Source organism: Actinomadura sp. BRA 177 (assembly GCF_013372625.1).
Taxonomy (GTDB): domain Bacteria; phylum Actinomycetota; class Actinomycetes; order Streptosporangiales; family Streptosporangiaceae; genus Spirillospora.
Genome location: NZ_JABXFD010000264.1, coordinates 1 through 55,465 on the forward strand (window position 1 = coordinate 1; position 55,465 = coordinate 55,465).

Annotated in this window: 62 protein-coding genes; 28 read left to right on the top strand and 34 right to left on the bottom strand. The window is 69.5% G+C overall.

Translation table 11 applies throughout. The annotated features are described in order from the left end of the window. From HUX53_RS11060 to HUX53_RS11085, 6 genes are all read left to right on the top strand, one after another. Window positions 1-995 (top strand): molybdopterin-dependent oxidoreductase (locus HUX53_RS11060; protein ID WP_176403073.1); only part of this gene is annotated, 995 nt, incomplete at its 5' end. Window positions 996-1,043: 48 nt separating this feature from the next. Then, the gene (locus tag HUX53_RS11065) at window positions 1,044-1,676 is read left to right on the top strand and encodes a fasciclin domain-containing protein (protein ID WP_176403074.1); all 633 of its coding nucleotides are present in this window, start codon (window positions 1,044-1,046) and stop codon (window positions 1,674-1,676) included. A 145-nt stretch (window positions 1,677-1,821) separates the two neighbouring features. Continuing rightward, window positions 1,822-2,256, top strand: a complete 435-nt coding sequence (locus HUX53_RS11070; protein WP_176403075.1) for a helix-turn-helix transcriptional regulator — start codon at window positions 1,822-1,824, stop codon at window positions 2,254-2,256. Beyond that, the gene (locus tag HUX53_RS11075; RefSeq protein ID WP_176403076.1) at window positions 2,169-2,735 is read left to right on the top strand and encodes an SIS domain-containing protein; all 567 of its coding nucleotides are present in this window, start codon (window positions 2,169-2,171) and stop codon (window positions 2,733-2,735) included. Before HUX53_RS11070 ends, HUX53_RS11075 begins: the two co-directional genes overlap by 88 nt. Next, window positions 2,732-2,944, top strand: coding sequence for a HypC/HybG/HupF family hydrogenase formation chaperone (locus HUX53_RS11080; RefSeq protein WP_176403077.1), 213 nt, complete (start codon window positions 2,732-2,734; stop codon window positions 2,942-2,944). Before HUX53_RS11075 ends, HUX53_RS11080 begins: the two co-directional genes overlap by 4 nt. After that, window positions 2,941-3,594, top strand: a complete 654-nt coding sequence (locus HUX53_RS11085; protein ID WP_176403078.1) for an SIS domain-containing protein — start codon at window positions 2,941-2,943, stop codon at window positions 3,592-3,594. Before HUX53_RS11080 ends, HUX53_RS11085 begins: the two co-directional genes overlap by 4 nt. 4 nt (window positions 3,595-3,598) lie before the next feature. On the opposite strand, the gene hypE is transcribed toward HUX53_RS11085, so the two are convergent. The 12 genes from hypE to HUX53_RS11145 are packed head-to-tail and all read right to left on the bottom strand — an operon-like array spanning window position 3,599 to window position 12,796. Further along, window positions 3,599-4,684, bottom strand: a complete 1,086-nt coding sequence (hypE, locus tag HUX53_RS11090) for a hydrogenase expression/formation protein HypE (RefSeq protein WP_176403079.1) — start codon at window positions 4,682-4,684, stop codon at window positions 3,599-3,601. Beyond that, window positions 4,681-5,808 carry a hydrogenase formation protein HypD gene (gene hypD / locus HUX53_RS11095; protein ID WP_176403080.1) on the bottom strand — a complete coding sequence of 376 codons (1,128 nt, stop codon included), beginning with the start codon at window positions 5,806-5,808 and terminating at the stop codon, window positions 4,681-4,683. The genes hypE and hypD overlap by 4 nt, the downstream gene beginning before the upstream one ends. 36 nt (window positions 5,809-5,844) lie before the next feature. Then, window positions 5,845-6,117, bottom strand: a complete 273-nt coding sequence (locus HUX53_RS11100) for a HypC/HybG/HupF family hydrogenase formation chaperone (protein ID WP_176403081.1) — start codon at window positions 6,115-6,117, stop codon at window positions 5,845-5,847. 21 nt (window positions 6,118-6,138) lie between these two features. Then, window positions 6,139-6,279: a hypothetical protein gene (locus HUX53_RS11105; protein ID WP_176403082.1), complete on the bottom strand. Its 141-nt coding sequence runs from the start codon at window positions 6,277-6,279 to the stop codon at window positions 6,139-6,141. 34 nt (window positions 6,280-6,313) lie between these two features. Next, entirely contained in the window at window positions 6,314-6,523 is a 210-nt protein-coding gene (locus HUX53_RS11110; RefSeq protein ID WP_176403083.1) for a hypothetical protein, read from the bottom strand. A gap of 2 nt (window positions 6,524-6,525) precedes the next feature. After that, a complete protein-coding gene (locus HUX53_RS11115; protein WP_176403084.1) occupies window positions 6,526-7,125 on the bottom strand; it encodes a DUF5947 family protein in 600 nt (199 codons plus the stop codon). Beyond that, window positions 7,122-7,670 (bottom strand): NifU family protein, encoded by a 549-nt coding sequence (locus HUX53_RS11120; protein WP_176403085.1) that lies wholly within the window; start codon window positions 7,668-7,670, stop codon window positions 7,122-7,124. Before HUX53_RS11120 ends, HUX53_RS11115 begins: the two co-directional genes overlap by 4 nt. Further along, window positions 7,663-9,456, bottom strand: coding sequence for a nickel-dependent hydrogenase large subunit (locus HUX53_RS11125; protein WP_176403086.1), 1,794 nt, complete (start codon window positions 9,454-9,456; stop codon window positions 7,663-7,665). Before HUX53_RS11125 ends, HUX53_RS11120 begins: the two co-directional genes overlap by 8 nt. A gap of 47 nt (window positions 9,457-9,503) precedes the next feature. Beyond that, the gene (locus HUX53_RS11130) at window positions 9,504-10,541 is read right to left on the bottom strand and encodes a hydrogenase expression protein HypE (protein WP_176403087.1); all 1,038 of its coding nucleotides are present in this window, start codon (window positions 10,539-10,541) and stop codon (window positions 9,504-9,506) included. After that, window positions 10,538-10,906 carry a hydrogenase maturation nickel metallochaperone HypA gene (locus HUX53_RS11135; RefSeq protein ID WP_255205145.1) on the bottom strand — a complete coding sequence of 123 codons (369 nt, stop codon included), beginning with the start codon at window positions 10,904-10,906 and terminating at the stop codon, window positions 10,538-10,540. The genes HUX53_RS11130 and HUX53_RS11135 overlap by 4 nt, the downstream gene beginning before the upstream one ends. Continuing rightward, window positions 10,899-11,489: a hydrogenase maturation protease gene (locus tag HUX53_RS11140; protein WP_176403088.1), complete on the bottom strand. Its 591-nt coding sequence runs from the start codon at window positions 11,487-11,489 to the stop codon at window positions 10,899-10,901. Before HUX53_RS11140 ends, HUX53_RS11135 begins: the two co-directional genes overlap by 8 nt. Beyond that, window positions 11,486-12,796: a hypothetical protein gene (locus HUX53_RS11145; RefSeq protein WP_309237167.1), complete on the bottom strand. Its 1,311-nt coding sequence runs from the start codon at window positions 12,794-12,796 to the stop codon at window positions 11,486-11,488. The genes HUX53_RS11140 and HUX53_RS11145 overlap by 4 nt, the downstream gene beginning before the upstream one ends. A 255-nt stretch (window positions 12,797-13,051) precedes the next feature. Between HUX53_RS11145 and HUX53_RS11150 the strand changes: the two genes are divergently transcribed. Continuing rightward, the gene (locus HUX53_RS11150; RefSeq protein ID WP_176403090.1) at window positions 13,052-14,140 is read left to right on the top strand and encodes a permease; all 1,089 of its coding nucleotides are present in this window, start codon (window positions 13,052-13,054) and stop codon (window positions 14,138-14,140) included. Here HUX53_RS11150 and HUX53_RS11155 read toward each other — a convergent pair whose 3' ends face one another. The 8 genes from HUX53_RS11155 to HUX53_RS11190 form a co-directional block, all read right to left on the bottom strand. Beyond that, complete coding sequence (locus tag HUX53_RS11155) at window positions 14,141-14,812, bottom strand: YoaK family protein (RefSeq protein WP_176403091.1); 672 nt, start codon at window positions 14,810-14,812, stop codon at window positions 14,141-14,143. Beyond that, window positions 14,809-17,976, bottom strand: coding sequence for an FAD-binding and (Fe-S)-binding domain-containing protein (locus HUX53_RS11160; protein WP_176403092.1), 3,168 nt, complete (start codon window positions 17,974-17,976; stop codon window positions 14,809-14,811). Before HUX53_RS11160 ends, HUX53_RS11155 begins: the two co-directional genes overlap by 4 nt. A 36-nt stretch (window positions 17,977-18,012) precedes the next feature. Further along, complete coding sequence (locus HUX53_RS11165) at window positions 18,013-19,143, bottom strand: enolase C-terminal domain-like protein (protein ID WP_176403093.1); 1,131 nt, start codon at window positions 19,141-19,143, stop codon at window positions 18,013-18,015. Window positions 19,144-19,257: 114 nt separating this feature from the next. Continuing rightward, window positions 19,258-19,626: a peptidoglycan-binding protein gene (locus HUX53_RS11170; protein ID WP_176403094.1), complete on the bottom strand. Its 369-nt coding sequence runs from the start codon at window positions 19,624-19,626 to the stop codon at window positions 19,258-19,260. Between the two features lie 34 nt (window positions 19,627-19,660). After that, a complete protein-coding gene (locus HUX53_RS11175; protein WP_176403095.1) occupies window positions 19,661-19,831 on the bottom strand; it encodes a hypothetical protein in 171 nt (56 codons plus the stop codon). 162 nt (window positions 19,832-19,993) lie between these two features. Beyond that, entirely contained in the window at window positions 19,994-20,347 is a 354-nt protein-coding gene (locus HUX53_RS11180; protein WP_176403096.1) for a hypothetical protein, read from the bottom strand. A 9-nt stretch (window positions 20,348-20,356) separates the two neighbouring features. Next, window positions 20,357-21,160 (bottom strand): hypothetical protein, encoded by an 804-nt coding sequence (locus HUX53_RS11185; RefSeq protein WP_176403097.1) that lies wholly within the window; start codon window positions 21,158-21,160, stop codon window positions 20,357-20,359. A gap of 126 nt (window positions 21,161-21,286) precedes the next feature. Beyond that, window positions 21,287-21,526: a helix-turn-helix domain-containing protein gene (locus HUX53_RS11190; protein ID WP_176403098.1), complete on the bottom strand. Its 240-nt coding sequence runs from the start codon at window positions 21,524-21,526 to the stop codon at window positions 21,287-21,289. Window positions 21,527-21,733: 207 nt separating this feature from the next. Between HUX53_RS11190 and HUX53_RS11195 the strand changes: the two genes are divergently transcribed. Both HUX53_RS11195 and HUX53_RS11200 read left to right on the top strand, forming a co-directional pair. Further along, entirely contained in the window at window positions 21,734-22,246 is a 513-nt protein-coding gene (locus tag HUX53_RS11195) for a helix-turn-helix transcriptional regulator (protein ID WP_176403099.1), read from the top strand. Between the two features lie 103 nt (window positions 22,247-22,349). Then, a complete protein-coding gene (locus HUX53_RS11200) occupies window positions 22,350-23,093 on the top strand; it encodes a hypothetical protein (protein ID WP_176403100.1) in 744 nt (247 codons plus the stop codon). 31 nt (window positions 23,094-23,124) lie between these two features. On the opposite strand, the gene HUX53_RS11205 is transcribed toward HUX53_RS11200, so the two are convergent. Beyond that, window positions 23,125-23,427 (bottom strand): Fe-S cluster assembly protein HesB, encoded by a 303-nt coding sequence (locus HUX53_RS11205; protein ID WP_176403101.1) that lies wholly within the window; start codon window positions 23,425-23,427, stop codon window positions 23,125-23,127. A 73-nt stretch (window positions 23,428-23,500) separates the two neighbouring features. Continuing rightward, window positions 23,501-23,683 (bottom strand): hypothetical protein, encoded by a 183-nt coding sequence (locus tag HUX53_RS11210; RefSeq protein ID WP_176403102.1) that lies wholly within the window; start codon window positions 23,681-23,683, stop codon window positions 23,501-23,503. Between the two features lie 182 nt (window positions 23,684-23,865). On the opposite strand from HUX53_RS11210, the gene HUX53_RS11215 reads away from it, so the two are divergent. The 7 genes from HUX53_RS11215 to HUX53_RS11245 all read left to right on the top strand — a co-directional run bounded on the left by HUX53_RS11215 (window position 23,866) and on the right by HUX53_RS11245 (window position 33,977). Then, window positions 23,866-25,317 carry an aminobutyraldehyde dehydrogenase gene (locus HUX53_RS11215; RefSeq protein ID WP_309237168.1) on the top strand — a complete coding sequence of 484 codons (1,452 nt, stop codon included), beginning with the start codon at window positions 23,866-23,868 and terminating at the stop codon, window positions 25,315-25,317. Between the two features lie 43 nt (window positions 25,318-25,360). Further along, on the top strand, window positions 25,361-26,332 hold the full coding sequence (gene speB, locus HUX53_RS11220; RefSeq protein ID WP_176403104.1) for an agmatinase: 972 nt from the start codon (window positions 25,361-25,363) through the stop codon (window positions 26,330-26,332). After that, a complete protein-coding gene (locus tag HUX53_RS11225) occupies window positions 26,332-27,951 on the top strand; it encodes a N,N-dimethylformamidase beta subunit family domain-containing protein (RefSeq protein ID WP_176403105.1) in 1,620 nt (539 codons plus the stop codon). The genes speB and HUX53_RS11225 overlap by 1 nt, the downstream gene beginning before the upstream one ends. 13 nt (window positions 27,952-27,964) lie before the next feature. Beyond that, window positions 27,965-28,324 (top strand): cupin domain-containing protein, encoded by a 360-nt coding sequence (locus HUX53_RS11230; protein WP_176403106.1) that lies wholly within the window; start codon window positions 27,965-27,967, stop codon window positions 28,322-28,324. A gap of 46 nt (window positions 28,325-28,370) precedes the next feature. Beyond that, window positions 28,371-29,843, top strand: coding sequence for a PucR family transcriptional regulator (locus HUX53_RS11235; RefSeq protein WP_176403107.1), 1,473 nt, complete (start codon window positions 28,371-28,373; stop codon window positions 29,841-29,843). A 143-nt stretch (window positions 29,844-29,986) separates the two neighbouring features. Beyond that, window positions 29,987-31,468 (top strand): APC family permease, encoded by a 1,482-nt coding sequence (locus HUX53_RS11240; protein ID WP_176403108.1) that lies wholly within the window; start codon window positions 29,987-29,989, stop codon window positions 31,466-31,468. A 19-nt stretch (window positions 31,469-31,487) separates the two neighbouring features. Further along, complete coding sequence (locus tag HUX53_RS11245) at window positions 31,488-33,977, top strand: CehA/McbA family metallohydrolase (RefSeq protein ID WP_176403109.1); 2,490 nt, start codon at window positions 31,488-31,490, stop codon at window positions 33,975-33,977. A 3-nt stretch (window positions 33,978-33,980) separates the two neighbouring features. On the opposite strand, the gene HUX53_RS11250 is transcribed toward HUX53_RS11245, so the two are convergent. Next, complete coding sequence (locus HUX53_RS11250) at window positions 33,981-34,781, bottom strand: TIGR00730 family Rossman fold protein (protein WP_176403110.1); 801 nt, start codon at window positions 34,779-34,781, stop codon at window positions 33,981-33,983. After that, window positions 34,778-35,854: a succinyl-diaminopimelate desuccinylase gene (gene dapE / locus HUX53_RS11255; RefSeq protein WP_176403111.1), complete on the bottom strand. Its 1,077-nt coding sequence runs from the start codon at window positions 35,852-35,854 to the stop codon at window positions 34,778-34,780. The genes HUX53_RS11250 and dapE overlap by 4 nt, the downstream gene beginning before the upstream one ends. A 28-nt stretch (window positions 35,855-35,882) precedes the next feature. Between dapE and HUX53_RS11260 the strand changes: the two genes are divergently transcribed. After that, window positions 35,883-36,572, top strand: a complete 690-nt coding sequence (locus tag HUX53_RS11260; RefSeq protein WP_176403159.1) for a 4'-phosphopantetheinyl transferase superfamily protein — start codon at window positions 35,883-35,885, stop codon at window positions 36,570-36,572. 99 nt (window positions 36,573-36,671) lie between these two features. Here the strand turns inward: HUX53_RS11260 and HUX53_RS11265 are convergent, their stop codons facing one another. After that, window positions 36,672-37,832, bottom strand: coding sequence for a transposase (locus HUX53_RS11265; protein WP_309237169.1), 1,161 nt, complete (start codon window positions 37,830-37,832; stop codon window positions 36,672-36,674). 169 nt (window positions 37,833-38,001) lie between these two features. Beyond that, window positions 38,002-38,838 (bottom strand): 2,3,4,5-tetrahydropyridine-2,6-dicarboxylate N-succinyltransferase, encoded by an 837-nt coding sequence (locus tag HUX53_RS11270; RefSeq protein ID WP_176403112.1) that lies wholly within the window; start codon window positions 38,836-38,838, stop codon window positions 38,002-38,004. Between the two features lie 44 nt (window positions 38,839-38,882). Here HUX53_RS11270 and HUX53_RS11275 point away from each other — a divergent pair, with 44 nt between their 5' ends. From HUX53_RS11275 to HUX53_RS11295, 5 genes are all read left to right on the top strand, one after another. Then, window positions 38,883-39,800, top strand: coding sequence for a hypothetical protein (locus tag HUX53_RS11275; protein WP_309237170.1), 918 nt, complete (start codon window positions 38,883-38,885; stop codon window positions 39,798-39,800). A 69-nt stretch (window positions 39,801-39,869) separates the two neighbouring features. Next, window positions 39,870-42,314, top strand: coding sequence for an EcoAI/FtnUII family type I restriction enzme subunit R (gene hsdR, locus HUX53_RS11280; protein ID WP_217919330.1), 2,445 nt, complete (start codon window positions 39,870-39,872; stop codon window positions 42,312-42,314). 86 nt (window positions 42,315-42,400) lie between these two features. After that, the gene (locus tag HUX53_RS11285) at window positions 42,401-42,766 is read left to right on the top strand and encodes a type IV toxin-antitoxin system AbiEi family antitoxin domain-containing protein (protein ID WP_176403113.1); all 366 of its coding nucleotides are present in this window, start codon (window positions 42,401-42,403) and stop codon (window positions 42,764-42,766) included. After that, the gene (locus tag HUX53_RS11290; protein WP_176403114.1) at window positions 42,687-44,066 is read left to right on the top strand and encodes an N-6 DNA methylase; all 1,380 of its coding nucleotides are present in this window, start codon (window positions 42,687-42,689) and stop codon (window positions 44,064-44,066) included. The genes HUX53_RS11285 and HUX53_RS11290 overlap by 80 nt, the downstream gene beginning before the upstream one ends. Window positions 44,067-44,068: 2 nt before the next feature. Beyond that, the gene (locus tag HUX53_RS11295) at window positions 44,069-45,208 is read left to right on the top strand and encodes a restriction endonuclease subunit S (RefSeq protein ID WP_255205158.1); all 1,140 of its coding nucleotides are present in this window, start codon (window positions 44,069-44,071) and stop codon (window positions 45,206-45,208) included. A gap of 48 nt (window positions 45,209-45,256) precedes the next feature. On the opposite strand, the gene HUX53_RS11300 is transcribed toward HUX53_RS11295, so the two are convergent. The 5 genes from HUX53_RS11300 to HUX53_RS11320 all read right to left on the bottom strand — a co-directional run bounded on the left by HUX53_RS11300 (window position 45,257) and on the right by HUX53_RS11320 (window position 48,836). After that, window positions 45,257-45,460, bottom strand: coding sequence for a DUF397 domain-containing protein (locus HUX53_RS11300; RefSeq protein ID WP_176403116.1), 204 nt, complete (start codon window positions 45,458-45,460; stop codon window positions 45,257-45,259). Between the two features lie 2 nt (window positions 45,461-45,462). After that, a complete protein-coding gene (locus HUX53_RS11305) occupies window positions 45,463-45,639 on the bottom strand; it encodes a DUF397 domain-containing protein (protein ID WP_176403163.1) in 177 nt (58 codons plus the stop codon). Window positions 45,640-45,653: 14 nt separating this feature from the next. Continuing rightward, window positions 45,654-46,493, bottom strand: coding sequence for a helix-turn-helix transcriptional regulator (locus HUX53_RS11310; RefSeq protein ID WP_176403117.1), 840 nt, complete (start codon window positions 46,491-46,493; stop codon window positions 45,654-45,656). Window positions 46,494-46,659: 166 nt separating this feature from the next. Beyond that, a complete protein-coding gene (locus HUX53_RS11315; RefSeq protein ID WP_176403118.1) occupies window positions 46,660-47,139 on the bottom strand; it encodes an NUDIX domain-containing protein in 480 nt (159 codons plus the stop codon). Between the two features lie 8 nt (window positions 47,140-47,147). Beyond that, entirely contained in the window at window positions 47,148-48,836 is a 1,689-nt protein-coding gene (locus tag HUX53_RS11320; protein WP_176403119.1) for a hypothetical protein, read from the bottom strand. Window positions 48,837-49,054: 218 nt separating this feature from the next. On the opposite strand from HUX53_RS11320, the gene HUX53_RS11325 reads away from it, so the two are divergent. From HUX53_RS11325 to HUX53_RS11340, 4 genes are all read left to right on the top strand, one after another. Then, window positions 49,055-49,885 (top strand): hypothetical protein, encoded by an 831-nt coding sequence (locus HUX53_RS11325; protein WP_176403120.1) that lies wholly within the window; start codon window positions 49,055-49,057, stop codon window positions 49,883-49,885. A 216-nt stretch (window positions 49,886-50,101) separates the two neighbouring features. Further along, a complete protein-coding gene (locus HUX53_RS11330) occupies window positions 50,102-50,407 on the top strand; it encodes a hypothetical protein (RefSeq protein WP_176403121.1) in 306 nt (101 codons plus the stop codon). A 65-nt stretch (window positions 50,408-50,472) separates the two neighbouring features. Beyond that, window positions 50,473-50,952, top strand: coding sequence for an NUDIX hydrolase (locus HUX53_RS11335; RefSeq protein WP_176403122.1), 480 nt, complete (start codon window positions 50,473-50,475; stop codon window positions 50,950-50,952). A gap of 46 nt (window positions 50,953-50,998) precedes the next feature. Further along, entirely contained in the window at window positions 50,999-51,454 is a 456-nt protein-coding gene (locus tag HUX53_RS11340) for a hypothetical protein (protein WP_176403123.1), read from the top strand. A 238-nt stretch (window positions 51,455-51,692) separates the two neighbouring features. Here HUX53_RS11340 and HUX53_RS11345 read toward each other — a convergent pair whose 3' ends face one another. The 3 genes from HUX53_RS11345 to HUX53_RS11355 form a co-directional block, all read right to left on the bottom strand. After that, window positions 51,693-52,517 (bottom strand): hypothetical protein, encoded by an 825-nt coding sequence (locus tag HUX53_RS11345; protein ID WP_176403124.1) that lies wholly within the window; start codon window positions 52,515-52,517, stop codon window positions 51,693-51,695. Between the two features lie 87 nt (window positions 52,518-52,604). Beyond that, the gene (locus tag HUX53_RS11350) at window positions 52,605-53,942 is read right to left on the bottom strand and encodes a hypothetical protein (protein ID WP_176403125.1); all 1,338 of its coding nucleotides are present in this window, start codon (window positions 53,940-53,942) and stop codon (window positions 52,605-52,607) included. Beyond that, complete coding sequence (locus HUX53_RS11355; RefSeq protein WP_176403126.1) at window positions 53,939-54,469, bottom strand: peptidase inhibitor family I36 protein; 531 nt, start codon at window positions 54,467-54,469, stop codon at window positions 53,939-53,941. The genes HUX53_RS11350 and HUX53_RS11355 overlap by 4 nt, the downstream gene beginning before the upstream one ends. 109 nt (window positions 54,470-54,578) lie before the next feature. Here HUX53_RS11355 and HUX53_RS42995 point away from each other — a divergent pair, with 109 nt between their 5' ends. Beyond that, a complete protein-coding gene (locus HUX53_RS42995) occupies window positions 54,579-55,037 on the top strand; it encodes a DUF6879 family protein (RefSeq protein WP_369009190.1) in 459 nt (152 codons plus the stop codon). Between the two features lie 84 nt (window positions 55,038-55,121). After that, window positions 55,122-55,319, top strand: a complete 198-nt coding sequence (locus HUX53_RS11360; protein WP_176403127.1) for a hypothetical protein — start codon at window positions 55,122-55,124, stop codon at window positions 55,317-55,319. The last annotated feature ends 146 nt before the right edge of the window (window positions 55,320-55,465 follow it).

Here is a 55,465-nt window from a genome sequence, read left to right on the forward strand (position 1 = left end):
GGCGGGTACTGCTGCGGCGCGACGACGTGTCCGCCGTCCGCGCCCGGCTGCGGCTGCCGGCCCCGGCCGGCCCGGCCTCGCCCGTTCCTGCGGGGGCACAGGTGAAGGTCCCGGGCATGCCGCCGTTCCGGACGCCCAACCGCGACTTCTACCGGGTGGACACGGCGCTCGTCCTGCCCCAGGTCGATCCCCGGGACTGGACGCTGCGCATCCATGGCATGGTCGCCCGGCCCGTCGAGCTGACCTTCGAGGACCTGCTGAACCTGGACCTGGTCGAGCGTCACATCACGCTGTCGTGCGTGTCCAACCAGGTCGGCGGGGACCTGGCCGGGAACGCCCGCTGGCTCGGCGCACCGCTCGGGCCGCTGCTGCGGCGGGCGGGGGTGCTGCCGGGCGCCGACCAGCTCCTGTCCCGCTCGTCCGACGGCATGACGCTCGGCACACCGCTGGAGACCGTGCTGGACGGACGCGACGCGCTGCTCGCCGTCGGCATGAACGGCGAGCCACTGCCGGTGGCGCACGGCTTCCCCGCCCGCCTGGTGGTGCCCGGCCTGTTCGGCTACGTCTCCGCGACCAAGTGGGTCACCGACCTCAAGGTGACCCGGTTCGCCACCGACCGGGCGTACTGGACGAAGCGCGGCTACGCGGAGCGGGCGCCGGTGAAGACGTTCTCCCGCATCGACGTGCCCAAGCCGTTCGCCCGCGTCAAGGCCGGGCCGGTCGCCGTCGCCGGGACGGCGTGGGCCCAGCACCGCGGCATCGACGCCGTCGAATGGCAGGTCGACGACGGGCCCTGGCGCCCCGCCGGAATGGCCCCGGTCCCCGGCATCGACACCTGGCGGCAGTGGGTCGCCGAGTGGGACGCCTTCCCCGGCTCGCACACGCTGCGCGTCCGCGCCACCGACGGGACCGGGACCACGCAGCCCGCAGCCCGGACTCCCCCGTTCCCGGACGGCGCCACCGGCTGGCATTCGGTGGTGGTCACCGTGACCTGACCCCGCACCCGCACCTCGACAGTTCACCCGATCACGAAGGAGTTCACCATGAAGCGCACCCGCATCGCCGCCGGCGTCCTGACCGCCGCCGCGCTCACCGCCGGGCTCACCGCCTGCTCCGGCAGCGACGACAATGCCGCCGGCGGGGCGTCGCCCAGTTCGGCCGCCGCACCGTCCAGCACGGCCGCCGCCGCACCGGCGGCGGACAAGCCGTTCGGGCCCGCCTGCTCGGCCGTCCCCGCCAGCGGCAAGGGCAGCTTCAGCGGCATGGCGGCCGACCCGGTCGCGACGGCCGCGTCCAACAACCCGGTGCTGTCCACGCTGGTCACCGCCGTCAAGAAGGCCGGCCTGGTCGACACGCTCAACTCGGCCAAGGACATCACGGTGTTCGCGCCGACCAACGACGCCTTCGCCAAGATCCCGAAGGACCAGCTCGACAAGGTGCTGGCCGACAAGGAGACGCTGACGAGCATCCTCACCTACCACGTCGTCGGCAAGCGGCTCGCGCCCGGCGACCTGTCGGACGGCGACTTCAAGACCCTGCAGGGCGCCATGCTGACGACGAGCGGCTCGGGCGAGTCGTTCAAGGTCGGCGAGGACGCCGGCGTGGTCTGCGGCAACGTGCAGACCGCCAACGCCACCGTCTACATCATCGACAGCGTCCTGATGCCGCCCAAGTGACCCGCGTGCCCATCGGCGGCGGAACCGGCGACGGCTCCGCCGCCGATGCCCGCGCCCCTTAAAGATCGCGTATAGCCGCGTTACTTCGGTCACGTTCCGGCTAGGCATATATCGCCGTGGAACCGAATGCGCGAGGGGGAGACCCGTGTGCGGGAGCGAGATCCGCAGCATGCTCCAGCCGTTCCTCCTGCTGCTCATCCACCAGCGGCCCGACCACGGCTACGACCTCATCGAGCGGCTCGCCGCGATGGGCGTGACGGGCGTCGAACCGGGCCACGCCTACCGGGTGCTGCGGGCCCTGGAACGCGAGCGGCTGCTCACGTCCAGCTGGGTGCCCTCGGACGCGGGGCCCGCGCGGCGCCGGTACGAGCTGACCGCCGAGGGCCTCGCCGACCTGCGGACCCGCATGGCGAGCCTCGCGCGGTTCGGCGGCGTCCTCGATTCCTTCCTGGCCCTGTGGAGCGAGGGGCCGGCCGATCGTGAGGAGCGGACATGGCAGCAGGAGCGGCCGGGATCGTCCAGGCCGCGTTCGACCGCCGGACGCGCCCGGGGCGCGCGCTGGGCGGGGACGCCGAGCTGATCGCGCTGGCGTGCCGCGACATGGCGGTGCGCTTCCATCGCGGCGGGAAGCTCCTCGTGTTCGGCAACGGCGGTGCGGCGACGGACGCCCAGCATGTCGCGGTCGAGTTCATGCATCCGGTCATCGTCGGGAAACGCGCGCTGCCCGCGATGTCACTGGCGGGAGACTTCGCCGAGCGGATGCGGCTTCTCTCGAAGCCGGACGACATCGCGCTCGGCATCTCGGCGGATGGGAACTGCGCGAACGTGCTTGAGGCGCTGCGCGAGGCGCGCGAGCGAGGGTTGGAGACCGTCGCGCTGCTGGGCGGGGACGGCGGTGAGATCGCCCGGAGCGGCGCGGCCCATCATGTGCTGGTCGCGCGGTCCGACGATCCCTGCGTGGTGAAGGAAGTGCACGTCACCGCCTATCACATCCTCTGGGAGCTGGTTCACGTGTTCTTCGACCAGCCCGGAACGCTCGAAGGGGAGGCCGTCGGATGACGGAGCCGTGCCACGACGAGGTCTGCATCACCTGCTCGGACGCCGGCGTCCAGGTGCGGGTGCTGGAGGTCAGGGACGGAGGTCTCGCCATCGTCGAGACCGAGAACGGACCGGAGGAGGTCAGCGTGGCGCTCGTCGACGCCGGGCCCGGAGAGGTCGTGCTGGTCCATGCCAAGGAGGCGATCGCGGTGGTGGAGGCACGGTCATGACGAGTGGCGTCGAGTCCCTGTATCCGTTCCTGTATGCGGACAAGAGCGACATCGAGTCCGTGCTCGCGGACGTCCGGGCGTCGACCGAGGAGAAGGCCGCCGAGATCGTCGCGCTGCGCGAGTCGCTCGCCGGGCCGCTGGCCGAACGGCTGGTGCGGTGCGCGCGGGAGATGGCCGCCCGGTTCGCGGACGGCGGCCGGCTGTTCTGCTTCGGCAACGGCGGCAGCAGCACCGACGCGCAGGAGGTCGCCGAGCTGCACGCGAGCCCTCCCCCGCCGGCCCGGCCGCTGCCGGCGCTGTCGCTGCCGCACGACGTCGCGTCCGTCACCGCGCTGTCCAACGACGTGGGGTTCGAGGTCGTGTTCGCCCGGCAGATCGCCGCGCTCGGGACGCGCAACGACATGGTGGTGGCGCTGTCCACCAGCGGCGGTTCGGAGAACCTGCTGCGCGCCCTCGACGAGGCGAACCGGCACGGCCTGCTGACCGTGGGGTTCGCGGGCTACGACGGCGGCCGGATGGCCGAGGCCGGCCGCGTCGACCACCTGTTCGTCGTGCCGTCCGCGTCCGTCCACCGGATCCAGGAGGCGCAGACGACCGTGTACCACGTGCTGTGGGAGCTGACGCAGACCGCGCTGCGCGGCGAACTGTAGGCGCTCAGCAGATCCGGGGCAGCGGGTCGCCGACGAGCATGTCGACGATCCGCGTCCCGCCGAACGTCGTCTTCAGCAGGACGAGACCGGGCGGTTCCTCGCGGACGTGCCCGACCAGTGCGGCGCCCTCACCGAGCGGGTGACCGCGCAGCGCCTCCAGGGCGGCGTCCGCTTGATCTCCGTCGACCACGGCGACGAACCGGCCCTCGCACGCCACGTACAGCGGGTCGATGCCGAGCAGCTCGCAGGCGCCGTTCACCATGGGACGCACCGGCACGGCCGCCTCGTCCAGCGCGATGCCGACCCGCGCCGCCTGCGCGATCTCGTTGAGGACGGTCGCCACCCCGCCGCGCGTCGCGTCCCGCATCACCCGCACCCCGCCGGGGACGGCGTCGAGCAGCGCCGCGATCGGCTCGTGCAGCGGCGCCGTGTCGGAGACCAGGTCGGCCTCGATGTCGAGTTCCCCGCGCGCCAGCATGATCGTGACCCCGTGCTCGCCGATCGGCCCGGAGACGAGCACGGCGTCGCCCGGCCGGACGGCCGCGGCGCCGAGCGTCACGTCCCGGTCGAGGACGCCGATGCCGGCGGTGTTCACGTAGCAGCCGTCGGCCTTGCCGCGTTCGACGACCTTCGTGTCCCCGGTGACGATGGTGACCCCGGCGCGGGACGCGGCGGCGGCCATCGACGCGACGACCCGCTGGAGGTCGGCGACCGGGAATCCCTCCTCCAGGACGAACCCGGCCGACAGGTACATCGGGCGGGCGCCGCAGACGGACAGGTCGTTGACCGTCCCGTTCACCGCCAGGTCGCCGATATCGCCGCCCGGGAAGAAGATCGGCGACACCACGTAGGAGTCGGTGGTGAAGACGGTCCGGCCGCCGTTCAGGGTGAGCGTGGCGCCGTCCTCCATCGCTTCCAGCTCCGGGTTGCGGAAAGCGTCCACGAAGACGGCGTCGATGAGGGTCTGGGACGCCTTGCCGCCCGCGCCGTGCGCGAGCGTCACGCGTTCCTCCTTCACCCTGGCCTTGCGCCGCCGCGCCCGCTCGATGCGCTCCAGCACCTGCTGCTCGGCGCTCACCGTCTCCGTCATGCCCGTGTCGCCTCCTGCACGCGCTCCCGCGTGAACCGGCCGTAGTTGTAGTAGGCCGCGCACGCGCCCTCGGACGAGACCATGCACGTGCCGATCGGCGTCTCCGGGGTGCAGGCCGTGCCGAACACCTTGCACTCCCACGGCTTGATGACGCCCTTGAGCACCTCGCCGCACTGGCACGCCTTCGGGTCGGCGACCCGGACGCCCGGCATGTCGAAGACGCGCTCGGCGTCGTGGACGGCGTACTCCGCGCGGACCCGCAGCGCCGAATGGGAGATGAATCCGAGGCCGCGCCACTCGAAGTGCGGCCGCAGCTCCATCACCTGGTTGATCGCCTGCAGCGCCTTGGCGTTCCCGTCCCACGGCACGATCCGCGTGTACTGGTTCTCGACCTCGCTGCGGCCTTCGTCGAGCTGCCGCAGCAGCATGTACACCGACTGCAGGATGTCGAGGGGCTCGAAGCCCGCGCAGACCAGCGGCTTGCCGTAGCCGTCCGAGATGAACGAGTACGGGCGGCAGCCGATGACCGTGGACACGTGGCCGGGGCCGAGGAAGCCGTCGAGCCGCAGGTCGGGCGAGTCCAGGATCGCCTTGATGCCCGGCAGGATCGTCACGTGGTTGCAGAAGATCGAGAAGTTCTCGATGCCCTCGGCCGCCGCGCGCAGCACGGTCATCGCCGTGGACGGCGCCGTCGTCTCGAACCCGATCGCCATGAAGACGACCCGTTTGCCCGGGTTCTGCCTGGCGATCTTCAGGGCGTCCAGCGGCGAGTACACCATCCGGATGTCGGCGCCGGCCGCCTTCGCGTCGAAGAACGAGCCCTTGCCGCCGGGCACGCGCATCATGTCGCCGAACGACGTCAGGATGACGTCCGGCTGGGACGCGATGTGGATCGCGTCGTCCACCCGTCCCATCGGGATCACGCAGACCGGGCAGCCGGGGCCGTGGACGAGCGAGATGCTCTCCGGCAGGTAGTCCTCAAGGCCGTGCTTGTAGATGGTGTGGGTGTGGCCGCCGCACACCTCCATGAACTTGTAGTGGCGCCCAGGCTCGCACAGCGCGGTGATCTGCGCCGACAGCGCCTGGGCCTGGTCCGCGTCGCGGTACTCGTCGACGAACCGCATGCCTGCCCTCCCCGGTGGTGTTGATGTTGTCGTCTTTCAGGTGATGTCGGATTCGGCGAGCGCGTCCAGCTCGTCGGTGTAGGCCTGGCCGAGGCCGCGCAGCAGGTCGAGAGTGGCCGCCGCCTCCGCCTCGTCGATCTTCGACATGGCGAACCCGACGTGCACCAGGACCCAGTCGCCGGGGGCCAGCGCGTCGCGGCCGAGCAGGCCGATGTTCACCGCCCGGCGGACGCCGGCGACCTCGACCTTCGCGAGGTCGCCGCGCTCGGCCGACAGCTCGACGATCTCACCCGGGATGCCGAGGCACATCCGCCGTACCGTCCTTCCCGCTCACATGCGCTCGATCTTGTAGTACCGGACCATCGCCGGGAACTCCTTCCAGAGCAGCGCCAGCGTCCCGATGGCGGCCATCGAGCCGAGCGCCATCCACAGGCCCCGCCGCTGCTTCTCGACCTTCACTTCTCTCTTCACGTGCTCCCCCTCTTCTCGGTGTGCCGCGCCGGCGTCAGCCGGGCGGCAGGTTCGGCATGATCGGCAGGATCGGGTTCCGCTTCCTCGGGCGGATCCCGGTCGACCGCCGCGCGTCGGCGGTGCCGTCCTTGTGATGTCCGGCCTCGTGCCTGTAGGCGCCCGTCCGGTTGCCCTGGTGGACGCCCTTGACGTGCGAGGGCGTGTCGGGCTTCACGTCGGGTTTCCCTACGCGGATCTCGGCCATGCTCATCCCTCCTGGCTCTGCTCGGCGAGGCGGCCGAAGAACGCCTCGATCTCGGTCCAGACGCGGTCTCCCCCGGCCAGGCCCGTCCACGCTTCGCGGATCAGGCCGACCAGCCGGTAGCAGTCGTCGATCGGCACCAGCCACTGCTCGTCGGCGCCCTTGACGGTGCTGACCAGGAGCGCCTCCGATCCGGGACGCAGCGACGCCAGCTCCGGGCAGCCCGACGTGGCGGCCGTCCAGGTCTCGGGGTCCACGGTCCAGGCGGTCGCGCCGGCCGGGCTCGGGTAGCGGGCCGCCACGGTGCCGTCCGGCTCCACGACGAAGAACGCGAGCCCGACCGGGACGCCGAGGTCGGCGGTCCGGACGCCGGCGAGCCTGATCCGGCGGTCGGGCACGAGCCGGTAGTGGCCCTGCCCCGCCCCGTCCTTCTCGAACAGCAGGGCGCAGGCGCGGCAGGCGCACAGCGGCTCCCCGCTGTCCTCGTCCAGGACGTGGGCGTGGTCGTCGCCGACCGGGGCCGCGCACAGCCCGCAGACGTCGGCGGCCTCCGGTCCCCCGGCGGACACCCGCTTCACCAGGCGCTCGAAGGCTCCCGCGGTCATGGCGTCCCGTCCCCCGCCGGGACGGGCCGGTGCATGAGCGCGTCCACCGGGACGAAGGCGGCGGGCTTGGCCGCCGGCGCCTCGATGAACTCGACCTCCGCCGTGTCCGGGGCCGCGGCGAGCACGGCCTCCCGGACGGTCTCCTTCGCCTTCGCGGCACCGCAGCCGCCGCCGGCCAGCCGGACCCGCACGGTCGTCCCGTCCATGCCCGCCGACTCGGCGTCGGCGGCGCCCTGCCGCCGCAGGGCGTCGAGGGTCCGGACGATCCGCTGCTCGGCGGTCTCCGGGTGGATGTCGTGCAAGATCAGCAGATGCCCGAGGAGCTCGTCGTCCATGACCTCCTCGACGAGCCGCCGCTGCCCCGAGACGCGGTCCATGACGCGCGCCAGCGCCTCCCCGTACACCTCGGTCAGCAGGGACACCGCGGCCATCGCCGTCTCGGCGGTCGCGCCGGGCGTCCGCTCCAGCGTGCCGAGCGTCGCGTCGAGCCCGCCCAGCCGGTCGGCGACCGCCGCGGCGTCGAGCCGGCGCGGGACGTCAGCCATGCGTCGCCCCGAACATCGGCGAGTGCAGCTTCTTCAGCTCGCGGCCCTTGCCGAGGTACATGTGCACGCCGCACGGCAGGCACGGGTCGAAGCTGCGCACGGCGCGCATGATGTCGACGCCCCGGAAGTCGTCCGGCCCGTTCTCCTCGAAGATCGGCATGTCCTGGACGGCGTCCTCGTACGGGCCGGGCGTGCCGTACCTGTCGCGCGGGCTCGCGTTCCACGGCGTCGGCGGGTACGGGTGGTAGTTCGCGATCTTCTTGTCCTTGATGACGAGGTGGTGGGACAGCACGCCGCGCACCGCCTCGTGGAAGCCGCACCCGATGCCCTCGTCCGGCACCTCGAAGTCCTCGAAGACCTTCGTGTCGCCGCCGCGGACCCGGTCCATGGCCCGCTCCAGGAAGTACACCGCCATCGCCGCCGAGTAGGCGACGAAGTACGCCCGCGCCCGGTTGCGCTCGAGGGCGTTCGACCAGTCCGGGATCCGCCATTCGAGCGTCATCTCCGGCAGGCTCTGCCCCTTCGGCAGCGAGATCTGCACGCTGGACCCGGTCGACTTCACGTACGGGGTGTCGACCATGTTCGCCAGCGCCGTCGTGTACAGCCGCGCGAACGCGCCGCCGCCGGTGTCGAGCGCCAGGTGCTCCCGCGTGTCCGGGTTGAACCAGCGGGGGCTCATCACCCAGCTATACTTGTCGTCGAAGTCGCGCTTCTGCGGGACGGGCAGCGTCGTCTGGTTCCACGGGTGCCGCATGTCGATCGGGTTGCCGAGCGGGTCATGGGTGACGAACGGCTCCTCGTTCACCCAGTCGTCGTAGTAGGAGCTGCCCAGCAGGATGCGCATGCCGACGTTGATGTCGACCAGGTTCGTGGTGAGCAGCTTGCCGTCCACGACGATGCCGGGGGTGACGTACATGGCCTTGCCCCAGCGGTCCATGTTCTCGTACTTGTAGTCGACGACGTCGGGGTCCTGGAACGACCCCCAGCAGCCGAGCAGGATGCGGCGCCGGCCGACCTCCTCGTATCCGGGCAGCGCCTCGTAGAAGAAGTCGAAGACGTCGTCGTTCATCGCGACGGCCTTCTTGACGAAGTCGACGATGTGCATCAGCCGGGACAGGTAGTCGGTGAACACCGTGGGGTTCGGCATCGTCCCCACACCGCCCGGATAGACGGTGGACGGGTGCACGTGCCTGCCCTCCATCAGGCAGAACATCTCCCGCGTGGTGCGGCTGATCTGCAGCGCCTCTTTGTAGACCTCGCCCTCGAACGGGTTGAACGCCTCCATGATGTCGGCGATCGTCCGGTAGCCGTGGATGCCGGCGTTCGGTGCCTCGGTGTTCCTTGCCCGCTTCAGGACGCTCGGGTTCGTGTCCTTCACCATCGCCTCGCAGAAGTCCACGAAGACGAGGTTGTCCTGGAAGATCGTGTGGTCGAACATGTACTCGGCGGCCTCGCCGAGGTTGATGATCCACTCGGCCAGCGGCGGGTTCTTGATGCCGTAGGCCATGTTCTGCGCGTACACCGAGCACGTGGTGTGGTTGTCGCCGCAGATGCCGCAGATGCGGCTGGTGATGAACCCGGCGTCGCGCGGGTCCTTGCCCTTCATGAACACCGAGTAGCCGCGGAACAGCGACGACGTGCTGTGGCACTCGGCGACCTTCCGGTTGGCGAAGTCGATCTTGGTGTAGATGCCGAGGTTGCCGATGATGCGGGTGATCGGGTCCCACGACATCTCCACGAGCTGCCCCGGCTTCGTGCCGGCGGGCATCTGCTCGGTCGTTGCCATTCGCGTCGTCCTCTCCGAGTGGTGGTGTGCGCGCGGCGCGAGTCCCGCTACGGCCGCCAGCGCGGGTTGTAGCCGCTGGTCAGCAGCTCACGGTCGTGGCGCCACTTCGGCTCCTCGTTCACGGTGTGGTTGGTGATCCCGCGCATCCGGCGGATGAACGCCCCGTACGGCTTGATCATCATCGAGGAGAGGCTGCCGCCGGGCGGGGCGTCCATGAACGGCATGAACTTGTCCGGGAAGCCCGGCATCGTGCAGCCGATGCAGACGCCGCCCACGTTCGGGCAGCCGCCGACGCCGTTCATCCAGCCGCGCTTCGGCACGTTGCAGTTGACGACCGGGCCCCAGCAGCCGACCTTCACCTGGCACTTCGGCGAGTTGTAGTCCATGGCGAAGTCGGCCTGCTCGTAGTAGGCGGCGCGGTCGCAGCCCTCGTGCACCGTCTTGCCGAACATCCACTGCGGGCGCAGCTTGTCGTCCAGCGGCGGCGGGGGCGCGGATCCGGCGGCGTGGTAGAGCACCCAGGTGAGGGTCTCCATGAAGTTCTCGGGCTGCACCGGGCAGCCGGGGATGTTCACGATCGGCAGCGCGCCCGCCGACGTGAAGTCCCAGCCGAGGTAGTCGGCGAGGCCCATGCAGCCGGTCGGGTTGCCCGCCATCGCGTGGATGCCGCCGTAGGTGGCGCACGTGCCGGCCGCGACGACCGCCCACGCCTTCGGCGCCAGCCGGTCGATCCACCAGTTCAGCGTCAGCGGCTCGCCGGTGTCCGGGTCGTTGCCGAACGACGACCAGTAGCCGTCCCCGTTGATCTTCTCGTTGGGGACCGAGCCCTCCAGCACGAAGATGAACGGCTCCAGCTCCCCGGCCGCCGCCGCGCGGAACGGGGCGAGGTACTCCTCGCCGCCGAGCGTCGGCGACAGCACCTTGTTGTACAGGTGCACCTTCGGCAGGCCCGGGATGAGGCCGTTGACGACGTCCTCGATCGCGGGCTGGCTCGACGCCGTCACCGACACGGTGTCGCCGTCGCAGCTCATGCCCTCGGAGATCCACAGGATGTGGATCTCATCGAAACCCTTCCCCTCGCTCATCGCGTTACCTCCTCGTGGGCCGTATCCGGGTCGTCGACGGTGATCGACTCCAGGACGACGTCCTCGTGGCCGGTGCTTTCGACGTCGACGGCGCCGCAGGCCGGGCACGCGGCGAGGACCATCGCCGAGTTCACCGGCGTCTCCGCGCCGCAACGGGCGCAGCGCACCGACAGCGGGTCCAGCACCAGGTCGATGTCGGCGCCCTCGACGAGGGTGCCGAGCGCGGCCACCTGGACGCCCTGCTCGATCACCGCGGGGTCGACCGGGTGGCCGCCGACGCGGACCCTGATGCCCCGGACCGGACGGCCGTCCGCCCGCCGGAGGGCCGCCTCGACGATGCCCTCGCACATTCCCAGCTCATGCATGCGTGCTCTCCACGTCGGTGGTCGCTGAATGGGTGGTCGCTGAATGGGTGGTCGCTGAATGGGTGGTCGCTGAATGGGTGGTCGCCTCGTCCCGCGCCAGGTCCGTCACCAGGGCGACCGCCTCGTCCAGCGCGGCGCGCACCCGCTCGGACAGCTCCATGCGCTCGTCGATGACGGCGGGCCGGCAGCCCACCACGAGGACGCGGCCGATCTCGCCGCCGAGCTGCCGCAGCAGCCGGAGCACGGCCATGGGGTGCATGCCGTGGCCGTCCACGGCGGGCGGGGTGAGGGGGTCGGACGGGTCCAGGCCGGCGACGATGTCGTCCACGGCCGCCGCGTCCACCTCGATGACGGCGAGCGTGCCGGGCTCCCCCTCGACCGGCACCGCGTCCACCATGATGAGGACGCCGTACCTTCCGTCCAGCAGCTCGTAGGCCAGGTGGACGCCGCGGATGCCGTAGTCGGCGACGTCCACGTTGTCCGGGAGTTCGGCGGTCGCCATGCGCCGGGCCACCTCGACGCCGAAACCGTCGTCGCCGAGGAAGATGTTGCCGATGCCGGCCACCAGGACCCGGGGGCTCATAGGGGCTCGACCTCGTCGGGCGCGAAGTAGCGGAAGCGGCCGTACCACTGGTTCAGCTCGGCGGCCGGATCGTCCTCGACGGTGACGGCCAGGTGCATGGCGTCGTCCACGTCGGTCAGGACGGCGTCGACGAGGGCGGTCCGGCCGTCCAGGAACCTGTCCTGCGGATCGGTGCCGCGCGTCCGGGGCCGCAGCCGGACCCGGCTTCCCTTGGCGACCTCCACGCCCGCCACCACGACGGTGTCGGGCGACGCGCCGGTCACCGGTCCCAGGGAGCGGATCGCGCCGTGCAGGCGGGAGAACACCTCCCGCGGCATCGACTCGGTACGGTCGAGGATCGCGGCGGCGCGCGCGTCGGTGCCGCGCGCCTCCCGCTTCTCGGCCTCGGTCAGCGTCAGCGTGCGCAGCGACAGGATCTCGTCGATCTCCGCCGCGTCGTGCAGGTCGCCGGGGCTCTCCGGCGCGACGCGCGGGTGGTCGTACAGCAGGATCGGCGACGCCAGCACCAGCCGGCGTTCGCCCTCCGCCCCGGCCAGGACGGGGAACACGTGCACGTTCACGCACTCCTTGACCGCCCGCCGCGCCCAGCCGGGCGGGTCGAGCAGCGAGACGAAGGCGCCGTCGTCCGTCCGCAGCAGCACGTGGCAGGCGAGCAGCGATGCGCGCAGCGCCTCCTCGCGGGACGCGGTGACCGGCGTGCCGGTGTCGACGTTGTCGACCCGCACCCGGATCCGGTCGAGCGGGTGCTCGGTCCCGCACCGCGCCGCCGACACCGTGACGGACGCCGTCAGCGGCCGGCGAAGCCGGACCACGCGGCCGAGGGTGTCGCCCTCGTCGTCCAGGACCGGCTCGGTCTCCTCGCCACCGGGAGCCTGGACGGTGAACTTCTGCTCGCCGTCCAGGACGTCCGCGAGGCGGAACTGGAAGTCGAATTCCTGCGGCACGGCCTCATCGAAGCCGTATTCCGTGCGCTCGCCGGCGTCCAGCGAATCGACCGCCTCATGGCCGCCGCCGGGTACTCGCTTCTCCACCGCCTTCTGCTGCAACTGGAGAAAGCGCACCTGAAAATGGACGGTGGCGTCGCCGGGCGCCTCGATGAGGCATTCGGTCCGCTGCCACGGCGCCTCGGCGGAGCCCGCCACACCGGTGTCGTCCAGCCCGTTCGCCGCCGCCCACGCGGGCGGGACCAGCACGCCGAACTGCCAGCGCACGCGGTTCTTCCCGGACGAGCGCCGGTACGGATACAGCAGGTAGCCCTCGTAGAGCACCGCGTCGGCGACTGCCTGCGCGCCCTCGAAGCCTGTCACGTGGTCCCACCTCCCCCGCGGCATGCGAAATGTGCTCAGCCTTTTCGCCGCACAAATCCGATGCGCGGAGTCGGCGGTTCCCTGTTTAGCAATCGGCGACGGCCCGGGTAAGTGCACCCGGCCAGTACGTGATCGAGGCACTCAGCGCCGAAAGTCGTTCGGGTGACCACCGGGTTCCGTCCCCTGGACCGCCGCGATACCGAGCGCTGACCAAGTGGCGGGTTTGAACCGACCGTAATTTGCAAGCACTCATACGTGGCTCAAGAATTCGATGCGCAGGTTCAAGTTCCGTCCCCGCTCGTACCGTCGCGGCGGGCGATCACCATCGCCGCGGTGGTCTTCGCGGTGCTGACCGCCGCCGGGATGACGTGGGCGAAGTGGTGGCCCTACGCGCACAAGACCGCCCACGTGCTGAGCACGCACGCGCTCGGCGGCACGTCCACCCTCACCGGTGACGCGCAGGCGCCGCCGGCGCCGTCCTGGCACGCCGCCTGGACGTTCGCCGCGAGCTACTTCCAGTCGGTGTGGCCCGCGCTCGCCGCCGCGCTCGTCATCGCCGCCGCCGCCGAGGCGCTGCTGCCGCGCCGCTGGCTCGCCCGCACACTGGCGCGGGGGCCGCGCCGGCTGGGCGGCTCCACGGCCGGCGGACTGCTGGCGCTGCCGTCGATGATGTGCACCTGCTGCACGTCCCCGCTGGCGGTCATGATGCGCCGCCGGGGCGTGCCGCCCGCTTCCGCGCTCGCCTACTGGATCGGGAACCCGACCCTCAACCCGGCCGTGCTCGTCTTCCTGGCCGTGGTGCTGCCCTGGCAGTGGGTCGGCGTCCGGCTGATCGGGGGCGTGCTGCTGGTGTTCCTGGTCACCGCGCTGGTCGCGCGCCTGGACCGGGGCACCGTGGAGCCGTCCTGGACGAAGGACGCGGCGGACGAGCCGATGACACCGAGCGCGATGACGCGCCGCTTCGGGAGGGCGCTCGGCCGCCTGTCGATCACTCTCGTCCCGGAGTACTGCGTGGTGGTGCTGCTGATCGGCGGCCTGCGCGGCTGGCTGTTCCCGGCCGGCGACCAGCTTGCGGCGTGGGGCGTGCTCGGCGTCGTGCTGTTCGCCGTCGCGGGCGCGCTGTTCGTGATCCCGACCGCCGGGGAGATCCCGATCATCCTCGGGTTGCTCGCGGCCGGGCTCGGCACCGGCCCGGTCGGCGCGCTGCTGATCACGCTGCCCGCGCTCAGCCTGCCGTCGCTGGTCATGGTCGGACGGTCCTTCTCCGTCCGCACGCTCACGGCGCTGTTCGGCGCGGTCGTGGCCCTCGGCATCGCGTCCGGCACGGTCCTCGCCGCGTTCTGATCAGCTCTCCTGCTCGGGGGGCTGCGCGAAGGCCGCCGCCGTCAGGACCGCGAGGATGCCGAGCGGGACGACGGCGGCGGTGCCGCCCCAGTAGCGGAACGCGAAACCGCCCGCCAGGGCGCCGGCCAGGAAGAAGACCAGGACCAGGGCCTGCAGCAGGTGGCTCGGGTTGGTCTGCTGCGGCAGCGGCCTGCCGCGGAGCCGGCCCGTGTAGTCGACGACCAGCGAGGTGATGGTGCCCGTGATGAAGACCGTCGTCACCCCGGGCACGCCCAGCCGGGTCACCGCGCCGCTCTGCAGGCCCATCGCGAGCCCGGCGAGCGCGATGTAGCCGTAGCGCGGCAGCCCGTGCGCGGGCTCGTCCATGGCCTGCCACCAGCCGAACCAGGCGGCCAGCGGGACCAGCTCGGCCGCCAGGCAGGACGCGAGCAACCGCCGCCGGCCGACGAACACCTGGCTCGTGACGGCGCCGAGGACGAACCCGCCGAGCGCGCAGACCGAGCGGAGGATCGCGCCGGTCTTCCCGGTCGCGATGCCGATGCCGAGCAGCGCGGTGTTCCCCGTCATGTTCGCGGTGAACACGTGCCCGAGGCCGAGGTAGCTGATCGCGTCGGTGGAGGCGGCGACCAGCGCGAGGCCGGGCAGCAGCACCGCGCGCCTGGCGATCGTCACGGGCGCCTCGTCATCGGCCTCCGCAAGGCCACCCCGACGCCCGCCGCCGCACCCACTGCGACGACGGCGCCGACGCGGGCGGCGCGGCGGGAGAACGGCGGCGCGGGCTTGCGCGTGCGCCGCGCCTGTTCCGGCTTACCGCCGATCGGGCCGTCGCTCTCGCGGGCGAGCCGCATGAGCTGCGCGATGTGCAGGGCGCGCCGTCCCGTCTTGGCGTCCTCGATCTGGGTCTTGCAGGAGAAGCCGTTGGCGACGATGGCCGTGCCCTCGCCGGCGTCCCGGACGGCGGGCAGCAGCGCCTGCTCCCCGCAGTCCATCGAGATGTCGTACTTGCCGTTCTCGAACCCCCAGGAGCCGGCGAGCCCGCAGCAGCCGCCCTTGAGGCTCTCGGTCTCCAGCCCCATCTGTTCGAGGACCTTCTGCTCCGGGTCGATGCCGCCGGTGGCGCGGTGGTGGCAGTGCCCCCACAGCAGCGCCTTGCCGCCGCCGGGCAGTTCCGGCGGGCGGACGTCGTAGGTCTGGAAGAACTCGGCGAAGTGGTGCGAGTTCGCCGCGAGCCGGGAGGCGTCGTCGTCATGGGGCAGGAGCTTGGTCAGCTCGTCCTTGAAGACGGCGAGGCAGCTCGGCTCCATGCCGACGACCGGCGTCCCGGCCCGGACGTACGGGCGCAGCACGTCCAGCACGTTGTGCAGGTAGCGCTCGGCCATGTCGAGGAAGCCGTAGTCGTACAGCGGCCGGCCGCAGCACACGTGCGTCTCCGGCATGACCACCTTCCAGCCGGCGTCCTCGATCGCCTCGACGCACGCCACGCCGACGTCGGTGTGGAAGTGGTTGTTGAAGGTGTCGGGGAACAGCACGACCGGCCGCCCGTGCGGGTTCGCCGTCCCGCCGCGCTCGCGGAACCACTGCTGGAGCGTCATCGGCGCGAAGCTCGGCAGCGGGCGCCTGCGGTCGATGCCCGCGACGAGCTTCGCCAGCCGGGCGAGGCCGGGCGTGTGGGTCGCGAAGTTCGCGATCTCCGGCATCCGGGACGCGAGCCGCGCCGCCTGGTCGATGAACCCGAACGCGTACGCGTACCGGGGGCGCCACCGCCGCGCCGACTTGTAGTGGTGGTACAGGAACTCGGACTTGTACGTCGGAATGTCGACGTTGACCGGGCAGTCGTTCGTGCAGCCCTTGCAGGCCAGGCAGAGGTCGAGCGACTCGGCGACCTCCTTGGACTGCCAGCCGTCGGTGATGACCTCGCCCTGCAGCATCTCGAACAGCAGCCGGGCCCGTCCGCGCGTGGTGTGCTTCTCCTCGCGGGTCACCTGGTAGCTCGGGCACATGGTGTTGGACGCCTGCGGGACGCGGCACTCCCCGACCCCGATGCAGCGCAGCGCGGCGTGCGCGAAGTCGCCGCCGTCCTGCTTGTAGGCGAACTTCACCTCCGGGCGCGGCGGGTTGTAGCCGGTGCCGAGCCACAGGTCCTCGTCCATCCGGTAGGCGTCGATGACCTTGCCGGGGTTCATCTTGCCCTCGGGGTCCCAGATCCGCTTGAACTCGCGCATCGCCCGGATCAGCTCCGGCCCGTACTGGCGTTCGAGCAGCTCGCCGCGCTGCTGCCCGTCCCCGTGCTCGCCGGACACCGACCCGCCGTAGGAGGTGACGAGGTCGGCGGCGTCCTCCATGAAGGCCCGGTAGGTGGCGATGCCCTCGGCGCTGCGCAGGTCGAAGCTCATCCGGGAGTGGATGCAGCCCTGCGCGAAGTGCCCGTACATGGCGCCCTCGATGCCGTGCTTGGCCATCACGCGGCGCAACGCGCGGACGTACGGTCCCGTCTTGGACGGCGGGACGGCCGAGTCCTCCCAGCCGGGCCAGTGGTCCTTGCCCGGCGGGAAGGCGGTCGAGGCGAGCCCGGCCTCGCGGACCTTCCACAGGTCCGCGCTGGCACCGCCCTCCTGCCTGCTCTTGGCCGTGATGATCCGCTGGGGGTCGTAGCCCTTCTCGTCGACGAGCCAGTCGACCAGGCGCCGGGCCTGGGCGACCGAGTCCTCCTTGGTGTCCGCGCCGAGCTGGACGAGCAGCCACGCGCCGCCGTCCTGGAGGGGCAGTTCCTCGATGTCGGCGATGTTCTTGCCCTGCTGGCGCTGGTCCTCGATGAGCTGGTCGTCGAGGGCCTCCAGCCCGATCGGCCGGAACTTCTCGATGATCTCGCCGGTGTGCTCGGCGGCGTCGGCGATGTCCTTGTACTCGACGACGACGAGCGTCCGCTGCAACAGCGCGGGAGTGAGGAGGAGCACCGCCTGCAGCGCGGTCGCGCACGTGCTCTCGGTGCCGCACAGGGCGCGGGCGACGTTGAAGCCGTTCTCCGGCAGCAGCTCGTCCAGGTTGAAGCCGGACACGCGGCGCGGCATCTCCGCCACCGACGGGAAGCCGGCGCGGATGGCGTCGGCGTACCGGTTCCGCAGGTCGCGCAGCGCCGCGTAGATCTCGCCCTTGCGCCCGCCCGCCGCGATGATGTCGTCGAGGTCCTTCTCCTCGTCCACCCCGACCCAGAACCGGTCGCCGCCGTAGGTGACGACCTCAAGGGCGTGGACGTTGTCGGACGTGCGCGGCCCCGGCCCGTACAGCTGCGCCTGGACGGAGTGGATGCCGCACGAGTTGTTGCCGATGTTGCCGCCGATCACGCACCGGGAGTGCGTGGACGGGTCCGGCCCGAACACCAGGTTCTTCTTGCCGGTGTGCCGGTTGAGCTCCTCGTTGATGACGCCGGGCTCGCACGTGACCCGCCGGTTCTTCTCGTCGAACTCGCCGATCCGCGTCAGGTACTTGGAGTGGTCGATGACGACCGCGTAGTTGACGGTCTCGCCGGACAGGCTCGTCCCGCCGCCCCGGTTCAGCACCGGAGCGCCGTACTGCTTGCAGATCCGGTGGACGGCCACGACGTCGTCCAGCGTCTTCGGGATCACCACGCCGATCGGCACCTGCCGGAAGTTCGACGCGTCGCTGGCGTACATGGCCTTCGTCCCGCCGTCGAAGCGGACCTCCCCCTCGACGGCCTTCTCCAGCGCGCGGGCCAGCTTGCGGACCTCGACCACCTGCCGCCCACGCGGCGGCCCGGGAATCGAGGGAGAGGTCTTCGCCGGCACCTGCCGCGTCTCGGCCACATGCGTCTTCGCCATGTACGTCGTCTCCGATCGTCAGTCGTTCCGGGCCCGCTAGGCCGGGCGGGTGCCGTACACGCGGCACGGCTCCGCGTCGTCCCACCTGACGTCCAGGCCGAGGCCGGGACGGTCGGTGGCGGGGCGGAGCGCGCCGTCCACCGGGCTGAGGTTCCCGTCGAAGAGCAGGTGCTCGACGCGGACGTGGTCGTGGAAGTACTCCAGGTGGCGGAGCCGCTTCACCGCGCAGAACGCGTGCGCGGACACGGCGGGCGCGCAGTGCGCCGACAGGTCGATCTGCCGCGCCGCCGACAGCCCGGCGATCTGCAGCAGGCCGGTGATGCCGCCGCAGCGGGTGACGTCGGCCTGCAGGCAGTCGACCGCCGGGCCGTCCAGCAGGTCGGCGAAGTCCTTCAGGACGAACCCGTACTCGCCGGCGGCGATCTCGGTCCGGCCCGGCCCCTGGTCGCGGACGAGGCGCAGCCCGGTGGTGTCGTCGGAGCTCACCGGCTCCTCGAACCACCGGACGTCCCACTCGTCGCCGAGGCGCCGCGCCCAGTACAGCGCCTCCTTGCGGGTCAGCGCGCCGTTGGCGTCGGCGAACAGCTGCGGGCCGGCGCCGATCGCCTCCCGGACGGCGGTGAGCCGCTGCGGGTCCTCGTCCTGCCGCCGGGAGATCTTCAGCTTGACGCGTGGGAGGCCCTGCTCGACCCAGCCGCCGAGCTGGGTGGTGAGCCGGTCGAGCGGGTAGTTCGTGAAGCCGCCGCTGCCGTAGACGGGCACCCGGTCGTGGAACGCGGGCAGCACCTTGACCAGCGGCAGGTCGAGCAGCCGCGCCTTCAGGTCCCACAGCGCGATGTCGACGGCGGACACGGCCATCGCCCCGACACCGGGGCGTCCCGCGTTGCGGATCGCGGCGAACATCCGGTCCCAGGTCGCGGCCGGGTCGAGCGCGTCGGAGCCCTGCACGGTGGACGCGAGCGTCGACTGGATGAACGCCGCGACCGAGACGTCCCCGTAGGTGTAGCCGATCCCGCTCTTCCCGCCGGCCCGCACCTCGACCAGGACCATGGTCGTCGAGTCCCACTGGAGGGTGCCGTCCTCCTCCAGCCCGTCCGGCCCGTCCGTCGGCACCTCGAAGGCGTGGACGGTGACGTTCTCGACTTCCACCTCGACCCCCGCTCGCATCGGCCCTCCCTTCCACGTGCCTCTACTACCGCGGAAGGCAGGGCCGAAACGGACGGGTCGCCGGGGACGATCCGGGCGCGCGGCGGACGACCCCCCGGCCGCCGCGCGCCGGGGTCAGTCCCAGGTGGCCGCCCAGGTCGAGGCGTCGATCTCACCGTCGTCGGCCAGGCCGGCGCGCTGCTGGAGCGACTTGGCGACCTTGGTGGACCGCGGCCCGTACCAGCCGTCGACGCGCAGCGTGTAGCCCTTCTTGCACGCCTGCCGCTGCCACTGCTCGACGTCCATGCCGTGCATGATCGGCATGCCCGGGCCCTCGTACTTCAGCGTCCGGCGCGGGAACGCCGGCATGCCCCGGACCAGCTGGACGATGGTGCGGCGCGGCCGGCGGTGCTTGCCGCCGAGCCCCCGCTGCAGCCACGGCGCCCACTGGATCGGCGCGGCGTACTCCGCCGTCGCGGTCGTCCCCATCACATCTTGACTCATTGACTCCACCGTTCGTTTCCTTCTGTGCGGGATATCAGCGCGGTGCCAGGCAGGGTCCCGGCGAGGCGGCCAGCCGGGACATCTCGACACCGATGACGATCGCGCCGAGCAGGGCCAGCGCTATGACGCACACGATGAGCGCCAGGTCCGTCCACACCCGCGAGCGCTCCGGAGGAGGCGCGATCTCGGGTTCGTGCAAAGTCATGTCTCTCTACCGTCCATGGCAAGAATCGAAGTGTTCGCCGGCGGCCACGCCCGGGTGGCCGGCGTGGCCGCCGGCGGCGGCGGATCTCCTCCCCCATCCGAGACCCGCCCTCGGAAGGTCGTCCCCTTCTCCCCCACATCGGGGGACGACGTCGTTCTGGGCTCAGCGCCCGTCCCAGCTGTGCAGCCGGACGACGCGGCGGAGCTGCTCGGCGTGCGCGCCGGAGTCGTCGCGGGGCAGCGACTCCCAGCGCTTGGCCAGGTCGTAGCGGGCTTCGGTGAGCGAGCGGTGTTCGCGGAGGGCCTCCGTGCCGAGCGCCTCGGCCCGGTTCTGCGCGGTGACCGCCGCGTCGCGCTGCGAGGCGATGAGCCGGACGGCCTTCTCCGCCCGGCCGAGCGCCGCCAGCGTCTCCGCCGCCTTCCAGTACAGCTGCCGGCGGCGCCGGGCGGCGAACGCCAGCGTGCCGAGCAGGATCGCCGCGGCGAGGACGGCGGTCCAGGCCTGGTCTCCACTCACCGCGTCACCTCACAGTCCGGAGGCGCTCTTGGCCCGCGTGTTCCGCCGCACCAGGGACACCACGCCCCCGGCGCGCGACGGGGACCGCTGCCCGGGCGGCGCCTCCGCGGGCGTCTGCTCGACGTCCTGCGCCTGTGCGTCCTGCGCCTGTGCGTCCTGCGCCGGCGTGTCCCGCGCCTCCGGCTCGTCGGCGGGCGGCCAGGCCCGGACCGCGAGGACCTCCTCCAGCAGCGGCCACGCGACGGGGACGCCGTCCTCGTCGAGGAGGGTGAGCTGCCCCCCTTCGACGGAGCTGAGCAGGCCGACCTCCCGGGTGCCGTCGGCGTTGTCGACGCAGACCTGGCAGCCCATGAGGGACGCGTAGGCGCGGGGCACGCCGACCGGGATGTCGGGTTCCGGGATGAGCGGCGGGGGCGGGGCGCCGGTGCGGGCCCGCTCGTCCGCGTGCAGGGCGACGACGTGCGCCGCCGCGTACAGCGCGCGCATCGACTCGGCCAGGTGCCCGAACTGCGCGGCGGAGGCGTCCGGCGGCAGCGCCATCCGGATGCTGCCGATCGCCAGGCCGAGCCCCTCGTCCTCGTCGGCGACCTCGCGGATCTCGGCGGGGGACGGGATGGGGGCGGCACCGTGCGCGATCGTGAGCAGGAACTTCGCCTCGGCGGCCAGCCCCTGGTGGCGGTGCAGGACCTCCATGACCTCGAAGGCGGCCTTGCGGTGGTTCTCGAGTTCCTCGTGGGCCCTTTCCACGGCGACCTCGTGCTCGGCGACGGAGGCGGCGAGGTCGTTGACGGTGCCCTGACTCAGCCAGTTCATCGGGCGCCTCCGGCGGGGCCGGTGACGCGCGCGGCGGGGCCGGATGCGGCGAAGGGAGAGGGTGGTGCGGTGTTCATGTGACTTCTTTCTGCGGGGCGGCTTACGGGTCTCGGCACCCGTGGGAGATCAGTTCGACCGGTTCCAGTGGTCGACCGGCTCGACCGGGCAGGCGCCCATGTCCTTGATCGCCTCGAGGTCCTCGTGGGCGAACCGGAACAGGCGCTTGCCGTAACGCCGATGCGGTATCTCTCCCCGGCTCGCTGCCCGGACGAGCCAGTCACGGGTGAACGACGTGATCTCGGCGGCTTCCTGCGGTGTGTAGAGAAGCCGTTCAACAGGGATCTCGCTGCCTGGAGAGGTTGACATGCCCGGAAGCGTAACGCATCTCAGCGCGTCGTGCAGCTTGAAAACGCGTTTTAACCATGTCATGTGTTGTTCGATGCACTCCGTTGTGCAGGGAACCGATGCCGACCGTCCAAAACGCGTTACGACTCGTCAAAGTCCGTTTTGCTCCGCTACACTTACGCACCGTGTCAGGCCGTCACCCCGCGACACAGAAGGAGCCTGATCACGTTGGACGACCTCGACGACAGGAACGAGCACGGCCATCCGCCGGAAGCCTGGCGAAGACTGGGGCACATGGTCCGGCAGCGCCGGATCGAGCTGGGCTTCGGCTCGCAGGCCAGCCTCGCGGCCGAAGGCGGTCCCTCGCTGTCGGTGGTGAACAAGATCGAGACCGGCCGCGGCCGGGACTACACCGACCGCGTCATCATCCCGCTGGAGGACCGGCTCGGCTGGCGCCGCGGCAGCTTCCTCGCGATCCTCGGCGGCGGCGACCCCGTCTGCCTGGACGCCCCCGCTCCCGCGCCCGCCGCGCCGGCCGCCGAGCACACCAATGACGGGAACTATCCGGACGAGGTGGTGGGCGACCCCTTCCTGCGCTTCATCTGGGACGCACCGGACTCCCTCGCCGACGACGAGGACAAATGGGCGGCGGTGACCGGCGTCCTGCTGAAGCGCATGCGGCCTGCGCCGAGATCTCTCGACGATCAGTCAGACTCTGGACAGAAGGCCGACAACATATAGCGTCGGCAACTGGGTAGCAGCCGAATCTGCAATCCAGTTTTTCTGTCTGAGGGTCGTACTGCCGGGGGCGCGGTCGGCGCGAATGACGCGATCGGGAGACGGCATGGATTTTCCTGATGAACAGCGCCTCAAAGAGACCATCGATCGCCTGACCCGGGAGAACGCCAAACTGCGCACCCAACTGGCGGTGGCACAGCAGTGGAACCCGCCCCTCGACCTCGAACAGGCGTTCCGGTCGGCTCGGGGCTGGCAGTGTCTCACGGTACCGCTCATTCCCGAAGAACCGACGCTCATTCTCATCAGCGGAACACAGGACGAAAAGGATGACGAGAAGGAGGACGAGGACGACGACGAGGCCGGCGAGGTCTGGCGGCACCTGCAGACCGCGTCCCCGCCGCGTGGCCGGATCGGGCCGTTCGCACGGGCCCGGATGCCGAGCCGGCTGCTCGGCTACCTCCGCGAGCAGAGCGGCCGCACGATCATCGTCCTCAACCGGGACCTGCGCCGCGGCCAGGTGTCGCGGGCCGCGCGAATGCTCCGGGAGAGCGCCAAAAGGGGCCGCCCGACGCGGCTGTTAGAGATGTCCGCCATTCCGCTGCTGAGCCTCTGCGCGCTGTTCCACGGCGACATGGCCAAGAGCGCGGTCAGCCTCTCCGCCGCGGCCGCGGCGGCACCGGCCGCGACCATCATCCTCCCGGCCGCCCTGGCGTCCGCGATAAGTCCCAACCTGGACGTTCACACGATAACCGTCCGGCCGCAACCCCCGTCCCACACAAGGTCGGTGGATAGACCACCGGCGTGGCCGCCGGGCCCCGCCTCTCCGCGCGGCACGAATCCGTCGCGCTGACGAAAAGACATCCCGGGGTTGTTCGCTTCTTTCACCGCACGTGCTTATCGCACGACGGGGCGTTGATGAGAAAACCTATCGACCCTTGTTCGTCCATCCGGGCGTCCAGCACTTTGTCGCGCAGGACCGCCGCGGTGGACGACTCCAGGAAGAGGCGGACGCCCTCGGTCTCGACCACCTCGTCGGTCGATGCCGGGACGGCCGCCGGCGTCAGCGTCAGCAGCGAGGCGTCCCCGTCCCGCGGCGCGATGCGCACGCCGGTGCCACCGGGCAGTTCGGACCGGGAGGACAGATCGCGGATCGCGGTAGCGGCCGCACCAGTAAGAATGAGCACACCGGACTCCTGAGACACTCGGAAACCGATGTCCCACCTACCCTTCGGCCGCCTCCTCTACTCGAGGTCGCGGCTATTCGAAGTCGTCGGGGCTGAGATCCTCCATCTGGCCGCCGCGTCCCTCGGGCGAGTCGGGCCGGAAGCCCTCCTCCGCGTGCTCGTCCTCCGCCGCCGGCATCGGCCACGCGCCGCCCACCTGCTCCTCCGGCTCCCGCCGGCCCTCGTCGGCGCTTCCGCCGGGTGTCCGCTCGGTCATGTCCGATCCCCCCTTTTCGCTCTGTCTGCGCCGCCCTACCCGCCCACGCATCCCTCACACGGGCACTGTCCGATCTGCACAATCGCCGGCCCGCGGTGGGTCGGTCGGGACAACGCGGGCGGGGGCGGGCGCTTCCTAGCATGACCGCGGAACGTCGCAGCCGAACAGGAGCAGGGGGCGCCGTGAGCGGCAGGACGGAGCTGCGGAACTTCATCGACGGGGAGTTCGCGGCGGCGGCCGGCGGAGGCCGGATGGAGATCACCGATCCGTCGACCGGCGAGGTCTACGCGACGGCGCCGCGCTCGGACGCGCGGGACGTCGACCGGGCCTGCGCGGCGGCGGAGCGCGCGTTCGCCGGATGGCGGCGGACGACGCCCGGTGAGCGGATGACGTACCTGCTCCGCATGGCGGACGCGATCGAGCGGCACGCGGACGAGCTGGTCGCGATCGAATACCGCGACACCGGCAAGCCTCCGGCGCTGACGATGCGGGAGGAGATCGTCCCGATCGTCGACCAGATCCGGTTCTTCGCGGGGGCGGCCCGGATGCTGGAGGGCAAGGCGACGGCGGAGTACGTGCGCGGGCATTCGTCGTCCGTCCGCCGGGAGCCGATCGGCGTCGTCGGGGCGATCGCGCCGTGGAACTACCCGGCGATGATGGCGGTCTGGAAGTTCGGACCGGTGCTGGCGGCCGGGAACACGATCGTGCTGAAGCCGTCCGACACCACACCTGCCAGTGCCGTCCACATGGCCGGGCTGTTCGCCGAGATCCTCCCGGCCGGCGTGTTCAACGTGGTGTGCGGCGACCGGGAGACGGGGGCCGCGCTGGCGGCGCACCCCGTCCCGGCGATTGTGTCGATCACCGGGAGCACGGCGGCGGGACGGGCCGTCGCCCGGTCCGCGGCCGACACCGTGAAGCGCGCGCATCTTGAGCTGGGCGGCAACGCGCCCGTCCTCGTGTTCGAGGACGCCGACATCGAGGCCGCGGCCGAAGGGATCGCGTTCGCCGGGTACTTCAACGCCGGGCAGGACTGCACCGCCGCCACCCGCGTGATCGTGGCCGAGGAGGCGCACGACGCGTTCGTCGAAGCCCTGGTCACGCAGGCGCGGCAGGTGGGGCTGGCACCGGACGAGACCGACGACGGCGCCCTCTACATACCGCCCCTCAACAACCCCGGCCAGCTCGCGCACGTCGCCGGGCTCGTTACGCGGGCGCCGTCGCACGCGAAGGTCCTGATCGGCGGGGAGCAGGCGGACCGCCCCGGCTACTTCTACCGGCCGACCGTGGTCGACGGCGTCACCGCAGCGGACGAGATCAGCCGCACCGAGGTCTTCGGCCCGGTCATCACCGTGCAGACGTTCACCGGGGAGGCCGACGCCGTCCGGCAGGCCAACGACTCGCCGTACGGGCTGGCGTCCAGCGTGTGGACGCGCGACCACGGCCGGGCGCTGCGCGTGTCGGGCGCCATCGACGCCGGCCACGTGGGCGTGAACTGCCACCTGCCGCCGGTGCACGAGATGCCGCACGGCGGGGTCAAGCAGTCCGGCTACGGCAAGGACCTCTCGCTCTACTCCGTCGAGGAGTACACGCGCGTCAAGCACGTCCTGTCGGCGCTCGGCGAGGAGCCCGAGTGACCCACCCGACCCCGTCCCATCCAGAACGCGGAGGCTGCACCCCATGACGGACGCACCGAGGATCGGCCCGGTGGACGCCACGAAGATCCCCCGGTACGGCGAGCCGTCCACCTTCGCCCGGCTGCCCCGCACCGACCAGGTCGGCGACGTGGACGTGGCGATCGTCGGGGTGCCGTTCGACACCGGCGTGTCCTACCGGCCGGGGGCGCGGTTCGGGCCCGGGCACGTGCGCGCGTCCTCGAAGCTGCTGCGGCCCTACCACCCGCCGCTCGACGTCGAGCCGTTCCACGCCCAGCAGGTCGCCGACGCCGGCGACATCGGCGTGAACCCGTTCGACATCGAGGAGGCGATCCGGACGATCGAGCGGCGGTCGAACGAGCTGCGCGCCGACGGCGCGAAGCTCCTGACGATCGGCGGCGACCACACGATCGCGCTGCCGCTGCTCCGGTCGCTGCACCGCGACCACGGCCCGGTCGCGGTGCTGCACTTCGACGCGCACCTCGACACCTGGGACACCTACTTTGGCGCCCCCTACACACACGGCACCCCGTTCCGGCGGGCCGGCGAGGAGGGCCTGCTCGACCCCGAGCACTGCATGCACATCGGGATCCGCGGCCCGCTGTACTCGCGCGAGGACCTGGTGGACGACGGGACGCTCGGCTTCCAGATCATCCGCGCCGACGACTACGAGGACGGCGGGACGTCCGCCGCCGTCGAGCGGATGCGGGCCCGGCTGGGCGACCGGCCGGTGTACGTGTCGGTCGACATCGACGTCCTCGACCCGGCGCACGCGCCCGGCACCGGCACCCCGGAGGCCGGCGGGCTGACCAGCCGGGAGCTGCTCGGCACGCTGCGCGGCCTGGCCGGCCTGAACGTCGTCGGCGCCGACATCGTCGAGGTCGCGCCGGCCTACGACCACGCCGAGATCACCGGCATCGCCGCAGCTCATGTGGGGTACGAGCTGCTGAGCGTGCTCGCCCTGGACCGTTCCGGCAACGCCTCGGAGGAGGAGTGATGGACACGCACACCACCAAGCCCGCGTTCGCGTGGTCCCCGAAGGGATGGCCGTCGGAGACGGCGTACGCCACCCCGGACGCTGAGGAAGTGTGGTGCTACACCGACCGCTTCTCCTACCTTCCCGGCGAGACGGTCACCTTCCACCTGAGCGCGAGCGTCCCGTCCTTCACGGTCGAGATCACCCGCGACGGCCTGAACCCCGAGACGGTCTGGAAGCGCGACGGCGTCACCGCCGAGCGTCACGAGGCGCCCGCCGACGCCTACGCGGCCGGCTGCGGCTGGCCCGCCGGCCTCACCCTGGACGTCCCGGACGACTGGCGCCCCGGCTTCTACATCGTCACCGTCCGCACGGTGCAGAGCAACGGCGAACTGTGGGAGCGCGAGCACTACTTCGTGGTCAAGGCCGCGCCGGAGCGGCGCCCGAAGATGGCGCTCGTCCTCACCACCGGCACGATGCTGGCCTACAACGACTGGGGCGGCGCGAACCACTACCGGGGGCTCGGCGACGACCCGCGCGACGACGCGGGGAGCCCGGTGTCGTCGACGCAGCGGCCCATCGCCCGCGGCATGATCCGCAAGCCGGCGGGCGCGCCCCGCGAGGCGAACCACATGACGCCGCCGATCGGCGGCGCGCCCCGGTACCCGTCCTACGAGTGGGCCCGGCTGAACGGCTACAGCCGGCACCACGCCGACGCGTTCTGGGCGACGTACGAGCGGCTCTTCGTCCAATGGGCGGAGAAGCAGGGCTACGAGCTCGACTACCTCGTCCAGCACGACCTGCACGTCGACGAGACGGTGCTCGACCCCTACCGCTGCGTGATCACGGTGGGGCACGACGAGTACTGGAGCTGGGAGATGCGCGACGCCGTCGACCGGTTCGTGGACGGCGGCGGCGGCCTCGCCCGGTTCGGCGGCAACTACCAGTGGCAGGTCCGGCTGAGCGACGACCTGACCACGCAGTACTGCTACCGGCTGCCGTCCCTCGACCCCGACACGGCGCGGTCGCCGCGCACGGCCACCACCATGTGGGAGGCCAAGTCGGTGGGACGTCCGGGCGCCATGACCGTCGGGCTGAACGGCCTCGGCGGCGTCTACACCCGCTACGGGGTCGCCACGCCGCGCTCGTCCGGCGGGTTCACCGTCTACCGCCCGCACCACTGGGCCTTCGAGGGCACGGACCTCTACTACGGAGACCAGCTCGGTGCCGCGCCGACCTTCCTGGCCGCGTTCGAGGTGGACTCGGTCGAATACACCTTCCGCCGCGGCCTGCCGTACCCGACGTTCGAGGACGGCGCGCCCGAGACGCTGGAGATCCTCGCGTTGACCCCGGCGGTCCGCGGCGAGGAGGACCGGTTCGGCGGCCTGCTGCCGATCGGCGGCCCCGAGGAGGAGGTCTACGCCTACAACCGCGAACTGGGCGAGGACCTGCCCGACTACGTCAACGAGGGCGGGATGCACGGCGCCGGCATGATCGCGGCGTTCACGCGGGGCGGCGGGGAGGTCTTCAACGGCGGCTCCACGGAATGGCCCTACGCGCTGCACGTGGGCGATCCCTTTGTCGACCGCATCGTCCGCAATGTTCTCGACCGGTTCCTTTCGCGCGATTCCGAAAGCTGAGTCACCACCGAAGATGACAATCACCGATATCGTCCGGCTCTCCCCGGAGACCGGAACGCCGAACGTCCCTCCGCTGGACGGCTACACGGTCCTCTCCCCCGAGTGGAAGGAGACCGAGTACCTCGCCTACGGCGGCCCTGCCAGCGAATACACCGGCGGGTACTGGACGGGCGAGCCGGGGACGGTCCGCATCGACCCCTGGCCCTATGACGAGATCTGCGTCATTCTCACCGGCCGCGTCGCGGTCGCCGACCTCGACGGCGGCCGGGAAGAATTCGGCCCCGGCGAGGCGTTCTTCATCCCGCAGGGGTTCGCCGGAGACTGGGTGACCGTCGAGCCCACGACCAAGATCTTCGTCGCCGTCACCCGCTGAATCCGCCATTGCCGGGCCGTGACCGGCCCGCGAATACGGTTGCCTCGTGGTTCCTCTCCGCCTTTTCGTGACGCGGCTGTCGCTGCGGCCGCTCGGCACCGCCGATCCGTCCGATCGGTGGGTGCGCTGGGTGCACGTCAGCGAGCTGGCCGACCCGGCGCCGTTCCTGCGCGGCGGGGAGCTGCTGCTGCTCGCCGGGACCGGGTTCCGGCCCGCCGACAGCCGCGAGTACGTGCGGCGGCTCACCGAGATCGGCGTCGTCGCGATCGGGTTCGGGGTGACGCCGGTCTTCGACGCCGTGCCGCCGGAGCTCGTCGCCGCGTGCGACGAGTTCGGCATGGCGCTGCTGGAGGTGCCGCCGCGGGTGCCGTTCGCGTCGATCGTCGAGCTGCACCACGCCGAGCTGGTCCGCACCGAGACCCAGGATCTGAAGCGCCTGTCGGACGGGCAGGCGGTGCTGATCCGGGCGGCGGCCGGCCCGGGGCCGCTGAAGGCCGTCGTGGAGCGGCTGGCCGAGCTGCTCGACGGCTGGGTCCTCGTCGTCGACCGCAACCGGGACCGGACGTGGTCGGCCGGCCCCGTCCGGCGCAGCCCCGAACTGACGCGGGCACTCGACCGCGCGGGCGAGAGCAGATCGCCGACGAGCGCCGCGCTCGGCACCGCCGACGAGCACATCGAGGTCCAGCGGCTGCTCGGCCCGGCCCCGGCCGGGTACGCGATGGCCGTCGCGCGGCGCCGCCCGTTCACCGTCGCCGACCGGGGCATCGTCGGCGTCGCCGCGTCGGCGCTGTCGCTGCTGTTCACCGCGCCCTCGGCGACGGTGTCGCCGGAGGCGCTCGGCGCGGCGGCCGTGGCCGGCCTGCTGCGGCTTCCGACGCTCGCGCGCGGCCTCGCCGACCCGCTCGACCTGGCGGAGGACGCCGGGTGGCGCGTCGTCCGGGGCTCGCTCGGCGCGCCGCCGGGCTCGCGGGAGACGATCATCCAGCGGCTGTCGGCGCTGCTCGGCACGCCGTTCGTCGAGCAGGAAGGCGATTCCTTCGTCGCCCTGGTACCGGACGGAGATCCGGTCACCGAGCTGCGGCGCCTGCTGGACGACGCCGGGTTCCTCGCGGGGATCAGCCGCCCGCACCCGGCCCCGGAACTCGACCCCGCGTGGGGCGAGGCCGGTTCCGCCCTCGACGCGGCGCGCGTGCAGGGCGGAAGCGTGATCGCGGGGGCCGATCCGGGCGGCGTGCTGGCGCTCCTCGACTCCGCACAGGCGTCGCGGTACACCGACCGGCTGCTGGCGCCCCTCGACACCGGCCCGGCCAAGGACACCGCCCTGCTGTTCGCCACGCTGCGCAGCTGGCTCGCCCACCACGGCAACTGGGACCGGACCGCCGCCGACCTCGGCGTGCACCGCAACACCGTCCGGCACCGGATACGGCAGATCACCCGGCTCCTCGACCAGGACCTCAACGACCCGGACGTCCGGATGGAGTTGTGGTTCGCGCTGCGATGGCGAAGCCAGGTCCGCTGAAAGTACCGGGTCTACTGAAAGCACGGGGACGATCCGCACAATGCGGGCGTCCATCCGGGGCTGAACGTCCACTTCTGTCGCCCGGACCCGGTACATACCTTTGGCGCAGCGAGCTCCCGTGGACTCCCGGAAGGCGAAAGACCATGTCAACCACCCCTACTCCAGGCTCCGGCGGCGGCCGCCTGGCGTCGAACGCGATGGGGACGAACGACCTCGTCTTCACGGTCCTGGCGGCACTGGCACCGCTGACCCTGATCGTCGCCGTGGCGCCGCTGCACTTCCTGAAGGGCGGCGCCGCCGTCCCGGGCGGCTACCTCGTCGCGGGCGTCGTGATGGCGCTGTTCGCGGTCGGCTTCATGACCATGAGCAAGTACGTCCGCAACGCGGGCGCGTTCTACGCCACGATCACCCGCGGCCTCGGCCGGCCGCTCGGCTCCGGGGCCGCGACCCTGGCGCTGCTCGCCTACAACGGCCTGCAGATCAGCACCTACGGGGCGCTCGGCCTGTACGGCGCGGACTCGTTCGAGAAGTACACCGGCGCGTCCGTGCCCTGGTGGGTGTTCGCGCTGGTCGCGGTCGCGCTGGTGGCGCTGCTCGGCTTCCGCGGCATCCAGACCAGCGCCAAGATCCTCGCGGTGCTGCTCGTCCTCGAAGTCGCGGTGCTCGTGGTGATGGCCGCGTACGTGCTGGCCAAGGGCGGCGCGGGCGAGACGTCCTTCACCTCCTTCAACCCCGGCACGGTGCTCACGCCGTCCAACGCGGCGATGTTCGCGCTGGTGTTCGGCGCCTTCATGGGCTTCGAGTCCACCGCGATCTTCAGTGAGGAAGCGCGCGGCGGGATCCGCACGGTGCGCCGCGCCACCTACATCGCGGTCGCGTTCATCGCGATCTTCTACGCGTTCATCACCTGGACGATCGTCCAGGCGGTCGGCGCGGACAGCGTCGCGGGCGCCGCCGAGAAGGACACCGCGGGCCTCGTCACCGGCATCTTCGACGCGTACACGCCGGAGGCGATCACCGCCGTGATGGAGGTCCTGCTGCTCACCAGCGCGTTCGCGGCGCTGCTGGCGCTGCACAACGCGGCGAACCGGTACCTGTTCGCGCTGGGCCGCGAGGGCCTCATGCCCGCCGCGTTCGGCCGCACCCACCCGCGCACCCGCTCGCCCTACCTGGCGGGGACCGCGCAGACCGTGCTGGCGCTCCTCGTCGTCGCCGCCTGGGCCGTGTTCGACCTCGACCCCTACCTGCAGCTGCTGCTGTGGGGCAGCTCGCTCGGCTTCCTCGGGATCATCGCACTGTGGGCGCTGTGCTGCCTCGCCGTGATCGTCTACCTGCGGCGGAACGCGCCGGAGAGCGGGCTCTGGCGCACGCTGATCGCCCCCGGACTCAGCTTCGCGGGCCTCTGCCTGATCCTCGTCCTGGTGGTCGCCAACATCTCGCTGCTGACCGGCGCGGGCACGGCCACCAACGCGGTGGTGCTCGGGCTGTGCGCGGTCGCGTTCGCGGCGGGCATCGGGTCGGCGCTGTCGCTGCGCTCGCGGAACCCGCGGCGGTACGCCGGGCTCGCGACGACGAACTTCGACGAGGAAACGCAGGAGACGGCCGTCCCGGCAGGGCAGGCATAAGGGACATGAGGGGGCAGGCATGACGTGGGAGCGCGGCTACCGGACGCTCGATCTGACGGGGGCGTGGAACGCGCCGCTGACGCTGCTCGACGACGCGGACGCGTCGGTCACCGGGGAGCGCCGCCTCTACGGACTGCCGTTCCGCTTCGGCGACGACCTCGGCGGGCCGTCCCTGCTCCGGGTGGACGGGGACGGCACCGCGATCCCGGTGGACGAGGAGTTCGAGTGGGTCCTGTTCGCCCACGCCCTGGAGGAGCCCGACCTGTTCGAGGGCGCCCCGGTCGGTGAGACGGTCGCCCGCTACACGCTGCGGTACGCGGACGGGGGCACGGAGACGGTCCCCGTCCGGCAGCGCTTCGAGATCGGGCCGACGCCGCGCCTCTGGGAGGGCCGTCCGATCCCGCTGGACTGGGGCCAGACCCCGTTCCTCGCGCTCCCGGACGCGCAGCACCGGCTGATGCACCGCACCTGCGGGCGCTACGACGCGGCCGGGGCCAGGTTCGTCGACATCGACGACCCGCAGGCGCGCTCCCCCTACGTCCTGCCGTACCGGTTCTACCTGTGGCCGTGGCGGAACCCGCACCCCGAGCGCCGCGTGGCCGCGATCGAGATCGCATCGGCCGGGCCGACCGTGCTGATCGGCGCCATGACGCTCAGCCGGCTGGCCGAGGACCCGTTCGGCCGGACGGTCTCCCGTGAGCTGATCTTCTCCCTGGCCGACGGCTCGGTGGACGAGGACGTCGCCGTCGTCGTCGACCGCGGCACCGCCACCTACGCCTACCGGACGGTCGACGACGCCAGCCTGTCGACCCCGCCCGGCTGGGGCGGCGCGACGGACCCGCGCACCGGCTACGTCAGGGTCGCCGCGACGCCCTCGGCGACCGTGTCACTGGAGGTCGGCGGTACCGTGACGGCCGCCTTCACCTGGGGCGACATCCTCGACCAGGGCGAACTCGCCACGGCCGACGGCACGCGGTGGCGCCTCCCCGAGGCCGGACGGGCCTGGATCAAGGGCACCATCGTGGACGACGCGACCGGCGAGCCCCTCACCTGCCGCCTGCACTTCCACACCCCGGACGGCGTCCCCCTCGCGCCCTACGGGCACCACGCGCACATCAACTCCGACGGCAACACCTGGAACCTCGACATCGGCGGCGACGTCCGCCTGGGCCAGCGGACCTACGCCTACGTCGACGGCGAGTTCGAAGGCTGGCTCCCCCACGGACAGGTGATCGTCGAGGCCGCGCACGGCTTCGACTACGTCCCACTGCGCGAGGAACTGACGATCCGCCCCGGCCAGCGCACCCTCGAACTGCGGCTCAAGCCGTTCCACGACCCCGAGGCGGACGGCTACGTGGCGGGCGACACCCACGTCCACTTCGTCTCCACGCACGGCGCCGAACTGGAGGCGCGCGGCGAAGGCGTCCGGGTCACGAACCTCCTGATGAGCCAGTGGGGCCACCTCTACACCAACACCGAGGACTTCACCGGCCACCCGCACACGTCCGTGGACGGCAAGACCCACGTCTTCGCAGGCCAGGAGAACCGGACCGCGATGCTGGGCCACATCAACCTGCTCGGCCTGCGCGAACAGATCCGCCCCTGGACCACGGGCGGCGCGGAGGAGGCCGACCTCGGCGGCGGGCTGGAGACCACCCTCGCCCGCTGGGCCGACGAATGCCACGCCCAGGGCGGGACGGTCGTCCTCGCGCACTTCCCCGTCCCGAACGGCGAGGCGGCGGCGCTGATCGCCACCGGCCGGCTCGACGGCGTCGAGATGATCGCCTACGACGACTACAACATCGCCCAGTACTACCGCTACCTCAACGCCGGCTACCGGCTGACCCTCGTCGGCGGCACCGACAAGATGAGCAGCGAGGTGCCGATCGGCCTCGTCCGCACCTACGCCCGCGTCCCCGACCCGGCGGCCATGACGTACTGGGACTGGTGCACGGCGGTCCGCGAGGGCGACACGGTCGTCACGAGCGGCCCCCACCTGCACTTGTCCGTGGGGGATGCCGCCCCCGGCACCGTCCTCACCGGCGTCCGGACCGTGCGCGGCACAGCCGATTTCCACTCGATCTTCCCGGTCGACCGCCTGGAGATCGTGGTGAACGGCACGGTCGTAAAGTCACAACGTTGGGACGCCCCCACCGAGTCCGGCACCCTCGACTTCGACCTCGCCGTCGACGAGTCGTCCTGGGTGACGGCCCGCTGCTACGGCCCCGGCGACGGCATCGCCCGCCACCGGGACGTCTGGGAACGTCCGATCATGGCGCACACGTCCCCGGTCTACGTGACGCCGGACGACGCCTACGAGCGCACCGACGAGGCCGTCCTCACCGAGATGCTGCACCTCATCGACGGCGTCGAGCAGCACATCCGGACCCGCGCCCGGACGGACTGGCCCGGCCCCGCCGACCACCGCCACGGAGAACCCGACCACGACCGCTTCCTGCTCGCCCCCCTGGCCGAGGCCAGGGAGACGCTCCTCCGCCGCCTCCGCTGAGCGTCAGTCGCCGGCGGCTTCCTTGGTCTCGGCCTGGGCGCGGGCCTCGATGATCTCCTGCTCGGCGCGGGTGTGGCCCTCGACGATGATCCGGACGACCTCCTCCGGGTCGTCGGTGAGGTGCACCAGGTCGATGTCCTGCGGGGAGATCTTGCCGCTGGGCAGCATGGACGTCTTGACCCAGTCGAGCAGGCCGCCCCAGAACTCCGTCCCGACGAGGACGATCGGGAAGCGGGTGATCTTCCTGGTCTGGACGAGGGTGATCGCCTCGAACAGCTCGTCCAGGGTGCCGAAGCCGCCCGGCAGCACCACGAACGCCTGCGAGTACTTCACGAACATCGTCTTGCGGACGAAGAAGTAGCGGAACTCGATGCCGATGTCGACGTGGTCGTTGAGCTTCTGCTCGAACGGCAGCTCGATGCCGAGGCCGACGGACAGGCCGCCGCTCTCGTCGCAGCCCCGGTTGGCCGCCTCCATGATCCCCGGGCCGCCGCCGGTGACGACGGCGTACCCGGCCTCGTGCAGCCGGGCGCCGATGTCGAGGCCGAGCTTGTACTCCGGCGAGTCCGGCTTGGTGCGGGCGCTGCCGAACACGCTGACCGCCTTCGGCAGCTCGGCGAGCAGGCCGAAGCCCTCCACGAACTCCGCCTGGATCCGCAGCACGCGCCACGGGTCGGCGTGCACCCAGTCGACCGGGCCGCGGCCGTCCAGCAGCCGCTGGTCGGTGGTGGTCTTCGGGACGGCACGCCCGCGCAGCATCGCCGGGCCCTGGCGCCGCGACGGGGAATCCGGGTTCAAAGTCATGGAGACACGGTAGTGGGAACGGCCAGCCACGTGCGCATACGTTCTTCGCACTCGGTGATCAGCGGGGTCTCGACGTACTCGTCCTTGGTGTGGGCGAGGGTGGGTTCGCCGGGCCCGTAGTTGACCGCCGGGATACCGAGTTCGGAGAAGCGCGCGACGTCCGTCCAGCCCAGTTTGGCGCGGACCTCGGCCCCGCTGGACGCGACGAACGCGGCGGCGGCCGGGTGCGTCAGCCCAGGCCTGGCCGCGGATGCGGCATCCGTGACCGTCACCTCGAAGCCGTCGAAGATTTCCCGGACGTACGCCTCCGCGTCGGCCAGCGACTTGTCGGGCGCGAACCGGTAGTTCACGGTGACGACGCACTCGTCCGGGATGACGTTTCCGGCGACGCCACCGGAGATGAACACCGCGTTCAGGCCTTCGCGGTATTCGAGGCCGTCCACAACCGGACGCGCCGGCTCGTAGGCCCGCAGCACGTCGAGGATCTTCCCGGCGGAGTGGATCGCGTTGGACCCCATCCAGGCCCGCGCACTGTGCGCCCGCTCCCCGCTTGCCGTGACCTCGACCCGCATCGTCCCCTGGCAGCCGCCCTCGATCTGCGCGCCCGTCGGCTCCAGCAGCACCGCGAAATCGCCGGCGAGCAGCTCAGGACGCGCCGCCGCCAGCTTCCGCAGCCCGTTCCGCTCGGCCTCGATCTCCTCGCACTCGTAGAACACATACGTGACATCACGACTGGGCTCGGGCACGGTCGCGGCAAGCCGCAGCGCAACGGCAACGCCGCTCTTCATGTCGGTCGTGCCGCACCCGTAGAGCCGATCCCCTTCCATCCGCGACGGAAGGTTGCCGTTCAACGGGACCGTGTCGAGGTGCCCGGCCAGCACGACCCGCTCGCCGTGCCCCAGCTCGGTGCGCGCGACGACGTTGTGCCCCACCCGCTCCACCACCAGGTGCGGCAGCGCCCGCAGCGCCTCCTCGACGGCGTCGGCGAGCGGCCCCTCCGCCCCGCTGACCGATTCGACGTCGACGATCGCCGCCGTCAGCTCCACCACGTCCGCGAACAGATCAAGCCCCATGCCCAAGTCCTATCATCACGGTGTGGAGATGCTGGAGTGCGCCGTCCGCTGGGCGGTCCCCGTCGACGAGCCCCCGATGCGCGCCCTGCTGGACGACCGGGAGCGCGACCGCTACGACCGGTTCATCCGCGCCGAGGACAAGGCGCGCTTCGTCACCGGCCGCTTCCTCGCCCGCACCGTCCTCGCCGACCTGGAGGGCCTGGCCCCGGAGAGCATCCGGTTCACCACCGACTGCCCGCACTGCGGCGGCACGCACGGCAAGCCCCGCCTGCCCGGCAGCGACCTCGACTTCTCCCTCTCCCACTCCGGCGACCGCGTCGTCCTCGTCCTCGCCGAGGGCGCCGAGGTCGGCGTGGACGTGGAGCGGGAGAGCGACCGCGACATCGACCGCCTCGCCGAGATGGTCCTCAACCCCGCCGAACGCGAGGCCCTCGCCGCCATGGCCGACCGGCGGCGCGGCTTCCACGCCTACTGGTCCCGCAAGGAGGCCCTGCTGAAGGCCACCGGCCACGGCCTCGCCGCCCCGATGACGGCCATCCACGTCTCCGCCCCCGACGACCCGGCCGAGGTCATCGCCTGGAACGACGACGCGGCCGTCTCCCCCGTCCGCCTCACCGACCTCACCCCGGGCCCCGGCTACGCCGCCTCCGCCGCCATCCTCACCGCCCGCCCCCTGAAAGTCACCGAAACCCGCTTCGAGTCAACTACTCGGCCCTGAAGGACCGAGCTTGCTCGTTCGGTCCTTGGGGGCTTTGTTCACGCTCCCGACTGCCCGTTACGGCGGGGCGGTCACGGGTCGCATCCACCAGCCTCCTAGCTATGTGGGGGCGGGTTGGGGCATGTTGACGAATACCCACGCCGAGCGTGCGCGGTCGCGCACGTTGACCCCGGCGACGACGTCGGCGGGCCCAGCGAGACCGCACCGACGACACTGAAAGTGATCCCGCGCAGAACGGTTGTTCCTGGCGCTGTGGCCGCAGCGCGGGCAGCGCTGCGAGGTGTAGGCCGGATCCACCTCGATGTACGGCACACCGTGGCGGCGGGCCTTGTAGGCGATGAAGGCGCCGAGTTGGTGGAAGGGCCAACAGGACAGGCGTGCCCGCTGGTCGCGAGGAACCGTGACCCGTCCGCGGATCCCACTCAGTTCTTCGAGCGCGATGCCGCGTCCGGTGCGTGCCGCGACGGCGACGACCTGCTTCGCGATCTTGTGGTTGACGTGCCGGGCGTGCCGCGCTTCGCGGCGAGCCCGCTTCTTCAGCAGCCGGGCGGCCGACCGGGTCCGCTTGGCCTGGATCTCGGCGCGTTTGCGGGCCTGCCAGTGCCGGTACCGGTCCAGGCGGCGGCCCTGATGGTTGTCGCCATCAGAGGTGGTGGCCAGGTTGACGATGCCGCGGTCCACCCCCACCCAGTCGGCAGGCTCGTACACCTGGGGTTCGGGGACGTCGCAGGTGGCGAGCAGGAACCATTTCCCGTCCCGGTGCACTAGGTCCGATTCACCTTTGCGGTGCGCGGCCAGGGTCTTGGCCTGGTCGGGTGAGCAGGCGAACCGCAAGTTCTTGCACCGCCCGGCCACCGTCCAGAGGCTGACCGTGCCCGCGTCCAACTGCCACGACAGGCACCGGTCGTCGAAGGTGTGCGCGGCGTCCAGGCGGAACGCGATGGGTTTGGACTCGGCTTTGCGGCGGCGTTTGGAGGCCGGGCCGCCCAGGTTGCCGTTGCGGATACCGGCGCGGAGGGTGGTGTAGGCGTCCACGACGCGTTTGATCACGTGCTGGGCGGCCTGGGCGCCCAGCCCGCCGGCTTTGAGGTCGCCGTAGCACAGCGTCCGCAGGGGCAGTTCACGGCCGCGCAGCCCGAACTGGGCGAACGCCACGACCGCCACCTGGTTGGCGGCTGTGTTGACCTGGTGAAGGGTGTCGGTCAGCGCCGCCGCCTGCTCGGGCGTCGGCAGCAGCTTCACCTGCACCACCAATTTCACAGTCCGTGACTGTATCATTACACGCCCAGGAGTTGACCAGGGCCAGAACCGGGCGGCGCTGACGCGCCGCGTACGACAGAAGCGATTCCTCCCGGCCCTGAAGGACCGGGGTTCCTCACTAGAAACCTGCTGAACCTGAGCGCCCCGCCGACAGCGGGGCGCTGCGGGATCAGGTGTTGATGCCGTGGTCGCGGAGGATGTCGTTGAGGGACGCCTTGTCGTGGCGCTGGCCCTCCTCCAGCCGCTTGAGGATCAGCACGGCCGGGAGGCCGAACGTCCCGCCCTTGAACTCTTTGTAGCGGGTGCCGCCGACGGCCACGCACCAGTCGGGGATGCGGCCGCGGCTGATCTCCTCGCCCGTCTCCACATCGATGACCGGCATGGACGCCGACAGGTTCGTGCCGGAGCCGACGACGGCGCCCTTCCCGACCCGCGCGCCCTCGACGATCATCGAGCGGCTGCCGATCATGGCCTCGTCCTCGATGATCACGGGCTTGGCGTTCGGCGGCTCCAGCACGCCGCCGATCCCCACGCCACCCGACAGGTGGACGTTCTTCCCGACCTGCGCGCACGACCCGACCGTCGCCCACGTGTCGACCATCGTCCCGGAGTCCACATAGGCGCCGATGTTGGTGAACGAGGGCATGAGCACCACGCCCGGCGCGAGGTAGGCGCCCCAGCGGGCGATGGCGCCGGGCACCACGCGGACGCCGTCCAGCCGGCTCTTCAGCGGGATGCGGTCGTGGTACCGGAAGTCGCCCACCTGCGCGCGCGCCATGCCGAGGACCTTGAAGCTCAGCAGGATCGCCCGCTTGGCCCGCTCGTCGACGACGACATCGTCGGTCGCGGGGTCGATGTGGGCGACGCGGGCCTCGCCCGTGTCGATCTGGTCGACGGCGGCCACGATGGCGGCGCGCGCGTCGGCGTCGTCCGGGGTGAGGTCGGCGCGCCGCTCCCACAGCTCGTCGATGCCGCCGGAGATCGGGCTGGTGAACGTTTCGGTCATGCCTCATGAGCTTAGTGGGACCCATCTCCCGGTACCTTCTTCGCGTGGCTGTTTGGGCGAGGTTGAAGGCGCGCCCCGACGAGGGGGCGGACGGCGGCGGGCGCCGCCGCGGGCTGTGGTGGGCCGTGGGCCTGGCCGTCGTGGTGATGCTGGTGGTCGTCGGCGGGTTCGCGCTGTTCGACCGCGCCCAGCCGTACCTGCACGGGTCCGGCTGCGAGGTGCGGACGGCCCAAGGGACGATGCCGCTCGACCTGGAGCAGGCCGCCAACGCCTCGACGATCGCCGCGGTGGCGTTCCGCAAGCAGCTGCCCGAACGTGCGGCGGTGATCGCCTACGCGACCGCGATCCAGGAGTCGCACATCCGCAACCTGCCTGGCGGCGACCGCGATTCGGTCGGCATGTTCCAGCAGCGCCCCTCGCAGGGCTGGGGCACCCCGGACAAGCTCCGCGACCCCGTCCTGGCGACGAGCAAGTTCTTCGACGCCCTGGTGCGCATCAAGGACTACCTCGACCGCGACCTGCACGACGCCGCGCAGCTGGTGCAGCGCAGCGCGGACGGCACCGCCTACGCCCAGCACGAGCAGGACGGCAAGCTGCTGGCGACCGCGTTCACGGGCCGCGAGCCGGCGTCCGCGCGCTGCTGGTTCCCGCCCGACAAGCGCACCGCGTCCCGCCGCCCGGAGGCGATCCGCGAGATGCGCCGCGCCTTCGGCAGCCGCCTCAAGGTCGGCGGCCCGAGCCCGCTGACCAAGGGCGCGAAGTCCGACCCGGACTCCTGGAACGCGGTGAAGGCGTCCAGCACCCGCGAGGGCTGGGCCGTCGCGTCCTGGGCCGTCACCCACGCCCAGGTCTACGGCCTCACCGAGATCCGCTACGCCGGCAAGCACTGGAAATCCGACGCCGGCCACGACGGCTGGACCGAGGACAAGGACGCCCCAAAGGACTCCGTAATCGTCCAGTGACCCACGGCCGGGGACGGCCAAGGATCGTTTGCCCGGATTATGTCGGTGGTCTCCAGTAAGAATGAGGTCGTGACGTCCAGATTCCAGGGGCCCCTAGAGGACGAGACCTGCCGCCGCTTCGTGTTGCCCGCCCTGGAACGGGCGGGCTGGCAAGAGGACCAGATCACCGGCCAGTACCCGATCAACCGGGGCCGGATCCGCGCCACCGCACGGCGCCATCGTCAGGACAAGCCGCTGAAAGCGGACTACCTCCTGGAGTACTCGGACGGGCTGCCGCTCGCCGTCATCGAGGCCAAGCGGTCCCGCAGAGATCCAGCGGACGGCTTCGAGCAGGTCAAGAGGTACGCCGAGTTACTGGACGTGCCGTTCGCCTACACGACGAACGGCCACCAGATCTTTGAACTGGACGCACGCACCGGCCACCTGAACGAGATCCAGGAGTTCCCAAGTCCCGAGGAGCTCTGGGCGCGCTACCGGCAAGACCGCGACCTCACGGACGACGGGCAGGCCACCCTGGCCTCGGCACCGTTCAACTCGCGCTCGCGGAACTGGGACGGCAGCTTCAAAGATCCGCGCTACTACCAGCGCGTTGCGATCAACAGGACGGTCCAGGCCATCGCGCGCGGCGACACGCGCATGCTGCTCGTCCTTGCCACGGGGACGGGCAAGACCCTCGTCGCCTCACAGATCGTCGCCAAGCTGTGGAACGCGAACTGGCCGCGCGGACGCAGGCCGCGAGTCCTCTACCTGGCCGACCGCAACATCCTGATCGATCAGCCCAAGGACGACTACTTCCAGCCGATGTTCGGTGAAGCCGTCCACAAGCTCGGTGGCGGCGAGGCGAAAACAGGACGGCACATCTACCTCGGCCTCTACCAGTCGCTCGACAGCAGCCGCGACGAAGAGAGCCTCTACCGACAGTACGAGCCCGGCTACTTCGACCTCGTGATCGTGGATGAGTGCCACCGCGGCAGTGCGAGCGAGAACTCCCACTGGCGCAAGGTCCTTGAATACTTCTCCCCCGCCGTGCAGATCGGCCTGACCGCCACGCCGGTCATCGGCAAGGACACCGACACCTACGGCTACTTCGGCGAACCGCTGTACGAGTACACGCTGGCACGCGGCATCGACGACGGTTTCCTGGCCCCCTACCGGGTCCGCAAGGTGCGGCTGAACGTCGACATGACGGGCTGGCGCCCCGACCCGGGTCAAGCGGACCTCCTCGGCCGGGAGATCCCGGACAAGCTCTACGGCCCCAGGGAGTACGAGCGGGTCCTGGCCATCCTCGACCGGACCGAGGAGGCCGCCCGCTACCTCACCGACTACCTGCACCGGACGGGCAGGATGGGCAAGACGATCGTCTTCTGCGCGAACACCGACCACGCGTTCCGGATGACGAAGGCGCTGCACAACGCCAACGCCGACCTCGTCCGGCGCCACGGCTCAACCTATGCGTGCCGGATCACCGCGGCGGACGGCGACGCGGGCCGGGAGCGCCTGGACGAGTTCCGGCAGGTCGATTCCGACGTACCGGTCATCGCGGTAACGTCCCGGCTGCTCTCGACCGGCGTGGACATCCCGACCCTCCGCAACATCGTGCTGTTCCGCGTGATCAGGTCGATGCCGGAGTTCAAGCAGATCATCGGACGCGGCACCCGGATCTTCCGCGAGGACGGGAAGCTGTCGTTCGACATCATCGACTTCGTGGAGGCGACGCGGCTGTTCAACGACCTCGAGTTCGACGGCCCGCCGATGCGGGTCGTGCGGGACGAGACCGACGCCGAAGGCAACATCGCCGACACCGTCAACGAGGACGTCCCCGGCGATGACGAAGAGATGGTCGCCGAACCCGAGGGCGAGTACACGCAGGAGGACGGCGGGACGCTCCCTCCGCTCGTCACCGACCCGGACGAGGTCGACGACATCCTCGCCAACCCGCGCACCTTCTACGTGGACGGCGTCCAGGTGACGCCGTGGGGCAGCGCACTGTACGTGTCGGAGCCCAGCACCGACGGGACGCGGCTGCGTCTCGTCGAGTACGAGCAGTTCGTCCGCGACCGGATCCTCAAACTGAACCTGGAGCCGCACCAGTTGCTCGGCGAGTGGGCACAGGCGCAGGGCCGGCGGGCGCTGCGTGAGCGGCTGGACGAGAGCCACATCGCCACAGAGGACCTCGCGGAGTGGGCGGGCAGGCCGGACGCCGACACGATCGACCTGCTGATGTACCTGGCCTGGGAACTGCCGCTGATGTCGCGCTCGGAGCGGGCACGCCGGGTCGCCGTACGCCACCGCGACTTCCTGGAGTCGTTCGCGCCCGAGGCGCGGGAGGTGCTCGACAGGGTCCTCGAACAGTACGCCGAGCGCGGCGCCGAGGAGTTGGAGATCGGGGCGCTGCGCTCGAACGCCTACGAGGATCTCGGCAATGTCCTGGAGATCAGCGAGCGCTTCGGTGGGCGCGACCGCCTGCGCGGCGTGTTGGACGAGTTGAACGCACTCGTCTACGAAGCTTCCTGATACTAAAGCTCGCTTTTAGGTTGATGCACCCATCACGCACCAAACTAAAACTGACTATAAGTAGTGATCACGATAGGCTGCCTCGTATGCGGCAGCGGGAAGCGGAACCCCGCGCCCGGTTGTGGCGCCGGGCGGCGCGTCAGCGTGGCTACTTCACCGCCGCCCAGGCACTTGAGGACGGCTACTCCTACCAGGCGCAGCACTTCCATGTCCGGCGCGGCAACTGGACGCGCGTCGACCGCGGGATCTACCGCTTCCGCGAGTTCGCAGACCTCCCGGCCGGCGAGAACGACCACCTCGCCCGCTGGACGCTCTGGAGCCGGGGCCTGGCGGTCGTGTCGCACTCGACCGCACTGGGCGTCCACGGCCTGGTTGGACCGGCTCCCTCTGCTGTCATGGCTGCTGTTCCTGCGTGCCTTCGACGCCCTGGAGAAGCAGCGCGCCGCGTATGAGGACGATTTCCGGCCCGCGATCGCCCCCGAGTACCAGTGGAGCAATTGGGCCAAGGACGAGAACTTCACCGGCCCGGAACTCCTCAAGTTCGTCAACGAAAGGCTGCTGCCCTACCTCAGCGGCCTCAAAAGCAACGAGTCGGGCGACCCGCGCAACGTGCTCGGCCAGGTCTTCAGCGGCATCCAGAACCGCATCGCCTCCGGTTATCTCCTCCGCGATCTCCTCAACCAGATCAAGAAGATCGACTTCACGTTCAGCGACGACATCCACACGATGGCGTTCCTGTACGAGTCGCTTCTCAAGGAAGTGCGAGACGCAGCCGGCGACTCCGGCGAGTTCTACACCCCGCGTCCGGTCATCCGTTTCATGGTCGAGCAGACGTTCCTGGAACTCGGCGAGACGATCCTCGACCCTGCCTGTGGCACCGGAGGCTTCCTGGTGGAGGCTTACACCGAGCTCACCAAGGATCGTAAGCTGGGCATCCTGCAACAAACGCGTCTCTGGCGAAGCCTGCGAGGCTACGAAAAGAAGTCGCTCCCGTACCTGCTCTGCATGATGAACCTGATCCTGCACGGCGTGACGGAACCCAACATCCTGCACACCAACGCACTCCGCCACATGCTGGACGAAACAGGCCCCAGCAGCCGCGTGGACGTGATCCTCACCAACCCGCCCTTCGGCGGCGAAGAGGAAAGTTCGATCGCCAAGGCTTTCCCAAAGGGCTACCAGACCCAGGAAACAGCCTGGCTCTTCTTGCAATCGGTAATCAAGAAGCTCAAGAACAATGGCCGGTGCGCCATCGTCCTGCCCAATGGCGCCCTGTTCGGTGAAGGCATCGGCACAAAGATCAAGAAGAAGCTTCTAGACGAGTGCAACCTGCACACCATCGTCCGCCTACCCCAAGGCGTCTTCGCCCCCTACACCCAGATTCCGGCGAACCTCTTGTTCTTCGACAAGACCGGCCCCACCAAGGAGACCTGGTTCTACCGGGTCAACCCACCCGAGGGCCGCAAGGGCTACGCGAAAACCAGGCCCCTGCGCTACGAGGAATTCGCCGAATGCACCGAATGGTGGGGCGGCAAAGAGTGCGCCGACCGAGTGGAGACAGAACACGCATGGCGCGTTCCCATCGCCGATATCGTCGCCAACAACTACAACCTCAACCTCACAAACCCCGAGGAAGAGGACGGCCTGTCCCACCGCCCGCCGGGCGAACTACTCAAAGAATTGATCTCTACCGAGAACGAGATCCTCGCTCTCCTCTCCTCCCTCGAGCATAGCCTGAAGGAAAACAAGTGAATATGTATCCCGAGATAGCTCTCGGCGAGTTTATTGATCTCGACGTCGATGCCGAATCTGTCGATCCAGATAAGACCTACACCACCGCCGGCATCTATTCCTATGGAAGAGGGCTTTTCAGGCGCGCAACCATCCTCGGCTCGGAAACGAAATACTCCAGGTACACCAAACTTCACGAAGGGCAATTCGTCTACAGCAAGCTCTTCGGTTGGGAAGGCGCGCTGGCAACGGTCGAGAAGGAGTTTGACGGGCTCTACGTGTCCCACGAGTTCCCAACGTTCACCATTAAGGCAACGGTCGCCGATCTTTCCTACGTCCGACATCTGGCTCGCTGGGAAGGGCTGCACGCCAAGCTTCGCGACAAGGGAACCGGAATGGGTTCCCGGAGACAGCGCGTCAATATCGACCGCCTCCTGGCAACCACGGTCCCGCTGCCGGATGTGGAGGAGCAGCGCCGCATCGCCGCCCGCCTGGACTCGACAACTCAAAGACTCTCGCTCGTCCGCGAAAGTCGGGAGCGTGCCGACCAGCTCAACAATGCCATAAAGGATTCGATCATTCACCAAGAGGAAGCCAGTCCACTGACGAGACTCGGCGACATTCTCACTCTTGAGAGAATTCCCCTGGACATTGACTCTGAATGTGAGTATACACAGATCGGCATACGATCTTTCGGGAACGGGATCTTCCATCGCGACAAACTTCCGGGCCGAGAACTCAGCAAGCTTAAGTATTTCTGGATACAACCGGACCGGCTAGTTGTGAGCAACATCATGGCATGGGAGGGCGCAATTGCCATCTCCACAGACGCAGATCAAGGATGTGTTGGCTCCAGTCGATTTCTAAGCTTCATCCCATCCGACAACACCGATCTGCGATACTTGAACTACTATTTTCAGAGCGGATCAGGCCGAAGTATTGTCCGCAACACATCAACCGGGACAGTTCTCAGAAATCAGACTATTTCAGTAAGTAAGTTCGAGAACATATGTATTCCACTGCCGGACCTACCCAAGCAGCAGCAGGTCGCCAACTTCCTCGACGAATGCGCACTAATAGGCAGAGCTGCACAGGCTCAACTGCCCACCGCATCGGCTCTAAGACAGTCTTTCCTGCATGCTGCATTTAGCGGGGAGCTCTGAGGGCGAGACGTGGCAGCCTGGCAGCTCCAGGCTGCCACGTCTGCCAGGTTACTGCCGGGGGACTGCTCGGAGGTGGTCGAGAAGGCAGCGAACTGCCGTATGAGTCAGTTCGAGGAACGGACCGTCCGGATCTCTAGAATCACGGATCAGGAGCCCCTGCCGGAGGGCCGCAACCTCAACGCACTCGCCGCCCGTTCCGCCGCTGTGGCTGCTCTTACGCCACCGAAGAAGCTCCCGATCCCGACGACTCACGATTACTGACCTCGCACTCGGCTAATCAAGTCACGTGCTGCTGCGATGGTGACACCAAGGTGGGGGCCGTCCGGGTCCTTGGAGTCACGAATCAGGAGATGATCCGGCATCGCAGCTACCTCGACACACTCGCCACCAGAGCCACCGCTGTAGCTGCTCTTACGCCACTGCGGGACCATAGAGTTCGGGTGCTTCACAGGTACTCCTCACGAGTGCGTGTCAAGAGCTCGAAGGTCTCGGTGCGGGAGAGGGATTCGCCCATCACCAAGGAGAACCGTACTCCGGCTTTGAACATCGTGCTCTTACTCTCGATCAGTTGACCGACACCCGCCGCCTCGATGTACATGAGGTCTGCCTCCGCCTCGAAGTTGAGCAACATGAAGCCCCCTTCCAACCCAGCCGGGGCCACCCTGCCGTAAGGCAGTACTCGCACGTCCACATCGAGCGAGTGCTCAAACCCGATGAGGTGGTCCAGTTGCTCCACCATGACTTCGCGGCCTCCGACCGGACGGTGTAGCACTGATTCATCCAACACGAATATCGTCATCGGAGGGTTCTGCCGCGTGAGGATCGTTTGCCGCTCCATCCGTCCAGCCACCCGTGCCTCTAGGGTCTCTGCGGGTTCTCCTGGCATCATGAGCCCTCGGGCATAGCGCTCCGTCTGGAGCAGGCCAGGGACGACCTGGGCAGCAAAACACCTGATGCCGATGGCCTTGCCCTCGTGGCGCAAGTATGCGTCGAAGCCGGGCAGCAGGACGCGGTGGCGGCCGGCGCGGCGGATGGTCTTGTAGATGCGGTGGAAGTGGCCGTCGTCCTGATCCCAGCCATCCGTCTTGAAGTAGGTGTCCAGGTCGAAGGCCGTCTGCTCGGAGACGGTCTTGTCGGCCTTCTCCAGCTGGCAGATCCACTGCGGGGTGCAGCCGAGGGCGCTGGCGAGCTGGTTCTGGGACAGCTTCGCGCGCATGCGCGTCCGGCGGAGTTCTTCACCGAAGTGGACGCGCAGGGCGTCAGGGTCGTGCTGGTCGCTGGCCATGGCGGGGGCCTCCGGCACTCGCTTGACGGGGGGTACGGGGGTGGCCGTGCAGCTGAACACCACTTTCGTAGCTCATTGTAATCAATCAACCGCATGCCGTCCTGGCGTTTACGCAACGGTCAGGAGCAGTTGGCTGGTTCACGTTCCTGATCGCGCGGTCGCGCCGTCACACGCCTTCGGGCACCCAGCCGTATTCGCAGTAATCGATCCCCTGCTTGGCATTGGTGAGAGCTCGGCTGACGTAGGCAAGGGCGTCGACGGGCATGTCGTCAGGGGCGGCCCATACAAGCTCGGTGCACTTGTGTGGTTCACGGATCCGCGGTGTGCCGTCCCAGGAGGCCGTGGTGAAGAAGAAGTCGACGCGAGGTTCGAGAGAACGTCGGAACATCACACCGGCCGGACTGATGTCGACCGGGGCGAGGACAAGGCCGAGTTCTTCGTTGACCTCGCGGGCAATGCTGTCGGTCGGGGTCTCGCCGAGGTCCACGTGACCGGCGGGCAAGGCCAGCTGGCCGTCCGCATAGCCGCTGCCGGCTCGGCGCATGAGCAGCACGCGTCCGTCCGTGCGGGTGAGGATGATGTGGGCGGCGACCGGGTAGCGGTCGTGCTTGGTGTCGAACACGAAGCCGTCGCTGGTACCGCCCACATGTCCTCCTACAGGGCTTTCGGCTGGCTGGTGCGTGACCCGTCCCGGTAGACGGTAATGCCTTTGCAGCCCAACTCCCAGGCGCTTCGGTAGATGTCGTGGACGTCGCCCGCGGTGGCGTCCGCAGGCAGGTTGACGGTCTTGGAGACCGCCTCGTCAACACATGCCTGGACGGTCGCGGCCATCGCCAGATGACCTGCTGGGCTGATCTCGGTGGCGGTTGCCAGCAGGCTCCGGAGGGCCTCCGGAAGTCCGGAGGCACGGGGCAGGCGTCCGTGCACGACCGCGTATTCGATCAGGTCTGGGCGACCGATCTCGTCCAGCACGCTCCGGACGGCGGGGTGGAGCAGGTCGGGGATGTGGGGATCGGTCAGCCGGAACAGTGGCTCGATGCCGGTCGAAGCTCCGATCACCGGAGCGCTGCGGCCGGTCGGCGGGATCGCGATCGTGGAGGAGTTGCGGAGCATCCCGGTTCTGGCGAGACTGGCGGCCAGCGCGGCCCAGTCGCCGCTGGTGACGGTGCGCGCGCCCACGCCGGCGAACCTGGTCAGGAAGGACGGGTCCGCGTAGCGGGACTCACCCGCAAGGACCGCAGGACACCCGCCCCGCTGGACGGCGAGTTCAGCGGAGGCCACCTTGCTGGCGTAGTTCACGAACGCGACCGCGTCACGGGCCAGGTCTCGTCCCGCAACGCTGTCATACGCCAGTCCTGCCGCCAGCAGTAGATCGGCCAGCCCGCACACGCCGACCCCGATCTTCCGCTTCCCCGCCATGATCTGAGAGGACAGGGCGTGCGGGTAATGCGCAAGGCTGGCCTCGATGGCGTCGTCCAGTGCACGGACGAGCAGGCGTACCGTGTCGGCCAGCCCGTCCAGGTCCAGAGTCGCCGCTGATCCGCCGGAGCGGAAGCGTGCGAGGTTGACGTAGCCGAACTGGCAGGTCTCCCCCTGGACGAGGCCGACTTCGGCGCACGGAGCGGTGGAGACGTAGCGGCCGAACTTCGGAGCGGGGTTGCCCTCGTCCATCCGGTCGGCGAAGAGCAGTCCCGGGTCCGCGCAAGCGGCGGCGGCCTCGGCGGCCGCCCGGAGCAGGTCGCGTTCCCGGCCGGGTGAGGCCGCGGCGCGCATCTCGGCATCAGTGACGGTCAGGGAGATGTTGAACCGCCACTCCTCACCGCGGCCATCGGCCGAGGTCTTGCAGGTGATGAACTCGGCTGCTCTGGGGTGCGCCAGGGACAGGACCGCCATGTTCCCGACCGGCCGATCTTCCAGGCCGCCGACGGCCCCGGCCACGGCCACGTCGTTGAGGTACCGCAGGACGGCGACCGGGTCGTCGAGGTCGTCGAGGTTGAAGCCCGTGCCCATCCCGGCGCGGTGGTAGTCGTCGACCACGGCCTTGACCTTCCCGAGGTCGCCGCGCAGGTCGACGGGCGGTACCGCGCACGCGGCCAGCGGCCGGTCGGCGTACCGACCGGCGTTGGTCATGATGGGGGTGGAGAACACGATCCGGCGGTCGTCGAGTGCCTCACCGAGCCGCTGCCCGAACCCCCCGTCGCCGTCGAAGTGACGGTCGGCGGCGGCGAAAGTAGCGACGATCCGCTCGACCATGGAGCGGGCACTCTCCCCGTCGCCGACGATGCGCCCGTCGCGCAAGTAGGTCTCCAGATAGGGGGTGGAAGGGAAATGGGACCGGAACATGCTGCCTCCGTAGTCCGGCTCGTCCGATCGAAGCTGTGCCTCAACCGTCAGGCGGACGCCGGAGAACCGGCAGATGAGAGCGCATGCGCGGTCATGCGGCGCCGTTGCGCGGCTTGCGCGTTCTTGCGCGTGTGGTGACGAACCGCCTCCCGGCGCTTACCGTGAGTTGGGACTGAACCGTTCCGTCCCCGCACCGGTTCTTCAAGAAGGAGCCGCAGGTGAGCAAGCCGGTGACCAACCACGATCTGGAAGACCTTTTGTCCGAGGCGACATTCGACCGTTCCCACGCCGCTTTCGCCCGCCAGGTCAACCGAATCGGTGCACAGGACCACGGGCTGATCCTCAGATACGACGGGGCGTCGGTGTACTGGTGGCTGCGCGGGCGTCGTCCTGAACAGCCCGGGCCCGAGTTGATCGCCAAAGTCCTGTCCGCACGGCTGCGGCGGCGGGTGAACGCCGCCGAACTCGGCTTTTCTGGCTTGGATCAGCAGCGGGACGGCCTGCTGTTCCCCGCCACGGTTCCCGAAGCGGTCGAGACGGCCGCTGCCCTGTGGCGCCGGTTCGGGCAGCGCGGACGGCCGGCGGCGGTCGCGCCGTTCGTCACCGCGGCCGCCGTCGAGGCCGGATGGCGCTGGCACTTCGACCCGCCCGACTCCACCGTCACCCGCACGGCGGGCCGCCGCGTCACCGGTCAAGACGTGGAAGTCCTGCGCGCCTGCTTCGACCAGTTCCTGGATCTCGATCGACGGCACGGCGGCGGCCACGCCCGAACCTTCCTCGCCGACTTCCTCACCCGCGACGTGGCCCCGCTCCTACGCGGCTCCTACACCGACCCAGTGGGCCGGGAACTGTTCGCGATCGCGGCCGAACTGACCGGGACCGCCGGATTCATGTCCTACGACATCTCCGAACAGGGCGCCGCCCAGCGCGCCTTCATCCAGGCACTTCGCCTGTCCAAGGCCGCGGGGGATCGCACGTATGGCGCTCACATCCTGGCCAACCTCGCCACCCAAGCCGTCTTCCTCAACCTCCCCTGCGAAGCCGTCTGACTCTCCCGCGCAGCAACCGATGGCGCCGGACGACGGCCCGTCGCCGCGGTATCCGCCCGGCTGCTCTCCAGCCAGGCCACCGCGTGCGCCCTCGCCGGGGACCTGCAGTCCTTCCGGACGGCGATCGGACAGGCCCAGCACTCGCTCGACCGCTCCGACGGCACCGGCCCCACCTGGGCCCGCTACTTCACCCCCGCCCATCTGGCAGGCAGCACGATGCGATCACTGCTCGACCTCGGCCGCCCCGAGGAAGCCCTGACCTTCCAGAAGCAGGCCATGGACGTCGCCCCCGGGAACGCCCGCACGCGAGCCCTTCACACCGCGCTCACCGCGACCGCCCACGCCCAAGCCGGGCAGATCGACGCGGCGGCCCACCTGGCTCTCGATGCACTCGCCCTCGCCAAGCCAATCCGGTCCCGCCGAGTCCAGGCCCGCATAACCCTGCTCGCTTCGACACTGGCACCGCACTGTCCGATGCCCGAGGTCGACGCCTTTCTGGAACAGGTCACCACGCCGACCTGATCTAAGCTCGACAGAGACCGTCTCATGCGCCCGTCTTCATGGGGTATTGGAGTACCGTCGAGGAGGTGACCAAGCCGTACCTGGAGCCCAAGGAGTGGTACGCCACCCTGCCGACCGTCTACGTGTCGGTGTGCGCGCTCCTCACCGACGACCGGGACCGGGTCCTGCTGGTCAAACCCAATTATCGGCCTTACTGGGCGATCCCGGGCGGCATCCTCGACCCTGGGGAAGCGCCCCATGAGTGCGTCGACCGTGAACTCAACGAGGAACTCGGTCTCAAGATCCAGGCCAGTCGGCTGCTCGTCGTCGACTTCGTGCCGCCCCAGGGTGACCGGCCCCGCCCCATGATGAATTTCCTCTTCGACGGAGGCACCGTCGAAGACCCCGGTCTGATCCAGCTGGAGGAAGACGAACTCGATACCTTCGAGTTCTTCAGCTGGGAGGACGCGGAGACCAAGATGCCGAGCAATACCGCCGGCCGCGTCCCAGCCGCCCGTCGCGCCCGAAGACAACAGCAGACGATCTACCTCCCTGCCGCGCACTGACAGCCGGCGCCGCTCGCCCTGAGAGCATTGTTGGAGGAGGCCGATCGTGGAGTGCTCCGATGCCCATGATCACACCGTTGGCGATGGCGAGCAGCAGACTGATGTGCTGCAGTCTCAAGAGCAGTCCGGCACTGTAAATTATGCTGCCCGCGGATATGACTGCTGCGATGCCGACACGGTCGACAAGCCACCCCGTGACAGCGGCCCCGGCAACGCCCGTAATGGCCATGGCCGTGTAGCTGGCGGCGAGCAGGTAGAGGGCATGCTCCGCATCGAGATACAGGGGCCATGCTGTCTTCGACAGGTTCATGCCGGTGTACAGCAACAGATGGGCGACGAGAAGCCGCATGACGTCCGGGCGACGCCAGATCACAGTGGGTTATGCCCTCTTCTTCAGTTCGGCCTCGACGACTGCGTGGTTCTCGGCAAGGTCCTTCGAGTCGGGGTGGATACGCAGTCCCTGCTGGAGGATTTCCAGGGCGGCGGCAGGGTTCCGGTGTGACTTGCGATTTCAGCCCGCAGGCTCCAGGCATCTGGAGTCAAATTTGTGCTCCAAACATGGCGGACATGGGTGGTCAGGACCTCTGCGGCCTCCTCATGCCGACCGATGTCGCTGAGTGCGTAAGCCAGGTCGTATGTGAAAGGACCAGACGTCTGGGCCGAGGTGGATGGCGCTCTGGAATGCCTTGATGGCCTCGGAGGTGTTACCTTCCCGTCTGCTATCTCCTGGGCACGGCGACTCATAGACCGTAGACCCGCCCGGGGGGAAGGTGATTGCCGACGGCAGACACGATCAGGTCATGGAGATACCGCATGGACTCGGATCCTGGGTCAGGGGCCAGATTCCCATGATGTTCTAACACCGCGAGGGTGACTTTCCACTGACGGGCCGTCAGTGCGACCCGCACCTCCTGCGCTGTTCTGGGAAGAGAATCGATCGCGTCGCAGACCCGATCGCAGTCTTCGACGATGTCGTCGACGTCGCCCTCCTCGATCTCCATGAGCGCCATCTTCCGAACCTCAGCCCGGACGATGCCCACCTGGTCAGTGGTCATCTTTACCTCGAAGGTTTCGGTGGCGGTACGGTCTGGCCGTTCGATCGGCTGACCATCGTCGTCGAGTTGGTAGATCCATTCCGGCGCCGTTACCGCTGGCCAGAGCCGCAGTAGATGCCATTGCCGACGGGTGTCGAGATAGCGGGAGTACAGGCGTAGTCGGTACATGCCCGTCCCACCCTCGAGGTCAAGCGCCAGCGCCTGCAAGCCGCTGGCCGACAGTACTCGGAGCCGCGCCGCCTCGAAGGAAACTGAGCTCTCAACGACTTCTGCAAAACCGCCGGTGTCGACTTGCAGCGGGGGTTCGGTGCCCCATTCTTCAATGGTGATATCGACATTGCGGGCAGTGGTCCCCGTGTCGACGAACACATCTCCTTGGAACAGATCGAAAGTTCCGTGGCTGCGCATGTCCCGGTCGAGAGCGTCCGGGATGATGTCACCGGTCGAGATGCGATACCATTCGTCCTCGGCGATCTGTACGGCTGCCTCAGCTGTGGCGAGCGGGCGCACGGTGCCTCTCCTTCCTGACGAGGAACGGCCAGGGTACCCCGTGAACGCAGGGGCACCCTGGCCGTTGGGCGGGCTAACGCCGGGCGCCTAGTACGTGCTGCACTGCTTTACTGCGGGGATCTGGTTGTCCGGAGGGGCGTTGAGCACCCACACCCAGTACGGGTCGCCCAGGATGTGCTTGCCGCCCTCGTTGAGGGACGGCAGGATCCGGTTCTTCTTGTACAGCTCGGCGTTCAGCGCCCGGCCGTGGTTGCCGTTCTGGTCTGCCGGCAGGAATGCGCATGAGTACCGCGGGTTCGTGCTGCCGCCTTCCTCGCTGGAGGCGTACGGCCACTCGTCGCACTCCATGCCTGCCGGCGCCTTCGCCAGGATCACCGAAGTGCAGATCGAGTCGTGGTGCTGCCTCCGGGTGACCGGGTCTGTCCGGTGCAGCGGGTTGTGGTATTGGATGTGTCCGTAGTGCTTGAGGTTGTCGCGGATCACCATGCCGTACAGGTCGTTCTTGACCACCTCGCGGTAGTCCCCGTAGTTCGGGTCCGCGTTCTTGTAGTCGATGTAGAAGGTTGCGGCAGACGCGTTACCCATGTAGTAGACGCAGCCTGAACCTCCGATGTAGCTTTCGCTGTCACAGCGAACGTTGAACGGGAGGTTCAGCCAGTTACTGGCGCCCCTCCCTGGGAACGCGTTCACGGTGTTGAGGGTCATCACCATCTGCGGGTTGGTGTATTGGATGGAGTCACCCGGAGCCGAGGACGGGATCGAGGTCGCCAGCTCGTAGTAGGTGTAGGTGTTCGGAACGATCTTCTTCTCCACCGGAGCGGGACGCTGGCAGGTGCCTGGATCGCAGTTCAGCGACACAGCGAACGAAGGCACCGCCTTGATCAGCTCGGGAGACATACTGGTCACAGTCACACCGGCCTGCATCAGCCAGGTGGGGTTCTTGGCGCTCAGGGTGGCCCACACGTCGTACTGGACGATCGCGGCGACTTGACCGGTGTCTTCGTTCATGATCCGGCCCACGTCTTCGTAGCAGGCGTGGAAGCGGTCGTAGTTGGTCTTTTTCTGCGCCTTGGAGCACAGAGCCGCGGGTGGCCTCGGGTCAGCAGCGGCGCGTCTGATCTTCGATTCCGACACCTTGGGGACCTCGGCCGGGTTGGCCGGTTCCAGGCACCAGCGCGTCGCGTGCCCATCGCGTCGGCTCGTCATGCACTGCTTCTGCCGGCTCCCCATTCCGCGCTGCAGCCGCTTGAGATACCCCTTCGTCGCCCCAGGGTCGCTCGGATCGCGGCGAGGGTTTTGCGAACTGGTCGTTGAGGAGGTCGCTGGCGGGTTCCCGTGAGGGGTCGGCGTGAACGCGGTCAGCGACAGCATGCCCGCCATTGCCGCGACCAGGAGGGGGATGCGACGTCGTTTCATCTGCGTCACCCGCAGAACGTTTCGAACGAGTCGGCCTTGTTATCGGCGTTACCCGTGTAAGTGGATTCCCCGCCCGGGTTCTCGGTCCACAGGCTGGTCGGCGGCTGCGTGCCCTGGTCATAGACCAGCACGGTGTTCTTGGAGTAGTTCTGCCACGAGGACGTGGAGTTACCGAAGCCGTAGTCGGTGAGGTACTGCCACAGACCGTTGGGGGCGCAGTCCCTGAAGGTGAGCTTGCGGCCGCCGTAGTTGGTGTACTGGAAGAAGCAGTACGCCCCTGAGGCGCATACCCCTGCCGCGGCGCCGGCGGCGGGGATGGTCAGGACGACACCGTCGCTGAAGGTGATGATTCCCGGACCGGTCTGCCGGGCGCCAGGATGGGTGGCCGTGACCTGGTCGACCTGCTGCTGCACGTCCGCCTGCGGGCCGCTGGTGGCGGCCTGCGCGGGAGCGGCGAACGTGGCGGCCGCGGTCGCAACGGCCACGACGGTGACGGCTTGGACGGTGACAGTCTGGACGAAGTGGCGGGTTTTCATGCACTCCCCTTGGTGGGTGAACGCTCTGTAACCCTTCTGTCGAACAGAGCGGCGAAGTTGTCTTCGCGCCTCGGAAGCTAGGTCAGCCATTCACCGCCAACAAGGGCCCATGCAGGTAAAGATCATTTTACCTTCCCTTGACCTGCATAGACAAGATCAATTGAGATCCTGCGTAAACCAATTGGTCCTGCAGGAGTCCTCGCCACCTCAGCAAATTTGGCTCGCGCCAACAGGCCTTTCCGGTCCGTCACAATTAACTTTTCCAAATCTTTTCACCAACCGACAGATCCGCAACGGCCACCCGGTGCCCGACACCTGGCAGGCCCGCGCAGTCCTCATCTCCACCTATAGATCCCTTTCGACCTCGCTTGATCATGACGGCCTGAGTTGTGATCTGACTCGCATTGTGACGGACGCCGACTGCCCACCGCGGGTTCGTGTCGTCAGCAAGCCCCTCACCGACTACATCCGCTGGGGGCACTCCGTCACCCTCCACAATGGGCGCGCCGTCGGCGCTCGGTTGATGTGGGGTGCGGGCGGTGAATGTGCGGTTAACATCACTTCATAGCTCACGGTAATCATCAGAGAGCAATCTGTCCCGCGAATCGAACGACGGCCGACCGCAATCGGACGTGAAGGGGCAGGTCAACTGATGAAGAACGCGAGAACGGCTGAACTCGAACGGGACTTCCCCGCCTGGATGGTGTGGGTGTCCCGGCAGGGCGCGTGCTGGGGCGCCGTCCGGCGTGACCCGAAGTCGAACCTCACGCCGACCGTCATCGCCGACTCCGAGGACGAGTTGCGCGCAGCGCTGGCCGTCCAGCCGAGCGGCGGGGAACTGAGCCGGTGAACCCGGCCGCCGGCCTGAAGCGCTGGATCCCGGGCCTTCAGGTCTGGTACGGCCTCTACACCGGCTCCTGGTGGGCATACGTGCCGGGTCGCCCGGATCGGCTGATCGAGGCGACCTCCCCTGAAGCCCTTGTGCAACGGCTCTCC

Bases quoted from the DNA above. Each gene is read 5' to 3' on its own strand.
- HUX53_RS11065 (WP_176403074.1), top strand. From the start codon at position 1,044: ATGAAGCGCACCCGCATCGCCGCCGGCGTCCTGACCGCCGCCGCGCTC.
- HUX53_RS11075 (WP_176403076.1), top strand. From the start codon at position 2,169: ATGGCAGCAGGAGCGGCCGGGATCGTCCAGGCCGCGTTCGACCGCCGG.
- HUX53_RS11080 (WP_176403077.1), top strand. From the start codon at position 2,732: ATGACGGAGCCGTGCCACGACGAGGTCTGCATCACCTGCTCGGACGCC.
- HUX53_RS11085 (WP_176403078.1), top strand. From the start codon at position 2,941: ATGACGAGTGGCGTCGAGTCCCTGTATCCGTTCCTGTATGCGGACAAG.
- hypE (WP_176403079.1), bottom strand. From the start codon at position 4,684: ATGACGGAGACGGTGAGCGCCGAGCAGCAGGTGCTGGAGCGCATCGAG.
- hypD (WP_176403080.1), bottom strand. From the start codon at position 5,808: ATGCGGTTCGTCGACGAGTACCGCGACGCGGACCAGGCCCAGGCGCTG.
- HUX53_RS11100 (WP_176403081.1), bottom strand. From the start codon at position 6,117: ATGTGCCTCGGCATCCCGGGTGAGATCGTCGAGCTGTCGGCCGAGCGC.
- HUX53_RS11110 (WP_176403083.1), bottom strand. From the start codon at position 6,523: ATGGCCGAGATCCGCGTAGGGAAACCCGACGTGAAGCCCGACACGCCC.
- HUX53_RS11115 (WP_176403084.1), bottom strand. From the start codon at position 7,125: ATGACCGCGGGAGCCTTCGAGCGCCTGGTGAAGCGGGTGTCCGCCGGG.
- HUX53_RS11120 (WP_176403085.1), bottom strand. From the start codon at position 7,670: ATGGCTGACGTCCCGCGCCGGCTCGACGCCGCGGCGGTCGCCGACCGG.
- HUX53_RS11125 (WP_176403086.1), bottom strand. From the start codon at position 9,456: ATGGCAACGACCGAGCAGATGCCCGCCGGCACGAAGCCGGGGCAGCTC.
- HUX53_RS11130 (WP_176403087.1), bottom strand. From the start codon at position 10,541: ATGAGCGAGGGGAAGGGTTTCGATGAGATCCACATCCTGTGGATCTCC.
- HUX53_RS11135 (WP_255205145.1), bottom strand. From the start codon at position 10,906: ATGCATGAGCTGGGAATGTGCGAGGGCATCGTCGAGGCGGCCCTCCGG.
- HUX53_RS11140 (WP_176403088.1), bottom strand. From the start codon at position 11,489: ATGAGCCCCCGGGTCCTGGTGGCCGGCATCGGCAACATCTTCCTCGGC.
- HUX53_RS11160 (WP_176403092.1), bottom strand. From the start codon at position 17,976: ATGGCGAAGACGCATGTGGCCGAGACGCGGCAGGTGCCGGCGAAGACC.
- HUX53_RS11165 (WP_176403093.1), bottom strand. From the start codon at position 19,143: ATGCGAGCGGGGGTCGAGGTGGAAGTCGAGAACGTCACCGTCCACGCC.
- HUX53_RS11170 (WP_176403094.1), bottom strand. From the start codon at position 19,626: ATGAGTCAAGATGTGATGGGGACGACCGCGACGGCGGAGTACGCCGCG.
- HUX53_RS11175 (WP_176403095.1), bottom strand. From the start codon at position 19,831: ATGACTTTGCACGAACCCGAGATCGCGCCTCCTCCGGAGCGCTCGCGG.
- HUX53_RS11185 (WP_176403097.1), bottom strand. From the start codon at position 21,160: ATGAACTGGCTGAGTCAGGGCACCGTCAACGACCTCGCCGCCTCCGTC.
- HUX53_RS11190 (WP_176403098.1), bottom strand. From the start codon at position 21,526: ATGTCAACCTCTCCAGGCAGCGAGATCCCTGTTGAACGGCTTCTCTAC.
- HUX53_RS11200 (WP_176403100.1), top strand. From the start codon at position 22,350: ATGGATTTTCCTGATGAACAGCGCCTCAAAGAGACCATCGATCGCCTG.
- HUX53_RS11210 (WP_176403102.1), bottom strand. From the start codon at position 23,683: ATGACCGAGCGGACACCCGGCGGAAGCGCCGACGAGGGCCGGCGGGAG.
- speB (WP_176403104.1), top strand. From the start codon at position 25,361: ATGACGGACGCACCGAGGATCGGCCCGGTGGACGCCACGAAGATCCCC.
- HUX53_RS11225 (WP_176403105.1), top strand. From the start codon at position 26,332: ATGGACACGCACACCACCAAGCCCGCGTTCGCGTGGTCCCCGAAGGGA.
- HUX53_RS11230 (WP_176403106.1), top strand. From the start codon at position 27,965: ATGACAATCACCGATATCGTCCGGCTCTCCCCGGAGACCGGAACGCCG.
- HUX53_RS11240 (WP_176403108.1), top strand. From the start codon at position 29,987: ATGTCAACCACCCCTACTCCAGGCTCCGGCGGCGGCCGCCTGGCGTCG.
- HUX53_RS11245 (WP_176403109.1), top strand. From the start codon at position 31,488: ATGACGTGGGAGCGCGGCTACCGGACGCTCGATCTGACGGGGGCGTGG.
- HUX53_RS11250 (WP_176403110.1), bottom strand. From the start codon at position 34,781: ATGACTTTGAACCCGGATTCCCCGTCGCGGCGCCAGGGCCCGGCGATG.
- dapE (WP_176403111.1), bottom strand. From the start codon at position 35,854: ATGGGGCTTGATCTGTTCGCGGACGTGGTGGAGCTGACGGCGGCGATC.
- HUX53_RS11260 (WP_176403159.1), top strand. From the start codon at position 35,883: ATGCTGGAGTGCGCCGTCCGCTGGGCGGTCCCCGTCGACGAGCCCCCG.
- HUX53_RS11270 (WP_176403112.1), bottom strand. From the start codon at position 38,838: ATGACCGAAACGTTCACCAGCCCGATCTCCGGCGGCATCGACGAGCTG.
- HUX53_RS11285 (WP_176403113.1), top strand. From the start codon at position 42,401: ATGCGGCAGCGGGAAGCGGAACCCCGCGCCCGGTTGTGGCGCCGGGCG.
- HUX53_RS11295 (WP_255205158.1), top strand. From the start codon at position 44,069: ATGTATCCCGAGATAGCTCTCGGCGAGTTTATTGATCTCGACGTCGAT.
- HUX53_RS11305 (WP_176403163.1), bottom strand. From the start codon at position 45,639: ATGGTCCCGCAGTGGCGTAAGAGCAGCTACAGCGGTGGCTCTGGTGGC.
- HUX53_RS11310 (WP_176403117.1), bottom strand. From the start codon at position 46,493: ATGGCCAGCGACCAGCACGACCCTGACGCCCTGCGCGTCCACTTCGGT.
- HUX53_RS11320 (WP_176403119.1), bottom strand. From the start codon at position 48,836: ATGTTCCGGTCCCATTTCCCTTCCACCCCCTATCTGGAGACCTACTTG.
- HUX53_RS11330 (WP_176403121.1), top strand. From the start codon at position 50,102: ATGCGATCACTGCTCGACCTCGGCCGCCCCGAGGAAGCCCTGACCTTC.
- HUX53_RS11355 (WP_176403126.1), bottom strand. From the start codon at position 54,469: ATGAAAACCCGCCACTTCGTCCAGACTGTCACCGTCCAAGCCGTCACC.
- HUX53_RS42995 (WP_369009190.1), top strand. From the start codon at position 54,579: ATGCAGGTAAAGATCATTTTACCTTCCCTTGACCTGCATAGACAAGAT.
- HUX53_RS11360 (WP_176403127.1), top strand. From the start codon at position 55,122: ATGAAGAACGCGAGAACGGCTGAACTCGAACGGGACTTCCCCGCCTGG.